Below are 57671 nucleotides of genomic sequence, written 5' to 3' on the forward strand. Positions count from 1 at the left end.
GGCCATGGGCCTCGCGGAGGCGCCCCGGAAGAAGGCCCAGGACGTGGCACGTCGCCTCGTCGGTTCCGGCGGCGCGACCGCCGCCCAACTCCAGGCGCTCGGCGAGGAACTGGTCACCACCGGCGCCGCCAACCGGGAGGCGCTGACCAAGCTGGTCCGCTTCGAGGTCGACCGGGCTCTCGGCGCGGTCGGGCTGGCCACCGCCGACGAGGTGGCCGAGCTGACCCGGCGGGTGCACGACCTGGAGCGGCAACTCCGCGAGGCGCGTGCCGCCGAGCCGGCGCACGCGCCGACTGCCGGCCCCCGGGAGCAACCCGATCCGACCCTCGCCGCGCCGCCCGGCGACCGTCTCGTGCCGTCCGACGGCCCGGCCGGTGCCCCGGTCTCCGCGCCGACGGCCCAGAAGGCCGTGGCGAAGAAGGCTGTGGCAAAGAAGGCCGTGGCGAAGAAGGCGATCGCCAAGAAGGCCATCGCGAAGAAGCCGCCGGCGACGATCAGCCGGACCGACGACGACACCCCGACCCCGGCGGTCATGCCGGCCAAGAAGGCGGCCCGTCCGCAGCCGCCGGACGCCGCCGAATGAGCCAGCCCCATCCGCCGACGGGCGGGTCGTTCCCGGCCCGGCCCGGCCCGCCCACTGGCGGGTCGTTCCCGGCCCGGCCCGGCCCGCCCACTGGCGGGTCGTTCGCCGCCCGCCCCGGCCCTCCCACGGGCGCCCGTCCCGGCCCTCCCACGGGTGCCCGCCCCGGGCCGCTGCTGGACGTCGGGGACGACGAGGCGCGGCACCCGGCGGTGGACGCCGCCGTGCAGGCCATGACCAACGCGGCGACGCTCGCCCCGGCCGACCAGATCGCGCAGTACGAAGCGGCCTACGAGACGCTGCGGGAAACCCTCGCCACCATCGACCAGACCTGAGCCGGACGACCAGGGCTGAGGAGACCGGAGAACCACCCATGGCACGTCGTAACCGGCTGGACGCCGAACTCGTCCGCCGCGGTCTGGCCCGCTCCCGGGAGCAGGCCGCCGCGTTGGTGGAGGCCGGCCGGGTCCAGCTGCGCGGGGTGGTCGCGCGCAAGGCCGCCGCGATGGTCGACCCGGCCGATCCCCTCCTGGTGACCGGTGCGGACCCGACCGAGGAGTACGTCTCCCGGGGCGGGCACAAGCTCGCCGGCGCGCTGGCCGCGTTCGGCGCCGGTGGGCTGCGCGTCGCCGGGCGGCGCTGCCTGGACGCCGGCGCCTCCACCGGTGGCTTCACCGACGTGCTGCTGCGCGCCGACGCCGCCGAGGTGGTGGCCGTGGACGTCGGCTACGGGCAGCTCGCCTGGCCGCTGCGCACGAACGAGCGGGTCCGCGTCCTGGAACGCACCAATGTTCGTACCCTCGACGCCGAAACGATCGGCGGGCCTGTCGACCTCACGGTGGCCGACCTGTCGTTCATCTCGCTGCGGCTGGTGCTGCCGGCGCTGGCCGGCTGCACCCGCGACGACGGTGACCTGGCGTTGATGGTGAAGCCGCAGTTCGAGGTCGGCAAGGACCGGGTCGGCGCCGGTGGTGTGGTGCGCGATCCGGAGCTGCGTGCCGAAGCGGTGCTGGACGTGGCCGCGGCGGCCGAGCGGCTCGGTCTCGGGTTGGCGGACGTGGCGGCCAGCCCGCTGCCCGGGCCGAGCGGCAACGTGGAGTTCTTCGTATGGTTGCGCCGGGGCGCACCGCCGGCCGACCCGCAACGGGTGCGGGCCGTGGTGGCGGCTGGGCCGGATGGCCCGACGACGGCCGGCGACGTGCCGGACGTGGCGGCGGCGGAGGAGGTCGCAGGGTGAACGCGCGCAACGAGGGCACTGGCACGACACACTGTTGCGCTGGTGCGACGGTGGCGCACCGGCGCCCGGTCAGGCGGGTGGCCCGATGAGCCGGACCGCACTGCTGGTGACGCACACCGGCCGTCGGCGTAGCACCGAGCACGCCCGGTCGGTCGCGGCCGACCTGATCGCCGCGGGTTTCGAGGTACGGGTGGTCGCCGACGAGGCCGACGACCTGGACCTGCCCGGCGTGGTGCCGGTCGCCGGTCAGCAGGCCGCCGAGGGCGCCGAGATCGTCTTCGCGCTCGGGGGTGACGGCACCTTCCTGCGTGCTGCCGAGCTGGCCCGCCCGGCGAAGGTGCCGCTGCTCGGCATCAACCTCGGCAAGGTCGGTTTCCTGGCCGAGGCGGAGATCGACGACCTGGACGTCGCGGTGCGGGACGTGGTCAGTCGCAACTACACGGTCGACGAGCGGCTCACCCTGGACGTCACCGCCGAGTTCGACGGCGGGCCGACCATCGAGTCCTGGGCGCTCAACGAGATCAGCATCGAGAAGGGCGAGCGGGCGCAGATGCTCGAACTGCTCGTCGACGTGGACGGGCGTCCGCTGTCCCGCTACGGCTGCGACGGTGTCGTCTGCGCCACGCCCACCGGTTCCACCGCGTACGCGTTCTCCGGTGGTGGCCCGGTGGTCTGGCCGGAGGTGGAGGCGTTGCTGCTGGTGCCGATCAGCGCGCACGCGTTGTTCAGCCGCCCGCTGGTCACGGCGCCGACGTCCACCTTCGTGATCACCGTCGACCCGTTCACCACCCTCGCGGTGCTCTCCTGCGACGGACGTCGGGTCTACGACCTGCCGCCCGGTGCCCGGGTCACGGTGCGTCGGGGCGCCCTGCCGGTGCGCATCGTGCGGTTGCGGCCCCGCCCGTTCACCGACCGGCTGGTCGCCAAGTTCGCTCTTCCCGTGCACGGTTGGCGTGGCAGCCGCCGGTGATCGTGGCGCACACGGTCGGTGGACGTCGGTTGTCCACCTGACGACATGTCGCCGCTGCGGCGGCCGATGACTAGTGACCTGGTGGCAGGCTCCGACGCAGACTCCGATCGGCCCTCATCTACGGATGGTGGGCCTGGAGGAGTAGAGGAGCACATCGCATGCACTGGTCCCCACGCTGGCTCGCCGTCGGCGCGGTCGGCGCGTTGGTGGTCGGTCTCGCCGCACCGGCGTCCGCCGACCCGCCCGCCCGGCCCACCGGCCCGACGGCGGGCACACCCGTCCCGGGTGCCGCGCCCGTACGTCTCACGCTGATCACCGGCGACCAGGTCGACCTGGTGCAGGCCGCACCTGGCCGGGTCGCCGCCACCGTCCGCCCGGGCCCCGGGCGCGAGCGGATTGTGTTCCAGACGATAGAGGTCGACGGCGCGCTGCGGGTGCTTCCCAGCGACGCCCTGCCCTACGTCTCCAGTGGGGTTCTCGACGCCAACCTGTTCGACGTGCAGAAGTTGGCCGCTGACGGCTACGGCGACGCCGCGCAGGGCAACCTGCCGCTGATCGTGCGCTACCAGGAGCCGGCCGCCGGCCGGGTCCGGCCGCTCACCGTCGCCGCGGACGCCCGCCCCCTGGAGAGCATCAACGGCGCGGCTCTGCGGGTCGGCAAGGGTGACCTCGGTGGCCTGTGGAGCACGCTCGCCGGCGCGCCGACCACCCGCACCACGGCCGCCGCGCCCCGGCTGGGCGGCGGCATCGCTCGGATCTGGCTGGACGGGAAGGTCCGCCCGACGCTGGAGCACAGCGTGCCGCAGATCGGCGCCCCGCAGGCCTGGGCGGCCGGCCGGGACGGCAGTGGCGTGACGGTGGCCGTCCTGGACACCGGCGTCGATGCCACCCACCCCGACCTGGCCGGACGGATCACCGAGGCACGGGACTTCTCCGACAGCGGCAGCGCCCGTGACGGTCACGGCCACGGCACGCACGTCGCGGCCACCATCGCCGGCACCGGCAACGCGTCCGCAGGGCTGCGCAAGGGTGTCGCGCCCGGCGCGCGGCTGCTGGTCGGCAAGGTGCTCGACGACGGCGGCTCCGGCTATGACTCGTCCATCATCGCCGGCATGGAGTGGGCCGCCCACTCCGGCGCGAAGGTCGTCAGCATGAGCCTCGGCGGCGACCCGACCGACGGCACCGACCCGATGAGCCAGGCCGTCAACGACCTGACCGCCGAGACCGGCGCGCTCTTCGTGGTCGCCGCCGGCAACGCGGGCGAGGCGCGTACCGTCGGTTCGCCGGGCGCGGCCGCGGCGGCGCTCACCGTCGGCGCGGTCGACCGCGACGACAACCTGGCGGAGTTCTCCAGCCGTGGTCCGCGGCTCGGCGACAACGGCCTGAAGCCGGAGATCACCGCCCCGGGCGTCGGCATCGTCGCCGCGCGGGCCGCCGGCACCACCATGGGTACGCCGGTGGGCGACGCCTACACGACCGCGTCCGGGACCTCGATGGCCACCCCGCACGTGGCCGGCGCTGCGGCGATCCTCGCCCAGGAACACCCGGACTGGGCCGCCGGGACGCTCAAGGACGCGCTGGTGAGCACCACGAAGGCCAACCCGGCGCTGACCGTCTTCGAACAGGGTGGCGGTCGGGTCGACGTGGCTCGGGCACTCAAGCAGCAGGTGTACGCCTCGGCCACCGCTGACTTCGGACGGATCCAGACCGGCGCCGCGCCGGTCGAGCGGACCGTGACGTACACCAACGGCACGAAGGTCGCGCAGACCCTGCGGCCGGCCCTGGAGCTGCGCAACCTGGACACCGGCGCGGCCGAGACCGACGGCGTCTCAGTGGCCTCCGACGCGGTTACAGTGCCGGCGGGCGGAAGCGTCGCCGTGCCGTTGCGTGCCGACCCGGCGAAGCTGGCCCGGGGCCCGCACGGTGGCTGGCTGGTGGCGACCGGTACGGACGGCGTCGCCGTGCGCACGCCGGTCGGGCTCACCGTCAGCGGCCCGTTGCACCAGGTCACCATCAAGGTGTTGGACCGGCAGGGTCAGCTGACCCTCTCGCCGGGGTTCACCCTCTTCGGTGAGCAGCCCGAGTCCGACTACTGGGGCGAGTGGCCGGGCGAGGGCATCCTCCAGGTCGAGGAGGGCACGTACATGCTGACCGCGATGGTCCAGCACGGCGTTCCACTGGACGAGCAGTTGACCCAGACCGTCGAACCGGAGCTGGTCGTCGACCGGGACCTGACAGTGGTCCTCGACGCGCGTAAGGGCACACCGGTGCGGATCGAGACGCCGAAGCCCAGCGAGCAGCGGGCCACGCTCAGCTACTACGTGCACCGGGTGTTGGCCAACGGCCGGCAGATCGACCACGGCGTGATGGCCTACAGCACCGTCCAGCAGGTCAACGTCACGCCGACCCGCCAGGTGCGCCAGGGTGAGTTCGAGTTCGCCTCGCGCTGGCAGCTCGTCGCACCGATGGTGGACGCGAAGATCAGCGGGGTGTCCGGTCCACTGGACATCAACCTGCTGGGTACGTCACCGGCACCGACCGGCCGGCGCAAGCTGCCGCTGGTCTGGGCCGGCACCGGGACGCCCGCCGACCTGACCCGGGTGCGGGGTGCCGCGGCGCTGCTCGCCACCGACCCGGACCGATCCGAGGAGGAGCAGGTTGCCGCCGCCGCGGCCGCTGGCGCCGCCATGGTGCTGATCGTTCGGCCGGCGGACTTCTCGGCGTGGACGGTGTGGCGCCCGATCGGGGATCGACTGCCGATCCCGTCGATGGTGGTCGCGTACGACGACGGGCAGCGGCTGATCGCGGCGGTGCGCAAGGGCCGGGCGACGCTCGACCTGACGCTGACCGTGGACAGCCCGTACCTGTATGACGTGTGGCAGGTGTCGAAGGGCCGGGTGCCCGAGCGCATCGTGCACACCGTGACCGCGAAGAACACCGCCGAGGTGACCGCGAGCTACGGCGACACGGGCGCCGGCTGGGCCAGCGAGGAGCGGTTCAGCTGGCGTCCGTGGCAGGAGTACTCCTGGAACGACGACCAGCGCATGGTCCGCACCGGCACCACCCGCAAGGAGTTCGTCAGTGCCGGGGACAACTGGTGGCAGCACCGGGTCCAGCACAAGCTCATGTACCTGCAATGGGGGCCGTTGACCGGCGGCCTGACCGAGGAGCCCCGACGCTACGACGCCGACGACCGGGAGACCGAGACCTGGCACGCCCCGGTGATCCGGCCGGCCGTACCGGCCAGCGGGGCGCCGGTGCCCACGCGTACCGGTGACAGCCTCGACCTGAGGGTGCCCGAGTTCGTTGACGCGGACGGCCACTACAGCGTCGCCGGAAACAGTGAGGAGTCGGACACCGTCGAGGCGCGGGTCAGCCGGGACGGGAAGCAGATCGCCGACCTGTCCAGCGGGTGGGCCCCGGTGCCCACCACGGCGCAGCGGGCTCGCTACCGGCTGGACCTGACGACGAAGCGGTCCTCGGCCGAGTGGCGCTACGGCACCCGGACCGACACGGCCTGGGAGTTCACCTCGGCCCGGCCGGCGGGCGACGCCACGCCGTTGTCGCTGTTGCAGGTGGACTACCGGGTGCCGGCCGACCTGCTCGGCACGGTACGCGGCAACCGCCCCCACCAGCTGGGGGTGACGCTGCGGCAGCCGGCCGGGGTGGCCGCGCCGACCGGCACCAGCGTCCGGGTGCAGGTCTCCTTCGACGGGGGGGTCACCTGGCGAAACGCCCCGACCAGAGGGTCGGGCACCCGGTACACCGCGACCGTGCCCGCTGGGCGGGGAACCGTGTCGTTGCGGGTGCACGCCGCCGACCGGGCCGGGAACACCGTCGACCAGACGGTGCTCCAGGCGTACGGGCTGCGCTGATCCGGGAGGGCGGGGCGGTCACGCCGTCCCGCCCACCCGTCGAGGGGTCCACCGTTTTCCGACGGTGGGCCCCTTCGGCGTCAGAGCCAGCCGCGTCGGGCGACCTGGAACGCCAGCCCGGGCCGGGTGTCCACTCCGGCGGCGGCCATCAGGTCGGCTATCCGCCGCTGCACGGTCCGCCGGCTCACGCCGAGCTGGGAGGCGATGGACTTGTCCGGTACGCCGGCCACGAACAGCGACAACAGCCGTGCCTCGTCGGCATCCGGCTGGTAACCGTCGCTCGGGTGGTCCTCGGGGTCCGGCCGCCGGTTCTCGGCCGCGGCGACGTTGAGGGGGTCGTCGAGCCGCAGTCGGGTGGCCCCCCGCCAGTGGCTCTCGAAGAGGGCGAGCAGGGCGTCGAGCAGTTGACTGCGACCGATCACGGCGGCGCTCGGCTCCCCACCGTCGCGGTCGGGCACCAACGGGCAGACGGCGGTGCTGGCGTCCACGATGGCCAGTCGGACCGGCAGCCGGTCCAGCACCCGGGCCTGCTCGCCGGCGGCGACGCCCTTGGCCAGGTCGGCCAGCGCGCCCGGCTCCAGCAGCAGGTCACGCTCGTAGATGGCCCGGTAGGTCACCCCGCGGGCCAGCGCGTCGAACTCCTCGACGTTCTCCGGGCCGGCCATCGCCAGGGGGTTGGCCCGGCAGAACCAGAGCACCTCGCTACGCGCCGAATTCTGCAGATCGCGCAAACGGTCCCGCAGGACCCGGGCGCCGGTGATCACCTCGACGAGGTGGTCGACGTGGTGCCGGCGTAGCCCGGACCGGTACTCCTCGGCCAGTTGGGTGACCCGGCGGCGGGCCGCCTCCAGGTCCTCCTGACGACGCAGCAGCGCCCCGCCCAGGGCGACGTCCGGGGCCGTCGGGCGCAGTGGCGCGTCGGGGTCGGTGTCGGTGGGCTGCACCAGACCCTTGGCGCGCAGGGCCTCGACCTGGGCGACGACCTGCTCGCGGGGGCGTTGCAGACGAGCGACCAGGTCGTCGACGCGCGCCACCGTGAGCTGGAGCAGGCAGCGGTAGAGCTCCTCTTCAGCCGAGGTCAGGCCGATCACGTCCAACACGGGGCAGAACTGTACGTCGGCCGGGTGCCGGCCCCTTCCGGGCCCGTCGGCTGGTCAACTGTCGTGCCTCGCGTCTACTGTCGGTGGCTGTGCTGGAAGAGCTGCGCATCACCGGACTGGGCGTCATCGACGACACCACGCTGCCGTTGACCGGCGGGATGAACGTCATCACCGGCGAGACCGGTGCGGGCAAGACGATGGTCGTCACCGGCCTCGGCCTGCTCTTCGGCGGCCGGGCCGACGCCGGGCGGGTTCGCGCCCAACCCGGCCGGGCGGTGGTCGAGGGGCGGTTGCGCCTGACCGGGCGGGTCGCCGACGCCGTGCACGCGCGGATCACCGAGGCCGGTGGGGAGCCCGACGAGGACGGCTCGGTGCTGCTGAGCCGCACGGTGACGGTGGAGGGGCGCTCACGCGCCCATGTCGGCGGCCGCAGCATGCCGGTGTCGATGCTCGGTGAGGTCGGCGAGCAGGCGGTGGCCGTGCACGGGCAGTCCGACCAGCTGCGGCTGCTGCGCCCGGCCGAGCAGCGGGCCGCACTGGACCGCTTCGCCGGCCCGGCGCACGAGAAGCTGCTCGACGCGCTGCGCGAGGCGTACACGGGGTGGCGGCGGGTGGTCGACGACCTGGCCGACCGGCGGCGCAACGCCCGCGAGCGCAGCCAGGAGGCCGATCTGCTGCGGCTGGGCCTGGACGAGATCACCCGGGTCGATCCGCAGCCCGGTGAGGACGACGAGCTGAAGACCGAGGCGCAGCGGCTGGAGCACGCCGAGGGGTTGCGCACGGCAGCGCAGATCGCCCAGCAGTGTGTGGCCGGTGGCGCCGAGGCCGCCGAGGAGACGCCCGACGCGGCGGTGTTGCTCGGGACCGCCCGACGGACCCTGGAGGCGCAGGCCGGCACCGACCCGGCGCTGGGTGAGTTGGCGTCGCGCCTGGAGGAGGCGGCCACGCTGGTCACCGACGTGTCGGCGGAGCTGTCGGCGTACCTGGCGACGCTCGACGCGGACCCGGCCCGGTTGCAGCACGTCTACGAGCGGCGGGCGGCGCTGCGCGCCCTGACCCGCAAGTACGCCGACGACGTCGACGGGGTGATCGCCTGGGCCGATCGGGCGCGGACCCGACTGTCCGATCTGGACAGCTCCGACGATCTGCTCGACGAGTTGGAGCGGGAGGGTCAGCGGCTCGCCGTCGAGGTGGCCGACCTGGCCGGGCGGGTGTCGGCCTCCCGGCAGGAGGCGGCGGTCCGGTTCGCCGACCAGGTCACGGTGGAGCTGGCCGGGCTGGCCATGCCACACGCGCGCATCGAGGTGGCGGTGCTGCCTCGCCCGGCCGGGCGCGCCGAGCCGACGCTGTCGGTCAACGGTGTCGAGGTGGGTGTCACCCCCGATGGCGGCGACGAGGTGGAGCTGCGGTTGCTGGCCCACCCGGGCGCGCCGTCGTTGCCGTTGCAGCGCGGCGCCTCCGGCGGTGAGCTGTCCCGGGTGATGCTCGCCATCGAGGTGGTCTTCGCGGGCTCGGGTGGCCCGCCCACGCTGGTCTTCGACGAGGTCGATGCGGGTGTCGGCGGTCAGGCGGCGGTGGAGATCGGCCGGCGGCTGGCCCGGCTGGCCCGCAGCCACCAGGTGCTGGTCGTCACGCACCTGCCGCAGGTGGCCGCGTTCGCCGACCGCCACCTGGTGGTGGCGAAGGACACCGGGGGCGCGGTGACGACCAGCGGGGTGCGGGTCGTGGAGGACACCGAGCGGGCCCGGGAACTGGCCCGCATGCTGGCAGGTTTGCCCGACTCCGATCTGGGTATCGCCCACGCCGAGGAGCTTCTGGCCGTGGCCGCCAAGGAAAGGCGGTTGTGACGCCGCGTATTGTGAGCGCAAGCACACCGGCTTGTGCCGACGTGTGCTTCCCTGGGTAGGCGGCCCTGCTCAGGCATGTCGCGACAGAAAAGCCTGCCTCACATGCCAGGATGGTCACGATGCGTCTACCCACGTTGCGCCGAAACAGAAGCTCCGAACCGGGCAGGGTCCTCGGCACCGCGCGCCTTGATCGCCGGACGAAACGCCTGGTCGGTCGGCTGCGCCCTGGTGACATCGCGATCATCGACCACGTCGACCTGGACCGGGTGGCGGCGGATTCGTTGGTAGCTGTCGGTGTCGCGGCGGTGCTCAACGCCAAGCCGTCGGTCTCCGGCCGCTACCCGAACCTCGGCCCGGAGGTCCTGGTCGCCGCCGGCATCCCGCTCCTCGACGACCTCGGCGAGGGCGTCTTCGAACGGATCCGCGAAGGCGACCAGGTGCGCATCGAGGGCAACACGGTCTTCGCCGGTGACGAGCCGGTGGCCCACGGCAGCCTGCAGGACGCCGAGACGGTCGCCAAGGCCATGGCCGACGCCCGGGAGGGTCTGTCGGTGCAGTTGGAGGCGTTCGCCGCCAACACGATGGACTACCTGCGCCAGGAGCGCGACCTGCTGCTCGACGGTGTGGGCGTGCCGGACATCGACACCCAGATCCAGGGCCGGCACTGCCTGATCGTGGTGCGCGGCTACGACTACAAGGCCGACCTGGACGTGCTGCGCCCGTACATCCGGGAGTTCAAGCCGGTGCTGATCGGCGTCGACGGGGGCGCGGACGCCCTGGTCGAGGCGGGCTACACCCCCGACATGATCATCGGGGACATGGATTCCGTCACCGACGACGTGCTGCGGTGCGGCGCCGAGGTGATCGTGCACGCGTACCCGGACGGGCGCGCCCCCGGCCTGCCGCGGGTCAACGGCCTCGGCGTCCCGGCGGTGACCTTCCCGGCCGCGGCGACCAGCGAGGATCTGGCCATGCTGCTCGCCGACGAGAAGGGCGCGTCGCTGCTGGTCGCGGTGGGCACCCACGCCACCCTTGTCGAGTTTCTCGACAAGGGGCGCGGCGGGATGGCCTCGACCTTCCTGACCCGACTCAAGGTCGGTGGCAAGCTGGTCGACGCCAAGGGTGTGAGCCGGCTCTACCGGCAGAGCATCTCCGGCTCGTCGCTGCTCCTGCTGGTGCTGTCGGCGATCGCGGCGATGGCATCCGCGGTGGCCGTTTCGACCGTAGGAAAGGCGTACCTGGGCGTCGTCGCCGAATGGTGGGACAATTTCGTGTTCCAGCTGTACCGGCTTTTCTAGTTCCCGACCGATCAAGAGGCTGCAAGCGTGATCAACTTCCGCTACCACGTGGTGTCCCTCACCGCGGTCTTCCTGGCTCTGGCGATCGGCCTGGTGGTCGGCACAGCCGCCCTCAACGGTCCGGTCGCCGACTCCCTCGAGGGGCAGGTCACCGGTCTGCGCAAGGACAACCAGAACTGGCGTCAGACGGTCAGCAACATGGAGAAGCAGCTCGGCATGGAGGAGAAGTTCGCCGAGGAGATGTCGCAGGTCGTCCTGCCCGGCACCCTCACCGGACGCCGGGTGGTGGTGCTCAGCCTGCCCAACGGGCGTGACCACACCGAGGGTGTGCTCAAGAAGCTCCAGCTCGGCGGGGCCACCATCACCGGTCGGGTCGACCTCCAGGACAAGTTCATCAACCCGGACAACAACTCCAACCTGCTGGAGTTGGCCGTCACCGCCGCCCGCCCGACCGCGCAGACCACCGGTCTGCCGGGCAACGGGCACGGTGTGGAGACCTCCAGCGCGCTGCTGGCCAGCGTCCTGCTGGACCGGACCCAGGGCACCGCGCCGGTCAGCGACGCCGACCGGCGGGCGGTGCTCGCCGCGTACAACAACGCCGGCTACCTGACCACCGACAGCAACAAGGTCACCGGGTCGGCGGAGGCGGTCGTCGTGGTCAGCGGCCAGCCGTACGTCGACAAGGACTCCGAGAAGCGGGACGAGTCGGTCGTCAAGATCGCCGAGCAGTTCGACCGCACGGGGTCGATCGTGGTCGCCGGCAACGGCTCCGTCGGCGGCAACCTGGTGTCGGTGGTCCGCGGTGACCCGGTGCTCGCCCAGACCATCTCGACTGTCGACAACGCCAACACCGGGCAGGGTCAGCTGGTCACCAGCCTCGCCCTGGTGCAGCAACTCACCGAGAAGAAGGCCGGACAGTACGGCGTCGGCGACAACGCCGCATCCCTGCTGCCTAGACTGCCCCAGTGAGCGAACGACGTACCCCCGTGTCCGTAATCGACGAGGCGGCGCGAGCGCACCGGAGGGTGGCGTGAGGGCGCTGGGACGGCTGTTGATCGCCGGCGCCGGCGCCGCGGCGGCCCGGTACGCGCTGCGTGAGGTGCGCACCTCACCGGCCGGGCCCACGTTGGACCGCACCAACTTCCGTGGTCGCACGGTGAGCCTGGCCGCCGGGCCGGCGCTCGCCGCGGGTGCTGCCACCGCAGGCGCGTTCGGTGCCACCAGCGGCGCCTCCGGTGGGGCGGCCCTGGTCGCCGGCCTCGGTGCCGGTGGCGTCGGGCTCTACGACGACGTGGTCGGCGCGCGGCCGGAGCAGAAGGCGGCCAAGGGTTTCGCCGGTCACCTCGCCGCGCTGCGCGAGGGGCGGGTCACCGCGGGCCTGGTAAAGGTCGTCGGGGTGGGCGCCGCCGGGCTGGGCGCGGCCGCGCTGCTGGCCGCCGACCCCCGGGTCGCCGCGCACCCGCGCCGGCAGCGCCACGGCGCGTTCGGGCGGGGCGTCGACGTGCTGCTCGGCGCCGGAGTGATCGCCGGCACCGCCAACCTGCTCAACCTGCTCGACCTGCGACCGGGCCGGGCGATCAAGTCCGGGCTGCTGCTCGCCGCGCCCCTGGCCGGTGGCCCGCACGGCGGGATCGCCGCGGGTGCGGCCGGAGCCGCCGCCGGCCTGCTCCGCGACGACCTGGGCGAGGACGTGATGCTCGGCGACAGTGGGGCGAACGCGCTCGGGGCGCTGCTCGGCGTCGCGCTCGCCGCCCGCACCGGCCCGCTCGGCCGGGCCGGGCTGCTCGCCGTGCTCGCCGGCCTGACCGCCGCGAGCGAGAAGGTCAGCTTCACGTCGGTGATCCAGCGGACGCCGGGGCTGCGCGAGCTCGACGCACTGGGCCGGCGCGCCGACTGACGTGACCCGACCGGCCCCCCTCGCCGGCGCCGGCCGGCTGGCCGGGGCAGCCGCGCTCATCGCCGTCCTCACCGTGGCCAGCCGCCTCGCCGGCTTCGGTCGCACCGCCGTGTTCACCTGGAGCCTGGCGCCCACCGACCTCGGCGGCACCTACGTGGTGGCCAACGCCGTGCCGAACTTCATCTTCGAGATCGTCGCCGGGGGAGCGCTGGCCAGTCTCGTCGTACCGCTGCTGGCCGGCGCGGTCGCGGCGGGCGACCGGACGGCGGTGGCCCGCACCACCGGGGCGCTGTTGACCTGGACGTTGGCCCTGCTGCTGCCGCTCGCGCTGCTGGTGGTGGTGTTCGCCGGGCCGGTGGTCGAGTCGCTGGGCCACCATCTGACCACCGCCCAGCAGCAGAGCGGCGTCCGGATGCTGCGGATCTTCGCACCCCAACTGCCGCTGTACGGGGTCGGCATCGTGCTCACCGGTGTGCTCCAGGCGCATCGCCGGTTCGCCTGGCCGGTGCTGGCCCCGTTGCTGTCCAGCCTCACCGTGATCGTCGTCTACCTTGGGTTCACCGCGACGCAGGGCAGGTACGCCACCGTCGGCGGCGTGAGCCCCGGCGGCGAGGTGCTGCTCTCCGCCGGCACCACCCTCGGTGTGGTGGTGCTGTCGTTGTCGCTGCTGATCCCGGTCCGGCGACTGCGGCTGGGGGCGCGGCCTGGGTTCGGGTTCCCCGCCGACGCGCGGGCCCGGGTCGGCGGGTTGGCGGTGGCCGGCGCGGTCACCGTCACCACGCAGCAGATCGCCCTGATCGTCAGCCTGAACCAGGTGACCGCCGGCGCGCGCAGCAACCCGGGCGTCTACAACCTGGTGCAGAGCGTCTACCTGCTGCCGTGGGCGGTGCTCGCGGTGCCGCTGGCCATCGCGGCCTACCCGACCCTGGTGGCGGCGCGGGCCGCCGGTGACGAGGGCACCTACCGGGCGACCCTGTCGTCGGCGGTGCGCGGCGTTCTGCTGTTCAGCTGCCTCGGCACGGCCGCGTTGATCGGGACCGCCGGCCCGGTCGGGCACTTCTTCTTCCCCGCGTCCACGGATTCGGCCTCGACCGCCGCCGCCGCGATCATCGGGTACGCCCCGGGCCTGGTGGGCTACAGCCTGTTCGCGGTGCTCACCCGCGCGCTCTACGCCAGGGGGCAGACCCGGGCCGCCACTGTCGCCACCGCCGTCGGTTTTCTCGTGGTGCCGGCCGCCGTCGTGCTGTTCGGTGCGCTGCTGCCCCTGCGGGACCGGGTGCTCGCGGTGACGTCCGCCAACTCGGTGGGGATGCTGGTGCTCGGGGCGCTGCTGCTCGCGGCGGTGCTGCGCAGCGCCGGCCGTCCCGCCCTCGCGGGCGCGGCACGGGCCGGGGCGGCCGGTGGCCTCGCCGGTGTGCTCGCGGCGCTCGCCGGGCTGGGCCTGACCCGATGGCTCGACACGCCCGGGGGCGGCACCCCGACGATGGCGGCGGCGTTCGGTCAGGGCATGCTGTCCGGGGTTCTGGTCGGGGTGGTGTTCTTCGCCGTGGTCTGGTTCGTCGACCGGCAGGACGTGCAGCCAATGCTCAGCCGGGTGTTGCGCCGTCTGCCTCGGTGGGGGCCACGGGGCCGGGGCGGCGGGCCGACGTCGGGCGCTGTCTCCCCGGAACGGGGCGACGGGAAGGAGACGGCCGCGCGATGAGTGAGCAAGCTCTGCCTGCCGGCTTTTCGGGCAGCGTCGCGTTGGTGCTCGCGTCCAGCACCGGTGGCGTCGGCCAGCACGTCCGTTCGGTGGCGCGTGGCCTCGTCGCCGGCGGCGCCACCGTCGTGGTCTGCGGGCCGGCCGCGACCCAGGAGCAGTTCGACTTCACCGGTGTCGGTGCGCGGTTCGCGCCGGTGGAGATCCCGGCCAGCCCGACGCCGGCCGACGCGCGGGCCGTGCTGGCCCTGCGTCGGGCGCTCGCCGGCTCCCGGGTCGACGTGGTGCACGCGCACGGCCTGCGGGCCGGGTTGGTCGCGGTGCTGGCCCGTCCCGCCGCGCCGCTGATCGTCACCTGGCACAACGCGGTACTCGCCGGTGGACTGCGGGGTGGCATGTCCCGACTGGCGGAGCGCGTGGTGGTCCGTGGTGCCCGGGTGGCCCTGGGCGCCTCCACGGACCTGGTGCGACGCGTCACCGCGCTGGGCGCCACCGACGCCCGACTCGCCCCGGTCGCCGCACCCACGCTGCCCGCGCCCCGTCGACGCCCGGCCGCCGTACGCGCCGAGTTCGGGGTTCGCCCGGACCAGCCGCTGATCCTGTCGGTGGGTCGGTTGCACCCGCAGAAGCGCTACGACGTGCTGATCGACGCCGCCGCCCGCTGGCGTACGCGTACCCCACCGCCGGTCGTGGTGATCGCGGGAAGCGGGCCCGCGTACCTGCCGTTGGCGGCCCGGACGTCCGCGGCCCGCGCCCCGATCACCCTGCTGGGGCACCGCACCGACGTGGCGGACCTGCTGGCCGGCGCCGACCTGGCGGTGGTGACCAGCGACTGGGAGGCCCGGCAGCTCTTCGCCCAGGAGGCGCTGCGCGCCGGCGTACCGCTGGTCGCCACCGCTGTCGGCGGCTTGCCGGAGCTGGTCGGCGACGCCGCCACCCTGATCCCCGCCGGGGACGTCGACGCGGTCGACGCGGCGGTACGCGCGCTGCTGGACGACCCGGCGGCCCGGGCCGAGCTGGGCCGGCGGGGCGCCGAACAGGCGGCGACGTGGCCGACCGAGACGGACACCGTCGCCACGCTGGCCGCCCTCTACGCCGAGCTGGCCGCCGACCACACCGGCCCGGCAGCCACCCCGGGCTCCGACGCCCCCAGAACGGGACACCGGTGATGTTGCGCCGAATCGCCCCCGCCCTGCTGACCGTGCTCGTGGTGGCGCTGGGTGTCACCGCCCTCGCCGCGCGCCCGACGCAGGACAGCCCGCGACGCACCGCCGACTTCGTGGTGCTCGCCGGGGTCGCGGGGCTGCGCTGGGAGGACGTGGATCCGCAGAGCACCCCGACGCTGTGGCGGATGGCCCAGGAGGGGTCGATCGGCTCGCTGTCGGTGCGTTCGGCACACCAACCCACCTGCCCGGTGGACGGCTGGCTGACGCTCGGCGCGGGCAGCTTCGCCGGGTGGAACGGCAGCCGGTTGCCCGGCGGTTGCCCGGCGGCCGGGGTGGCTGTCGAACAACCCGACGGCATCGGCGCGAACCTGCCGGACCAGGAGAGCGTGGTCCAGTACAACCAGCAGCGCCTGCCGTGGAACGCGACGCCCGGATCACTGTCGGAGTCGGTGCGCTGCTCCGTCGCCGTAGGCCCCGGTGCGGCAGTGGCCGCCGCGCGACCGTTCGGCCGCGTCGACCGGTACGCCTCGGCGTTGCCCACTGATCCGCGGACGCTGCTGGGCTCCTGCGTGCTGAGCATCGTCGACCTCGGCACTGTCGAGGGGACCGACCCGGCGACCCGCGCCGAGGAGGCCCGGGAGGCGGACGCCCAACTGGCCCGGGTGCTGGCCGCCCGTCCACCGCGCTCGTTGGTGCTGGTAGCGGGGATCTCCGACACCGCACAGCCGTCGCGGCTGCACGTGGCGGTCGCCGACGGTCCGGGCTGGGAGCGGGGGTGGCTCACCTCGGCGAGCACCGGCCGGGACGGCTACCTGCAACTCGTCGACCTCGCGCCGACCGCGCTCGCCGCGCTGGGCCGGCCGATGCCGGAGCGGCTCTTCCTCGGTCGTCCGGCGGTCAGCACCGGCGGCCGTCCGACCGACCTGGCCGACGCGATCAACGCCCCGGCGGACGCCGATCGGGAGGCGGCCGCCCAGCGCGACGTCTCCGCCGTGTTCTTCACGCTGCTGGCCGGTGTGCAGGTGCTGCTGGCCATCGGCATCCTGCCGCTACTGCGCCGGGCCCGCCCGCACGCCGGGCCGAGTGGCCCGACGCCCGTCTCGGGGCGGGTCGTGGCGGTGGTGGAGCTGCTGCTCGTCGCCGCCGCGTTGACGGTGCCGGCGGCGTTGCTGGCCGACGCGGTGCCGTGGTGGCAGGGCGAGCACCCCGGGTGGATCTTCGCGGGGGTCACCGCGTTCCTGGTGGCCGCGGGCACCGCCGCGGTGCGGTTCACCCCCGGGTACGCGGGCACCCTCGGCCCGGTCGGCGCGGTGGCCGGCCTCACCACCCTCGTCGTCGGCTTGGACGTCCTCACCGGCGCCCGCCTTCAGCTCAACGGCGTGGTCGGCTACTCCGCACTGCAGGGTGGCCGATACTCCGGGCTGAGCACTGTGGGGCTGGGAGTGTTCCTCGCCGGCGCGTTGCTCGCCGGCGGCTGGCTGGCCCAACGGGTGCACCGCGGCTGGAGGCCGGCGGTGATGGTGGCCGTGGGTGGCCTCGCCGTGGTGGTGGTCGGCAGCCCCTTCCTGGGTGCCGACCCGGTCGGCGCGATCGCGCTCACCGCCGGGGTGAGCGTCGCCGCCGTGATCAGCGCCGGCGGATGGTTGACGATCAGCCGGTTGGCCTGGGCCACCATGGCCGCTCTGGCGGTCGGCATCGGCTTCGCCGTGGTGGACCTGCGTCGCCCGTCGGCGGAGCGGGGCAGCCTGGGCCGGTTCCTGTCCGCGCTCGGCGACGGCACCGGCGGGTTCGCCGTGCACCGCTCCAGCACGGAGAACTTCGAGACGTTGGTCAACAGCCCGCTGACCGTGCTGGCGCTGACCGGCGGTTTGCTGGTGTGGTTCGCCCTGTTGCAGCCGTGGGGTGGGCTGATGCGGCTGTTCGGCATCTACCCGGCGGTCCGGGCCGCGTTGGCCGGCACCGTCGTCGCCGCGGTGCTCGGTGGCGTGCTCGACGGCGCGGCGCTGGACGTGATGGGCGCCGCCGCCGCGATGGTGGTGCCGATGGCCGCGTTGGCGTCGCTGCGGGTGCTCGGGCACGCCGCCGACCGGACCCGCCCGGTCCCGGCCCGCTCCTTCGCCGACGGCGCCGACGACGACTCGGGCTCCGGCGGGGTCGTCCCGACCGGTGGCGGTGACGGTCCGACCGGTGGCGGCGGGCCGCTCGGCGCGGTCCACCCCCGTCCGATCAGCGGCCCACCGGCGAGCGCACCACCGCCGGTGACCCCGACCCCGGACGCCCTCACAGCGGACACCCCGGCCCCGGACGCCCCGACCGAGCCCAGCGCCGACGTCGACGCCCCGGCGGAGCCCAGCGACGCCCCGGCGGAGCCGACCGGTGGTGGGGCCGCCGTGCCGCCCCGGCAGGTCACCCGGTCATCGACCGAGGTTGCCGCTTCCTGAGCGCCGGACCGCCTCCGGATGGACCCGCAGGTGTCGCAGCCGGGGTGCGGCCTGCGGGTACCCGCCCGGGAGGTGTTACCGTCGAATCCCGTGGATCGCGTGATCACTTTGCTGATCAAGCACGGCGGTCTGCATGACCGCGACAGACGACACGGGAGCAGGCCTTGGCCCCATCAGCACGGACGACCAGGCACATTTTCGTCACCGGGGGCGTCGCCTCCTCGCTGGGTAAGGGCCTCACCGCCTCCAGCCTCGGCAACCTGCTGACCGCGCGCGGGTTGCGGGTGGTGATGCAGAAGCTCGACCCCTACCTGAACGTCGACCCGGGGACGATGAACCCGTTCCAGCACGGTGAGGTCTTCGTCACCGAGGACGGCGCCGAGACCGACCTCGACGTCGGGCACTACGAGCGCTTCCTCGACCGGGCGCTGTCCGGCAAGGCGAACGTCACCACCGGCCAGATCTACTCCGACGTGATCGCCAAGGAGCGGCGCGGGGAATACCTGGGCGACACCGTCCAGGTCATCCCGCACATCACCAACGAGATCAAGTCCCGGATCCTGGCGATGGCCGACCCGGACGAGGACGGCCACCTCCCCGACGTGGTGATCACCGAGGTCGGCGGCACCGTCGGCGACATCGAGTCGCTGCCGTTTCTGGAGGCGATCCGCCAGGTCCGCCACGACCTGGGCCGGGACAACTGCTTCTACCTGCACGTCTCCCTCGTGCCATACCTGGCGCCGTCGGGTGAGCTGAAGACCAAGCCGACCCAGCACTCGGTGGCGCAGCTGCGCAACATCGGCATCCAGCCGGACGCGATCGTGCTGCGCTGCGACCGGGAGATCCCGGTGAAGCTCAAGGAGAAGCTGTCGCTCTACTGCGACGTGGACACCGAGGCGGTCGTCGCCGCCCCGGACGCCCCGAGCATCTACGACATCCCGAAGGTGCTGCACCGGGAAGGCCTCGACGCGTACGTGGTGCGCCGCCTCGGCCTCTCCTTCCGGGACGTGGACTGGACCAGCTGGGACGACCTGCTGGAGCGGGTGCACCGGCCCCGGCACACGGTCACCGTCGCGGTGGTCGGCAAGTACGTCGACCTGCCCGACGCGTACCTGTCGGTCAGCGAGGCGATCCGGGCGGCCGGGTTCGGCCACCGGGCCCGGGTGCAGCTGCGGTGGGTGCCCAGCGACGAGTGCGTCACCCCGGCAGGTGCCGCGGCGGCGTTGGCCGGCGTGGACGGCATCCTCATTCCCGGCGGCTTCGGCGTGCGCGGCATCGAGGGCAAGATCGGCACCGCCCGGTACGCCCGCGAGAACGGCATCCCGCTGCTCGGCCTCTGCCTCGGTCTGCAGTGCATGACGATCGAGGTGGCCCGGCACCTGGCCAGCCTGGACGGCGCCAATTCGTTGGAGTTCGACGAGCAGGCCGCGCACCCGGTCATCGCCACCATGGCCGACCAGGAGGACATCGTCGCCGGCAAGGGCGACCTGGGCGGCACGATGCGGCTCGGGGCGTACCCGGCGACGCTGACCGAGGGCTCGATCGTCGCCGAGGCGTACGGCAGCACCGAGATCAGCGAGCGGCACCGGCACCGTTACGAGGTGAACAACGCCTACCGGGACGCGCTGACCAAGGCGGGTCTGCACATCTCCGGCACCTCGCCGGACGGCCGACTGGTCGAGTTCGTCGAGCTGGACCGCAGCCTGCACCCGTTCTTCGTGGCCACGCAGGCGCACCCGGAGCTGAAGAGCCGCCCCACCCGACCGCACCCGCTGTTCGCGTCGTTCGTCAAGGCCGCTGTGGCGTACTCGCAGGCCGACCAGCTGCCGGTCGACCTGGACGCGGCGTCGGAGGCCCCGACGACGCGCAAGGCCGCCCGCAACGGCGCCGCGACCAAGGCCGCGTCCTCCTCGTGAGCAATCTTGAGCACCGCTACGAGGTGCGTTCCCGCGAGGAGCGGTACCGGGGGCGGATCTTCGACGTGGTCACCGAGGAGGTGACCATGCCGGGCGGCGGCACCGGGGTGCGTGACCTGGTCCGGCACGTCGGGGCGGTGGCCGTGGTGGCGCTCGACGACGCCGGCCAGGTGGTGCTGATCCGGCAGTACCGGCACCCGGTCGGGCGGCACCTGTGGGAGCTGCCCGCCGGGCTGATGGACGTCTCCGGCGAGGAGTTGCCGGCTGCCGCGCTGCGGGAGCTGGCCGAGGAGGCCGACCTGACCGCCGGGCAGGTCGATGTGCTTGTCGACCTGCACAGCTCGCCCGGGTTCACCAACGAGCTGGTGCGGGTCTTCCTCGCCCGGGATCTCGCCGAGGTGCCGGCCGACGAGCGTCACGAGCGCCGCGACGAGGAGGCCGACCTCCAGGTCGTCCGGATCGACCTGGACGAGGCGGTCGCCATGGTCCTGGCCGGTGAGATCACCAACGCGTCCGCGGTGGCCGGGCTGCTCGCCGCCGCCCGCGCCCGGGACACCGGTTGGTCGACGCTGCGCCGGTCGGACGCGCCGCTGCCACGCTGAGCGTCGTCGCCGGTCACCCCCGCGAGGGGGTACGCGTGAAAAGGGCCCCGCGGTCAGCCGCGGGGCCCTTGCCGGCTGTCCTCAGCGGCATCCGGCAGATCAGGCGATAATGGTCGAACACTGTCCCGACGGCGGGGGCGATGGCGCACCGGTGAGTTCGGGCGGCGCCCTGACACTCCGTCAGGCCATCCGGGCACCGGATGCCACTGTGCTGGCTCGCGGCGGCACCGGGCGCGCCTAGACTGCCGCCGGCGGGACCGGTGGACCGCGGTGGCAATGGGGCCGTCGCGGCACCGAGCAGTCGGGGGAGAGCAGCCCCGAAGAGAGGTGTCTGCATCGTGAAGGTCGGAATCCCACGCGAGGTCAAGAACCACGAGTACCGCGTGGCGATCACGCCAGCGGGCGTCAACGAGTTCACCCGCAGCGGTCACCAGGTCTTCGTCGAGTCCGGCGCCGGCGTCGGCTCCAGCATCACCGACGAGGAGTTCGCCGCCGCGGGCGCGAAGATCCTCGGCACCGCCGACGAGGTGTGGGAGACCGCCGAGCTGGTGCTCAAGGTCAAGGAGCCGATCGCCGAGGAGTACCACCGGATGCGCGAGGGGCAGGTGCTCTTCACCTACCTGCACCTGGCCGCCTCCAAGGAGTGCACCGACGCGCTGGTCGACCGCAAGGTCACCGGCATCGCGTACGAGACGGTCGAGCTGCCCGACCGGTCGCTGCCGCTGCTCGCCCCGATGTCCGAGGTGGCCGGCCGGCTCGCCCCGCAGATGGGCGCCTTCTACATGATGCGCACCGGCGGGGGGCGCGGTGTGCTGCCCGGCGGTGTCTCCGGGGTGTACGCGGCCAAGACCGTGGTCATCGGCGCCGGCGTCTCCGGCATGAACGCCGCCGCGATCGCGCTGGGCCTGCAGTCCGAGGTGCTGCTGCTGGACAAGAATGTCGCCCGGCTGCGCTCGGCCGACGCCATCTACCGGGGCCACCTGCAGACCGTCGCGTCCAACGCCTACGAGGTCGAGCGGGCCGTGCTCGACGCCGACCTGGTCATCGGCGCGGTGCTGGTGCCCGGCACGAAGGCGCCGACGCTGATCTCCAACGAGCTGGTCTCCCGGATGAAGCCGGGCAGTGTGCTCGTCGACATCGCCATCGACCAGGGCGGCTGCTTCGAGGACTCGCGCCCCACCACGCACGCCGACCCGGTCTACAAGGTGCACGAGTCGATCTTCTACTGCGTGGCGAACATGCCCGGCGCGGTGCCGAACACCAGCACCTACGCGCTGACCAACGTCACCCTGCCGTACGCCCTGGAGCTGGCCAACCAGGGCTGGCGCGAGGCGCTGCGCAACGACCCGGCGCTGGCGCTGGGCCTGAACACCCACGACGGGCAGGTCACCTACGGCCCGGTCGCCGAGGCGCACGGCATGGACGTGCTCCCGCTGGCCGACGCGCTGGCCTGAGCGGTGGTGGCCGAGCGGTAGCGAGCCGAGGGGCAGGGCACTGACCGACCGTGTAGCCGGCGCCGGCGTGGGCGAACAGCCCGCGCCGGCCCTGCGCCGTGCCGTGCGCGGTTACCTCGACCACCTGACCGTCGAACGTGGCCTGTCGGCGAACACGCTCACCTCGTACCGTCGGGATCTGGACCGCTATCTCGACACCCTGGTCGGCGCCGGCGTCACCGACCTCGCGTCGGTCGGCGCCGGCCTGGTCGAGGCGCACCTGGCGCGGCTGCGCGCGGGCGACGACGCCCACCCGCCGTTGGCGGTCTCCTCCGCCGCCCGGGCGGCCAGCGCGGTTCGCGGCCTGCACCGCTTCGCGCTGCGTGAGGGGCTGGCCGGCGTCGACCCCAGCCGCGACGTCCGCCCGCCCACCCCGCCGCGACGGCTGCCCCGGGCCCTGCCGGTCGACGACGTGGTCCGGCTGTTGGACATCGCCGGCCCGATCACCGCCACCAGCGAGGACGCGCCCCTCGCGCTGCGCGACCGGGCGTTGCTGGAGTTCCTGTACGGCACCGGGGCGCGGATCTCCGAGGCGGTCGGCGCCGCCGTGGACGACCTCGACACCGACGAGGGCACCGTTCTGCTGCGCGGCAAGGGCGGCCGGGTCCGGCTGGTGCCGATCGGCGGGTACGCCGTCGACGCCGTCCGCGCGTACCTGGTCCGGGCCCGCCCTTCGCTGGCCGCCTCCGGCCGGGGAACACCGGCGGTGTTCCTCAACGCCCGCGGTGGCGCGCTGTCCCGCCAGGGCGCCTGGGGAATCCTGCGCCGCGCCGCCGAGCGGGCCGGGCTGCCCGTCGACGGGCCCGCCGCCGTCTCCCCGCACACCCTGCGCCACTCGTACGCCACGCATCTGCTCGACGGCGGCGCCGACGTCCGGGTGGTCCAGGAGCTGCTCGGGCACGCATCGGTGACCACCACCCAGGTCTACACGTTGGTCACCGTGGAGCGGCTGCGCGAGGTGTACGCCACCGCGCATCCGCGCGCCCGGGGCTGAACAGGTCGCGGTCGGCTCCGACACGCCGGGCCGGTGCCGAACCCCCTGCTGGTCGGTGGCGTACAGTCGGCATCGGCGCGGACCTCCTGGGGCGACACGACCGGGGTGCGCAGCGGCGCCGCGAAGGACGTCGGACGGCTCCGACGCCGGGTGGGGTCGTCGGGAGGGGGCAACGAGCACATGGCTGGCAACGGTGACCGTGCCGAGACCTGGACGTCGGAGCTCCGCGAGCAGCAGGCCACGCTCGGCGCGGACCTCGGTCCTGCGGACCCGGCTGCCTACACGATGCGCAAGCCCATTCCGGAGCCGATGCCCACCGATCGGCACGGCCCCGCGCGCATCATCGCGATGGCCAACCAGAAGGGTGGCGTCGGTAAGACCACGACCACCATCAACCTGGGCGCGGCGCTCGCGGAATATGGCCGCAAGGTGCTGCTGGTCGACTTCGACCCGCAGGGCGCGCTCTCGGTGGGGTTGGGCGTCAATCCGCACAACCTCGACCTGTCCATCTACAACCTGCTCATGCAGGACGACATCATCGCCGAGGACGTCGTCATCAAGACCGACGTCGCGGGGCTGCACCTGCTGCCGGCCAACATCGACCTCTCCGCCGCCGAGATCCAGCTCGTCAACGAGGTGGCCCGGGAGATGGCCCTGGCGCGGGTGCTGCGCACGGTCCGCAAGGAATACGACTACATCCTGATCGACTGCCAGCCGTCGCTCGGCCTGCTGGCGATCAACGCGCTGACCGTCGCGCACGGCGTGCTCATCCCGCTGGAGTGCGAGTTCTTCAGCCTGCGCGGTGTGGCGCTGCTGCTGGACACCATCGACAAGGTGCGCGAGCGACTCAACTTCGACCTGGAGCTGGAAGGCATCCTCGCCACCATGTACGACAGCCGCACCACGCACTGCCGTCAGGTGTTGCAGCGGGTCGTGGAGGCGTTCGGCGACAAGGTCTACCAGACGGTCATCACCAAGACGGTGAAGTTCCCCGAGTCCACGGTGGCCGGTGCGCCGATCACGACGATGGACCCGGCGTCCTCCGGGGCACGTAACTACCGTCAGCTGGCCCGCGAGGTGATCGCCGCCCAGTCGGAGCGGTAGCCGGAACGCCCGGTGCCCGCCTCGTGGACTACGGTCGTGCGGTGACCGCGCCACCCCTTGACCCGCCCGAGGCCGCTGCCACGGCGGTGGTCGATGGTGTGCCGCCCGCCGACGTGGCTGCCGACCTGCCCGCCGAGCCGGCTTCCACCGGTTTCACGGTGCGGCTGGCCAACTTCACCGGCCCGTTCGATCTGCTGCTGCAACTGATCGGCAAGCACAAGCTCGACGTGACCGAGGTGGCCCTGCACACGGTCACCGACGAGTTCATCGCCTACATCCGGGCCATGGGCGACAACTGGGACCTGGACGAGGCGAGTGAGTTCCTGCTGATCGCCGCGACGCTGCTCGACCTGAAGGCGGCCCGGCTGCTGCCCTCCGCCGAGGTGGAGGACGAGGCCGACCTGGCCCTGCTGGAGGCCCGGGACCTGCTCTTCGCCCGGCTGTTGCAGTACAAGGCGTACAAGGAAGCGGCGGCGTACATCGCCGAGTTGGAGGCCGTCGGCGGCCGGCGGTACCCGCGGGCGGTCAGCCTGGAGGCACGCTACGCCGACGCGCTGCCCGACCTGGTTCTCGGCATCGGCCCGCAGCGGCTGCTGAAACTGGCCGTGAAGGCGATGACCCCGAAGCCGGTGCCGGAGGTCTCCATCGCCCACGTGCACATGGTCCGGGTCAGTGTCCGGGAACACGCGGCGATCCTCGCTACCCGGCTGCGCCGGGCCGGCACGGCCACGTTCTCGCTGCTCTGCGCGGACTGTGAGGCGACCCTGGAGGTGGTGGCGCGGTTCCTCGCGCTGCTGGAGCTCTACCGGGAGGGCCTGGTGTCCTTCGTGCAGGAGCAGGCCCTGGAGGAGCTGACCGTTCGCTGGACCGGCCCGGCCGACGGTGACACCGAGGTGCACGTCGACGAGTACGCGGGCAGCCCGGCCGACCCGGAGCCGGTGGCGCAGACCGGGGGACCGGAGGCACCGGAGTTGCCGGGGGAGCCCTCTGGGGTGGACGGGACGGAAACGACGGAGGATGAGCGCGATGAGTGACGAGGATCGCCGGGACTCCCTGGCCGACCAGGCGGCCGCCTGGGTCCCCCCGTGGGAACGCCCCCGTCCGCCCGCCGCCGAACCGGACACCGCAGACACCGCGTCGGACATCACCGCACCTTCGCCGGCCACGGACGATCTCGCGGCGCAGCCGCCCGTCCAGGAGCCGGAATCCGCCGCGCTCCCCGGCGATCTGGACCGCGCCGAGCCGGACCGCGCCGAATCGGACCGCGCCGAATCGGACCGCAGCGAGCCGGAGCCCGGCGAGCCGGTCGTGGGGGAGTCGTCCGAGGCTGCGGGCGTACCCCGGCGGCAGGCTGCGGGGCGGCGGCGGGTGACGGCCGCGCCGGAGCCCGCGCCGGACCTGTCCGACACCGAGTTGCGCGGCGCCCTGGAGGCGATCCTGCTGGTGGTCGACGAGCCGGTCAGTGAGCTGGTCCTGGCCCAGGTGCTGGAGCAGCCGGCGGAACGGGTCGGGCCGATGCTGGACGAGATCGCCGCCGGCTACACCGCCGCCGGGCACGGGTTCGAGCTGCGCCGGGCGGCCGGCGGGTGGCGGCTGTACACCCGGCCGGAATACGCTACGTACGTTGAGCGGTTCGTGTTGGACGGGCAGTCCGTACGGCTGACCCAGGCGGCGTTGGAGACGCTCGCCGTGGTCGCCTACAAGCAGCCGGTGACCCGTTCGCGAATCTCAGCCATCCGGGGTGTGAACTGCGACGGGGTCATCCGTACGCTGGTCACCCGCGGCCTCGTCGAGGAGTGCGGCACCGAAACGGACAGCGGGGCGTTCCTGTACAAGACCACCACGCTGTTCCTGGAGAAGCTCGGGCTGAACACCGTTGACGAGCTGCCGCCCCTCGCACCCTTCCTGCCCGACGACGTAGAAGAGCTTGCTGATGCGACCCGATAACCGTTCCCCCAAACCCGACGCCCCTGTCTTCGAGGGGGCTGAGCGCCTGCAGAAGGTGCTCGCCGCCGCCGGCGTGGGTTCCCGGCGTGCCTGCGAGGACCTGATCTTCCGCCGCCGGGTCACCGTGGACGGGCGGGTCGCCAAGCTCGGCGACAAGGTCGACCCGGCCACCGCCGTGATCCACGTGGACGGCGAGCGCCTCCAGGTCGACGTCCGCCTGGTCTACGTGGCGATGAACAAGCCGCGCGGGGTGGTCACCACCATGGCGGACGAAAAGGGACGCAACGAGCTGTCCGACTTCATCGGCGCCCGGCTGGAGCAGCGGGTCTACCACGTCGGTCGGCTCGACGCGGACAGCGAGGGCCTGCTGCTGCTCACCAACGACGGCACCCTCGCGCACAAGCTCATGCACCCCTCGTACCAGGTGCTGAAGACCTACCTCGCCGAGGTGGTCGGGCCTATTCCGCGCAACCTGAGCAAGCGGCTGTTGGCCGGGGTCGAGCTGGAGGACGGGCCGGTGAAGGTCGACTCGTTCAAGGTGGTGGACACTCTGGGCAAATCCGCCCAGGTGGAGCTGAGCCTGCACGAGGGCCGCAAGCACATCGTCCGGCGGCTGATGGAGGAGGTCGGCCACCCGGTCACCCGGCTGGTGCGTACCTCGATCGGTCCGATCCGGCTGGGTGACCTGCGCACCGGGCGGATCCGGCGGTTGACCAACGCCGAGGTCGCCGCCCTGTTCAACGCGGTGGGTGACTGACCCCCGAGTTCGGGTACGGCTGCCGGTAGGCTTCGCAACGGCCGAGACGCGGCCGCCGGGGTGGCGTGGGTCGCCTCCGGCGGCGTCGCGCGCAGGTCCGCCACGGACCGCGGGCATGATTGATGACGATTGACAAACCGCTTGCGGCGCCAGATCACCGGGCGATCCGTGAGGTACGGGCTGAGGAGGACACGGTGGAGGAAAACGTACGGGCCAGGCGATGTGTGGTCGCTGTGGACGGGCCGTCCGGTTCGGGTAAGTCCACCGTGTCGCGGCGGCTCGCCGTCGCGATCGGTGCGCGCTACCTGGACACCGGAGCGATGTACCGGGCGATCACGTTCGCCGTGCTGCGCTCCGGCGTGGATCTCACCGACGCCGCGTCGGTGGCCAAGGTCGCCGGCGAGGTCAAGCTGCACATCGGCACCCACCCGCAGGGGTACGCGGTGACCGTCGACGGTGTGGGCGTGGACGCGGACATCCGCGGCCCGGAGGTAACCGGCGCGGTTTCCGCCGTCGCCGCCGTGCCGGCTGTTCGTGAACTGCTCGTCACCCGGCAGCGCGAGATGATCGCCAACGTCGGCCGGATCGTCGTCGAGGGTCGGGACATCGGCTCGGTCGTCGCGCCGGACGCGGACCTGAAGGTCTTCCTGACCGCCTCCGAGGAGGCCCGTGCCGCCCGGCGTAGCGCGGAGGACGCCGCTGACCTGGCGGCCACCGCCGCCGACCTGGCGCGACGGGACCGGCTCGACTCGACCCGCAAGGTCAACCCACTGGCGCAGGCGCCCGACGCGGTGGTGCTGGACACCACCGAGCTGGGCATCGACGAGGTCGTGGCGCGGTTGCACGAGCTGCTCACCGAGCGGGGTGTGGCATGAGTAGCGATGGTGGTGGCTGGGTCGAGCTGCGGGAGCCCGAGGTTGCCGTCGAGGAACCGAGCGGCCCGCAGCCGGTGGTGGCCGTGGTCGGTCGCCCCAACGTGGGTAAGTCCACTCTGGTCAACCGGATCATCGGCCGCCGCCAGGCGGTCGTCGAGGACGTGCCCGGTGTGACCCGGGACCGGGTGCCGTATGACGCGCAGTGGAACGGCCGGGCGTTCACCGTGGTGGACACCGGCGGTTGGGAGCCGGACGCGAAGGACCGCGCCGCGGCCATCGCGGCGCAGGCCGAGACGGCGGTCGTCACCGCCGACGTGGTCCTCTTCGTGGTCGACGCGATGGTGGGCTCCACCGACGTGGACGAGGCCGCGGTGAAGATGCTGCGGCGCAGCGCCAAGCCGGTGATCCTGGTGGCCAACAAGGCTGACAACACCTCCATCGAGATGGAGGCCGTGTCGCTGTGGTCGCTCGGCCTCGGCGAGCCGTTCCCGGTCTCCGCGCTGCACGGGCGAGGCTCCGGCGACCTGCTGGACGCCATCCTCGCCGCGCTGCCGGAAGCCCCGGCGATCGTGGAGAACCGGCCGCGCGGACCCCGCCGGGTGGCGCTGGTCGGGCGGCCGAACGTGGGCAAGTCCAGCCTGCTCAACCGGTTCTCCGGTGAGGAGCGGGCGGTCGTCGACTCGGTGGCGGGCACCACTGTGGACCCGGTCGACAGCCTCGTCGAGATCGGCGGCCAGACCTGGCAGCTGGTCGACACCGCCGGGTTGCGCAAGCGGGTCGGCAAGGCCAGCGGCACCGAGTACTACGCCAGCCTGCGCACCGCCGGCGCCATCGAGGCCGCCGAGGTGGCCGTGGTGCTGCTGGACTCCAGCGAGCCGATCAGCGAGCAGGACCAGCGGATCCTGTCGATGGTGACCGAGTCGGGTCGGGCGCTGGTCATCGCGTTCAACAAGTGGGACCTGGTCGACGCCGACCGTCGGTACTACCTGGACAAGGAAATCGACCGGGAGCTGCGCCGCATCCCCTGGGCGATCCGCCTGAACCTGTCCGCGATGACCGGCCGTGCGGTGGACAAGCTGGCCCCGGCCCTGAACAAGGCGCTCGCCAGCTGGGAAACGCGAGTGCCGACCGCGCACCTCAACCAGTGGCTGACCGCGCTGGTGCAGGCCACCCCGCACCCGGTGCGGGGCGGTCGCGCGCCGCGGATTCTGTTCGCCACGCAGGCCGGCGTGGCGCCGCCGCGGTTCGTGCTCTTCACCACCGGTCCGCTGGACGCTGGATACCAGCGCTTCGTCGAGCGCAAGCTCCGCGAGGAATTCGGGTACGAAGGCAGCCCGATCGAAATCTCGGTCCGCCCCCGCAAGAAGCTAGGCCCCGGCGGCCGAGGCAAGGCGCACGGCTGACCTGCCCCTGTTCTCCCGAAATGCCGGATGGGCGGTCCTCGCCCGTCCGGCATTTCTTCAACCCCACCCTCCTAGGACGCTTTAGGGGGTGTGCGGTGGTTCCGTTGGCTCGCGGCGCGGGTGGGGCCTGTGCGAACGAGCCGGGGCTGCTGCGCTAAGCTGTACCGGCTGTCGCGTTGGGAAACCACGCGAGGGCGGGACGTGGCGCAGCTTGGTAGCGCACTTGACTGGGGGTCAAGGGGTCGTCGGTTCGAATCCGGCCGTCCCGACGCAGGTGAGGGGCCATCTCGGATGATCGAGACGGCCCCTTTGTCGTACCTGGGTGACTAACTGAGTGACTACGCCTTAGCGTCGAAGATCCGGTCCATGGCGACTGCACCGCCCAGGAACACCGGCCGAAGTTGGTGCCGGTAGACGCTCTCTGTAACCGTCGTACCGGAGTGGCCGCAGAGATCCGCGATCTGTTCAAGGCTCATGCCGCTGTCCGACAGTAGGGACACGAAGCTGTGCCGCAGCTCGCGGGGAGTCCAGTCGCGCGGGTCGAGGCCCGCTTTGGCGACGACGGGGCGGAAGGCTCGAAGCACGTTGTGCCGATCGAGGGCCGTGCCGGCGGCAGCTAATCCTCTCCGAGTTGGCTCGTTTAAGCCGAACTGCTGATCTTGCTGGCTGGATCTCGGCTGCTACCGGCGGCGTTGTGGGAGTGACGCCAGAGCAGTTGACGTGCCCGACGCGTGCCCGCTGTAGCGGTCAACATCCGTCGGCAACGGCACGCTGAGGGTCCGCAGGCTGAACGGTCTGTCCTTGTCCACCCGGCCGCGCGGCTACACACCGTGCAGATCAATCCGATTCCCAAGCTGACAGTGTGGTTCGATCTCCGTCACCGGCTGAGCAAGTAGGCCCCAGACCAGGACGTCAGTCCCCGTCGAAGCCCCGGTACGTGTCCGACCTATCGATGGCGTTGGCGAACTCGGCAAAGTCCATGTTCGCGATGGTGAGGTTGGTCGAGACGTCCGCGTACCAGCGGGGCGGCACCCGGAAGGTGCGGCCCGGCTCGTCCGCCAGGTCGAGTGCGAGAAGCGGACGTTCGACGTCCGTCATCGTGGTCGCGTCGGCAAGGAAGAGGTACGTCAGCCTGTCGTCTTGGCTTGCTGCGTTGTCGGCGTCGACCAGCTCATGGAGGCTCACGCCCTTGTACTTCGGGTCGCTGACGAAGGTGGCGCTGTCTTCGCCCTCCCAGGTGCGCAAGGCCGCCTTCACGGCTTCCCAGGCAGTGTCGTCGGTGAAGTCCGTACGGAGCACCAGCGATGTGAGGTCGTTGGGTTGAGGTAGAGAGATCACGATGACATCCTCCCCAGCCCTCCGCTGGGTGACTAGCCGGGTGACGATCGGGACGGACGCCAGCGGACGAGCAGGGACCTTGATGGAGGGCTTCGGCAGGCCAGCCCCTGTGGAACGGCAGGTCAGCACCTCGTGTTGGTTGCCTGGGGGTCAAGGGGTCGTCGGTTCGAATCCGGCCGTCCCGACCGATTGACCTGGGGAGATGAGGATCTTCTCGGGTAACGGCGGTAACATCCGGTAACGGATGATCTTTGTGGGCGGTAACCGCGTGGATGGTTGGCCATTGGCGCGCCCGCTGCACAACGCTCTGACCTGCCGCTTCATCTGCGTACTGGATGGAGCGGCAGTTTTGCTCTTGATTCCGCGTCAAGTGCTGCAGATGTTGCTAGCTGTCGCTACGTCGGATGATGCGACTCCCGATGCGCAGAGGATCGTCGGTGAGTCGAGCCCACGACGATCCGAGCCGAATCAGCCGATCTTCCGCACGGCGCCGACGGGCCATGGCTGCTCGGGACGTTGGACTACGAAGACGCCCGCCGGCCCGCTTTGATGTCCGGGTGCCGTCCGCGACGAACGGGCTGGTCCACGACGGCCGTTGTCTTCCGCGCCGTATCGCGGAGACGCGGGCGGTGTGGCTCCGATCAAGGCATGATCGACGAGTCTTCTTCTCACCCGTATCCTCGGCCGGTGCGGGGGACCCACCGCCGTCGCGAGGAGGTCAGCAGGTGTACAGGTATTTGCAGCGGCGGTGGGTGGTGGTCGGGCTCGTGGCTCTGGCCGTCGCGGTGGTGCTGGCGTGGGTCGTCTGGCCCGACCACACCTCTGCACCTCGGCAGCGGCAGTACCGCGACGTCACCGCCTGCTTGCTGACCGACGACAAGGGGTTGGCAAGCCGCGACGCGCGGGCCGCCTGGACCGGGATGCAACGTGCGTCGGTTGAGTCGCTGGTGCAGGTGCAGTACCTGGCCGCGAATGGCGTCCAAGACAGGTCCAATGTGGCTGCCTACTTCAACACGTTGGCTGCCCAGGGGTGCGAGATGGTCATCGCGGTCGGGGTTGGTCCGGTGGATGCGTTGATCGCGGGTAAGGGCCGCTTTCCATCGATTCGGTATGTGGTCGTGGGTGGCGTGCCGACCGCCGATGTGACCATCGTGGATGCTGACCCTCCAGAAGGGATCGTCGATGGGGTTGCCGCGGCCGTGCGGACCTTGCCCGCTTCGACCTAACATGTAAAAACTTGGCCACTGACGGCCATTGTTTTCTCAGCAAACGTCCAGGAAGCTTCCCGTTGCATGATCAAGCTACGGGGGAGGGCTGCCATGGGCGGTCGGCATGATGCTGTTCGCGGTGTGTTGGCACGTCGGCGTGCTCGCGGCTCGCGGGGGCCTGCGTTCCGGCGGGTTGCGACAGTTCTGGTGCTCGTCCTATCCCTGGGTGTTGCTGCCCCACGAGGGCCACTGCCCACCGTGGCCGGCTCGGGTTTCCCGCTTGGTTGGTTCTGGTCGCTGTTGGAGGCCCGACCGTCCTGGGCATTGGGTAATCCGCCCACCCCGAAGCAGCAGGCGGGAAAGAGCCAGCCGCGCGGTCACTACGCGGAGGCTCCGCTCACCGAGGATCGCAGCAAGCCGGTCCGGGCGAAGGGTGAGTTGGCGCGCTTTCAGCCCCATCGGCCGGAGAACGCGGTGCGCAACGCCGGCGACTCGTCGCGTGGGTTCGACCTCAAGACCAGTAAGCGTCAGGCGGCGGGCGCCACCGAGCAGACGGAGATGTTCCGCAACGCGGACGGCTCGTACACCCGGAGGGTCTACCAGCGGCCGGTCAACTTCCGGGCGGCAGACGGGTCGTGGCAGCCAATCGACGGCAACCTGGTGCAGGGTGCCGACGGTCGGCTCCGGCCGCGGGCCAGCGGCCAGAAGGTCGAGTTCAACGCCCCGGGCAGTGCTCCCGCTGCGCGCACCACTGACACGACCCCGTTGGTCAGCGTGACATTCGACGCAGGTCGGAGCCTTGCCTACCGGATTGCGGGCGCGAGCATCGGGCCACCCGAGGTGAGCGGGGAACTGGCGACGTACCGCCAGGTCTTCCCGAATGTGGACCTGAAACTCGCTACTGCTGGAGGCGAGGTCAAGGAAAGCCTGGTCCTCCGCTCGGCGGACGTCCCCACGGAGTACACCTACCCCCTTTCACTGACCGGGCTCAAGGCCACCGTCGATGGCGACGGGTCGGTGGTCTTCCGAGCCGCCGACGGACAGACGGTGGCCCGGATGCCCGCGGCGTTCATGGAGGACGCCGCCATTGATGCTTCTGGTGCCGGTGCGATGTCCCGCGACATCCGCTACTCATTGGTCGACACCGCAGACGGCCCGGCGCTCAAGATGACGGTCGACGGCGCCTGGCTGCGTGACCCGAAGCGGGCGTTTCCGGTGGTGCTCGATCCGACCATCGCCACCACGAACGGCGACACCTACGTCCAGTCCGGCGGCACCGAGTCGGACCGGTCGACTGAGCACAGTATCGGGATCGGCACATTCAACAGCGGTTCGGCCAAGGCCCAGGGCCTGCTACCGTTTCCCGGCTTCACCACTGCCTACGCGGGCAAGAAGATCAGTACGGCCAAGCTCAACCTCTTCATGACCTACCAGGGCCTCAACACCGGTTGCGAGGTCCACCGCTTCGACGTCTTCGCCGCCAAGTCGGCCTGGTCGTCCACCGGCGTCCGGTCCACGACGTTCCCGACGTTGTCGGGGTCCATCGGCAACGCATCACCCACCAGCACTGCGGCCTGTGGTAATCAGGACGCCATCCGGAACGTTGGCGTCTGGGTGCCGGTCACGCTCGACGTGTCGGAGGTCAACAACTGGGTCACCGGCGGCGCCAACTACGGCCTCGCACTGAAAGCCGAGAGCGAAACCAACAACAGGGCCTGGAAGCGGTTCACCTCGGTCGACGCCGGGCTCGACACCCCGGCGATGCGCTGCGCCCACGCGACCTACGGGTCGATCAAGTGTGACGCCTTCCTCGACGTGACCTACACCGACAACGTCCCGCCGCAGCTCGACGTCCGCTACCCGGCCAACAACTACGCGGTCAACACGTTGACCCCGGAACTCGCCGCCGCCGGCAGCGATCCGGACGGCTGGCCCAACAAGGGCCTGCGGTACAACTACTTCGTCTACGACGAGGCGGGCGCGCAGGTCAGCACCTCCGGTTGGGTGACCGCTGGCGTATGGAAGGTGCCGGCTGGCGTCCTTGTCTGGGGCAAGACCTACCAGTACGCGGTCCAGGTCAACGACTACTCGTCCACCTCGACTGTCGCCCCCGTGAAGTACGCGTTCACGACCCAGGTGCCGCAGCAGATGGTGACCTCCGACCTGGCGCAGAACGGCGGCAAGGGATACGAGCCGAGCACGGGCAACTACACCACCTCCGACACGGACGTCGAGGTGACGACTGTCGGTCCGGCGCTCAGCATCACGCGGGACTACAACAGCCTCGACTCCCGCGTCTCCGGGGCGTTTGGCCGAGGCTGGTCGTCGCTGCTCGACATGCAGGCCCGCGAGTCGACCGACGCGAGTGGGGCCCTGCAAACGGTGGCGGTTCGCTATCCGAGCGGTGAGGACGTCTCGTTCGGTCGCAACCCCGACGGCAGTTGGACACCGCCCTTGGGTCGTTACTCCGTCTTCAAGGCGGTCACCGGCGGTTACACGTTGACCGACAAGGACACCACCACGTACGAGTTCACCCAGGCGGCGGCCGGTGGGGTCTACGGCCTGACCCGGATCACCGACGCTGCGGGCCGGTCGCTGACCGTGCACTACGACGCTGCTGGGTTGGTCGACGAGGTGCGCTCCGTGGCCTCAAGTCGCGCACTCCGCATATCGTGGTCGCGTCCACCGAACTCGACGTATCCACACGTCTCGGCGATCACCACGGACCCCGTCGTCAAGGGCGACGCGGCCAGCGCGGTGACGTGGACCTACAACTACGACGGCGACCTGCTGACGAAGGTTTGTCCGCCTTCTGGGGCCGCGAACTGTTCCAGCTACCAGTACACGCTGACGCCACAGCACGCCACCACTGTGCTCAACACCGACCCGTATTCGTTCTGGCGGCTCAACGAGAGCCCCGGTGCGACGGTCGCCCAGAGCGCGGTGCTGAGCAACGACGGCGTGGACAACGCCACCTACGCCAACGTCACCCTCGGAAGTTCCGGCCCGGTGGCGAACTCGACCTCCACGGCAGCAAGCTTCAACGGCACCTCGTCGTCGGTGAAACTGCCGGCGAAGCTGGTGACCGAGGCGTCGTACCAGTCGATCAGTATGTGGTTCCGCACGAGCAGCCCCACGGGCGTGCTTTTCAGCCATCAGGTCGACCCGGTCAGTACGGGTGCCACGACGACCAAGACCTACACCCCGACCCTGTACGTGGGGTCGGACGGCAAGCTGCGTGGACAGTTCTGGACGGGCAGCACCGCGAACACCATGGCCTCGCCGAACACGGTGGCCGACGGTCAGTGGCACCATGTCGCCCTGGCTGGCAACGGCGGCAACCAGGCCCTCTACCTCGACGGTGCCCGCGTCGGCGCGCTGACCGCCACGATCAATCTTGACCTTGGCATGACGAACGGCTACGTGGGCGCCGGCTTCCTCGGCGGCGCGTGGCCTGCGCAACCGAACACCGCGGCCACCGCCACGTTCTTCAACGGGTCGATCGCCGATGTGGTCTTCCACAATCGGGCCATCACCGCGCCCACGGTGACCTCCCTGCGCAGCAGCGGTGTTGCGGCTGACCCCCTGCTGACGCGGATCACGACCCCCGGTGGTCGGGTCCAGGCCATCGTCGATTACGACACGGTGACGGGCCGGGTCAAGCAGGTCACCGACGAACTCGGCGGGACGTGGAAGATCGGGGCACCGACCGTTGGCGGCTCGAGCCTGGTGTACGTGTCCTCGGTGCTCGGGTCGCAACCGGAGCACTATTTCCGGCTCGCCGACATTCAGGCGCCCACCCAGCCGGTGAACGAGGTGCGCGGTGAGTTCCACGACGCGCGGTATCGAAACGTCACGTTCAACACGACCCAGCCCAACACGACGAGCCCGTTCGCCGATTCGTACGGGGCAGTGTTCAACGGCACCAACGCCTATGTCGAGCTGAACGGCATGGCGGACCTCGGCGGTGGCACATACGACACCACCAAGTCTGTCGAGATGTGGTTCAAGACCCCGGCAGGCAGCGCTAAGAGCGGGGTGCTGCTGGGCTACACCAACGGACAGATGGACCTCCCTCCGTCGACGACGGGGGCGACCACGTGGACGCCAGCGCTCTATGTCGGTGGGGACGGCTACCTGCGGGGCGAGTTCTGGGCACCGCAATCACCCGTCGTCCAGTCCCCGTCGAAGGTCAATGACGGTAGGTGGCACCACATCGCGGTTACCCAGACTCCGAGCCAGCAGTTGCTCTACCTCGATGGCGACATGGTCGGAGGCCACGCAGGCACGGTCCAAGATCTGGCCAGGGTGGCCGCCTACCTCGGCACGGGCATCACCAAGGGCTGGCCCGGATCTACGCAGGATGTCTCCTACTTCACCGGCAACATCGCCGAGGTGGCCTTCTACAAGACGCCGCTGAGCGCCGCAGAGGTCGACCGGCATTGGAAGGCGTCGAAGAGCACCACACAGCCGGGCTCCGGCACCACCGGGTCGACGCTGACCTCGATCACCACGACGACGGTCACCGACCCGAAGGGCAAGACCTCTACGCAGGTCTTCGACCTGGTCAACGGTAACCGGCTGATCGCCTCCACCGACGTGCTGGGCAACACCACCAACTACGGGTACGACATCGGCGGCTTCGGCTCGGTCACCTATGACCCACTGCGGAACAAGACCGAGACGGGCCGGGACGTGCGGGGCAACACGATCCGTACGACAGCGTGTATCACTTCGATCAAGTGTGACTCGGCCTACTACAACTACTATCCGGACGCGACCAGCACCAACCTCGCTCCGGATCCACGTAATGACCAACTGATCGAGTACCGCACGGCCAACTCGTACAGCCCGACAGACCCGATGTTCCTCACCCGGTTCGGGTACGACGCCGCCGGCAACCGGACGAGCACCACCACGCCGCCCGTCGCGGGCTTCCCGACTGGCAAGACCACCACCGTGACCTACACCAGCGCGACCACGCCGGCGGTTGGTGGCGGAACGACGCCGGCAGGTCTGCCGTTGACAACCAGGTCCGCTGGCGGCACCACCCAGACCAACGAGTACAACTCCGCCGGCGATCTGGCACGGATCACTGATGGCGCAGGACTGGTGACCGAGTTCGCCTACGACGGCCTGGGTCGCATCAGCGCCAAGACCGTCAAGACCGAAACCCTGGGGGATCTGACCACCTCAATGAGGTACGACGCGGAGGGCCAGGTCGTCGAGCAGACCGAGCCCCCCGTGCTGAACCAGGTCACCGGCGCGGTGCACACCGGTCGAACGTCGACTGACTACGACCCCGACGGCAACGTCACGGGACGCCGGGTGCAGGACCTGACCGGCGGCGATGCGGAGCGTGCGGTCCAGAGTTTCTACGACGACCACAGCAGAATGATCAAAACGGTCAATCCCGCAGGTGTGGTCACCCTGCTCGAATACGACATCTACGGCAACACCACCGCCGAGGTGACCTGCGACAGCTCTCCGGTGCCCGGAAACCCCTGCCCGTCGGGGGACGTGCTGCACGCGGTACGCAAGACCTTCGACGGCGAGGGCAACGACCTGGTCACCACGATCACCGGTGCCGACGGCACCACCACCCGGGTCAGTTTCAAGGCGTACTTCCCGGACGGCAATCTCGCCTCCGACACGGACGCCATGAATTACACGACGAACTACACCTACAACGGAGACAGCACGCTGCGACGGGCCACCCGGACCGACGGCACCCGCACCTACGTGCTCGAGGAGAACATCCACCGGCCCGACGGGGAGTTGTCGAGCCAGCAAACCAACAACGGCGCGACGACCGTCGGATACGCACGCGACCCTGCCAACCGGGTCGTCCGCATCAGCACATCGTCGCCGACGGATGTCGACACTCAACGTGTCACCAGTTTCAGCTTCGACGCTGACGACCATGTACTGGCCACCCGATCAAGTGACCGCGGCGGCCCGACGGCCCTGCAGGCGACCAACCGTACTTACGACCCACTCGGCCGGATGACCTCGGAGCGGATCGCCGCAGACCCTTCAGCCTCGCCGAACGCCTGGTTCAAGCTCGACGAGACCAGCTTCAGCGACGGATACAACGTCGCTTACGACTCGACCGCGTCGGCCCTCAGTGCCAACGGCGGCGCCGACGTGACCATGTCGGGAGGCGCCGCCACATTTAGTGGTGGTCGGGGTCTCCGAATCGGCGGCCAGGCCATCGATACTGCCAAATCGTATTCGATCTCTGCCTGGGTCAAGCCAAAAGATTTCCTCAAGGACCAGACCGCGCTGACCCAACTCGGCTCCTGGGGGACCGCTTACTATCTTGAATACAATAAAACCCTTAACAAGTGGGCCTTCCGGACACCGTCGTCGGACTCGGACAGTCCATCGGCCATCTACTCCGCCACCTCCAGCACCGCGTTGGCCGCAAACACTTGGGTTCATCTGGTTGGTGTCTACAACGCCACCAGTAAGGCGCTCAGCCTCTACGTCAACAACATCGCCGGTACCGGGGCCACCAACCCGACCCCATTCACCTCGAATTCGCCCACTATCGGTGGCGGCTACCTCGGCACCGGTGTCTACGCCAGCTACAGCGGCTCGATCGACAACGTGCAGCTTTATCAGCGAGCCCTGTCCGCTGCCGAGATCAACACGCTCTACGCCGGGGGCAACGGCCGCACCGGTGAGGCACTGACATCGACCACCGGCCCGACGACCAGCTACACGATCGACAAGCTGGGCAACACCACCGCCACCACCGACCCGAAGGGCAAGACCACCAGCTACGAGTACGACGAGGCCGGCCAGTTGGTGAAGACGGTGGAGCCGTCGGTGACTGCCGAGGTGTTCGGTACGTCGGGTGTACCTGTCGTACCCGTCTCTCGGATCGGCTACAACACCTTCGGCGAGATGGTCGAGACGCAGGACCCACTTTCGAATGTCACCCGTACCCGAGTGGACGCTCTCGGCCGGCCCACCGAGGTCATCGCGCCGGACTACACCCCGCCCGGCGGTACGCCAATCGTCGGGGCGTCGGTGCTCACCAACTACGACAAGCTCGATCAGGTGCGCTCGGTGACCAGCGCAGACGGTAAGACGACAAGCTACGAGTACGACTCCCTCGGCAATCGGATTGCGGTCACCGATCCGCGGGGCAAGGTGTCCCGGGCGACCTACGACAAGCTCGGCCGGGTTCTGGAGTCGATCGACCCCACCGGTGCCAAGCAGACGTCGACGTACGACCTGATGGACCGGCCGCTCACCGCGAGCCAGGTGGTCCGCCAGACCGGCGAGACCAACACCACCAACTATGACTACGGCACCGGAGCGCTCGGGCAGGGTCCGTGGCCCCAGGCGGTGACCACCGCCGCGGGCGTGAAGACGTCGAGCACCTACGATTTCACCGGCGCGCCACTTACCACTACCGACGGTGCGAACAATCAGACCAAGTACCAGTACGACGGACTTGGTCGCACCACCAGGATCACCATGCCGGATGGTACCGCGCAGACCGCCAGCTACGACCCGGTCGGCCGGCTCACGCAGCAGCAGGACCTGGATGCTGCCGGAACCGTACTCGTCACCCGATCAAAGGGTTACGACGACAACGGCAACCTGACGTCGTCGACGGACGGGCGCACGACCACCACCACCTTCGGGTACGACGCAACGAACCGTCTGACGAGCCAGAATCAGCCGGTCACCGCCACCACCGCGATCACGACCAGCTTCGGATACGACGCCGCCGGTAACCGGACTCGCTTCACCGACGGCCGGGGCAACCAGTTCTGGACCACCTACAACACCTGGGGTCTGCCCGAATCACGAATCGAACCATCCACCCCGGCCTACCCGAACCTGGCCGACCGCACCTTCACCATGACCTACGACAAGGCCGCTCGGGTCGTTGACCAAATTGCTCCTGGCGGGGTACGCACCAGCAACAGCTATGACGACGCCGGCCGACTGACCCGACAGACCGGCACCGGCGCTGAGGCCACCACGGCCGACCGGACCTTCGATTACGACGACGCTGGCCGGGTGACTGGCCTCGCGGTCCCTGCGGGCACAAACACCGTCTCGTACGACGACCGTGGCCTACCCTTGTCCATCACCGGTCCCGGCGACTCGTCCTCGTTCACCTACAACAAGGACGGGAGGATGGCGTCGCGCACGGACGCCGCCGGCACCAGCAGCTACACCTACGACAACGCCGGCCGATTCCGGACGGCGGCCAACACCACCACAGGCGTCAACCTCGTGGTCGGCTACAACAACATGTCGCAGGCCTCGTCGATCAGTTACAACTCCGGCAACGTGCGGAGCTTCGGTTACGACGCGATGCACCGACTGAAGTCCGACACACTGAAGAATGCCGCCGGTACCACCACCCTGGGCTCGATCACCTACGGCTACGACAACAACAACAACGAGACCTCGAAGGTCACCACTGGCTTCGCCGGGTCCAGTTCCAACACCTACACCTACGACCTCGCCGACCGGCTGTCGACCTGGAACAACGGCACCACGACCATCGGCTACACCTACGACGGCGCGGGGAACCGGACCCAGGCCGGCGGGAAGGTCTTCACCTACGACGCACGCAACCAGCTCGCGACGCAGAGCGGTGGCGTTACTTACTCGTACACCGCGCGAGGAACCTTGCGCCAGACCAGTTCCGCGGCGGGTTCGTTCGGCACCACGGCGGATGCCTTCGGCCAAGTGATCTCCCAGCAGGCCACGGCAGGCAACCGCACCTACTCGTACGATGCGCTTGGTCGAGCCGTCGTACCGGGTTTCCGATACACAGGCCTCGACAACGACCTGGCCCAAGACAGCGGGGCGACCTACACCCGTGGCCCGGATGGCTCACTGCTCGCGGCCGGCTCCGGCACAGGGACAGGGTCTCGGTACGCCTGGACGGACCAGCATGACGACGTCGTGGGCCAATTCACCGCCACCGGCACCACCCTCTCCGGGTCGACCACCTATGACCCCCTCGGTGTCATCGTCGCCACGTCCGGTCTGCTCGGCAGCCTCGGTTACCAGTCGGAATGGACTGACAACCTGACCGGGCGGGTCAACATGCTCGCTCGGTGGTACAACCCGGATACCGGTCAGTTCGACACCCGGGACACCGCGTCCAACAACCCGGTGCCCGACTCGGTCAACGCCAACCGCTTCCAGTACGGCGACGCCAACCCGCTGACGACCACGGACCCGACTGGACACTGGGGCCTTTCGAGCCTCAAGAAGGCCTTCCGCAGCACTGTTTCTGTGGTCACCAACCCTGTTGCGGCGATCCAGACCACCTACCGCGCCGCTACCACCCTGGCGAAAAGCTCCTACCAGGCATTCAACTACGTCCGCTCCGGTAAGGCGTGGCAGGACGTCAAGAAGACGGCACGCAATGTCAAGAACAACCTGAAGAAGGCCGCCCACGTCGTCAAGGACACCACGGTCCGCTGGGCAAAGAAGAAGGTCCAAAAAGTTAAGGACGCGTATCACGCCGCCAAAAAATGCGTCTCCGGCGGCGTTAGCAAATGCGTCAAAGAGACCGCGAAGAAGGCAGCAAAAGCCGCCGTCACCAACCTCAAATCGACAGTCGAAGCGATCAAGAAAGATCCGTGGAAGTTCGCGGCGACGGTGGCCGTGGGTATCGCAGCAACAGTCGCAGTGGCTGCGCTTTGCGCCACCGGTGTCGGGTGTCTGATTCTGGCCGGTGCCGCTGCGGGAGCGATGTCCGCTGGTGCTGGATACATGGTCGACGTGGCGCGCGGCGATGAGAAGTTCTCACTGGGCAACTTGGCCAGCACAATGCTCGAGGGCGGCCTGGACGGCGGTCTCTCCGCCGGAGCGGGCAGGTTGACCGGAGGGGCGACGAAGCTCGCCGGTGGCGGAGCCAGTCGCGCGCTCGCCGGCAAGACCGGCAGAAGCGCCGAGCCGAGCCGGCCACAGGCTGGCGAGAGACAACAGAGCGCCTCCGGGTGCAAGACTGCCCGGCACAGCTTCGATCCGGCCACCCGGGTCCTGATGGCCGACGGCAGCACCAAGGCGATCAAGGACATCGCACTGGGCGACAAGGTGGCGGCAACCGACCCCGAGGCTGAGGAGACTGCGGCCAAGAAGGTCACCGCCCTGCACATCAACCAGGACCGAGACCTCACCAACGTCACCGTGCGGGACGCCAACTCGGGCAAGTCGACGGTCCTGAAGACCACGCAGCACCACCCGTTCTGGGACGCCACCGACCGCAAGTGGGTGGACGCGGCCGAGCTCAAGGTCGGCCACCGCCTGCTCGTGCACGACGACAAGCGGCTGGAGGGTGACGGCACCGGTGCCGGCATGGGTGGCGGGGGACCTGGAGCACAGGTGACCGTGGTCGAGGTTCAGAACCTCGACGGCGACGCCGAGATGCGCGACCTCACCGTCGCCGACATCCACACGTACTATGTGATAGCCGGCGCCACCCCAGTCCTCGTCCACAACAACGATCCCGCTTTCGCAGGGAGGGCATGCGATGTTCCTCGCTTGGAGCGTAGTGCTGAGCGGATCAATGGTTCGCTCGATCCCATCGCTAGATCGCAGCGAGACACGGTTGTGATGAGCACCAACAATGGGCCAGACCTCGTGGCCTCCGGCGTCCGCGACATTGACCCACGCCAGCGAGCTGCGATGGGCGGTTCCGAACAGGAAGCGCGGCTTCCTGGACATCATGCTGAGGTAACCGCAAATGAGCGGGCGAAAGACCTTGGGCTGAGTCCGCGGGCGCTATCCAGCTATCCGCATGCAATCTGCCCAGCCTGTCGTCAGTATCTAGAAGAAGAAGGTTATCGGATCTCGTCCGATGGGATGAGCGCCGTTATGCGTACCTTCGGAAAGGGGAGCTGATGGTAGTCCCGGTGCGCTTCGACTCTCAGCGGCTTCGCGAAGACCTTGCCAACCTTGCCCCGTGGCAACGTACCGCCTTTGCAGTTAGCTGCGTTGAGGTGCTGATACCTGGATACTTGAAATTCAGTGCGTTGGAGGAGGTCGGCGATCCGGTCCTGGTCCGGATCTCGGTCGACGCGGTCTGGTCGGGGCTGCAGGGGGGCGAGATGAGCAGGGCCGTATCAGAGCTTCCTTCGCCGGACTCAATAAAGGAACTGTTACCGGCTGAAGAAGACTGGAACGAGTGGACGCCGCAGGCGGAAGATGCTATTGCCTCGCTCGTTTACCTCTTGGAACTTTTGCGTGACGATAATGTTGACCTCGCTGTCTACGTTGCTGAACGAGCGTATGCGGCAGCGGACGAGTTCGAAGCACGGGAGCAGGATCTAGCGGTCGTTGGAAGGGATGACGGTGAGGCGCTGTTGCAGGCTTCGTCGATCCAAACCGAACTGCAGCGGCAGGTGGATGCCCTAGATGCTCTGCAAGATCCTGGGGCCGACTCCTCTATAATTGCCGGTTTGCGGGCCGCTGCGATGCAAGTACCTGTTGGCGGCCTGACGGGAGTCGGCTAAATAGCCTGGCGAATGTATATATGAGCGGCATGTCTCCCGCGTCGAAGAGATATGGAAGCGAGCGATCGCAAAGCTTTCAGAGTCCACTCAAGGGTAATGCAATGTCACCAGCTTGACGCCTCGCGTGCCGACGCCTGTCGGTGTGCGCCGGCTACACCGGGCCGGCTTGATCCTGCAGAGAGGTTTTGAGCCAGTCGGATCTTGGTCGAGGGCCTTGGTCCGGTGGCTTACTGCTTCGGTGCGCGGTCGCGCCTGCTTGCGGGGACGCTTGGCGGGCGGCGAGGGCGGTACCCTACCCGGCCGGATCCGCAGGAGCGCTTGGCGGGTGGCAGGGCCTGCTCGTCGTCGCTGACCCGATGGAGGTGTTCGGGTTGCCGGGCGAAGTTGCCTCGGTCGGCCTGGTGTTTGATCACTTCGTCGATGAGGTCGTTGTTGGTGTCGGCGTGGCGTAGCAGGTCGTGTAGGGCTGGGTTCTTGTCGTCGGCCGTGCGGGCGTGGTGGTAGCGGATGGTGATGGCCCTGAAGGCCTGCTGGTCGGCGAGGTAGGCGGCGACTCTGAGGCGTAGGTCGGGGTCGTCGATTGGTTCGCGGAGGACACCGCCGTGTAGCAGGTCGAAGGCGTTGGGGTGCACGAAGGTGCCTTTGCCAGCGACGCTGTAGGTGATGCGCCGGCGTTGGAGTTCGCGTAGTGCGCGCTGGGCGGTCATGGAGGCCATGCCGTAGAGGTCGGCTATTTTGCGTGCGGACGGTAGTGGGTCGTTGGGGTTGAGGCGTCCGTCGCGGATCTGGTCGAGGATGTCGTCGATGACCTGCTGGAACAGGGCTGGCTTGTCGTCTGGGTTGTGGAGCCGGCCAAGGGACTGTCGATCCCCTGCTTCCCGAAGGGCAAGGGAACCATTCTCGACCTGGCCAGAAGGCGGTGCGATATCGCGCGGCCCAGTCTCGCCGGGCCCATCCAGTCTGTTGATCGATGACCGGTGGAGGGGCTGACGGTCGCGTAGGGCAGGCTCATTGGGATTGCCTGGCATGGGAGGCGCTTGACGATCAGCGGTAACGAGCCCGGTAACGGGAAAGATCGCAGCGAGCGGATGGGGCGATGATCGACGGCATGGAACGGCATTTTGCGGGGTCGCTCTTGTCCGTTTCTGAGAACGTTTCAGCCTATCCTGGCATGGTCTGACAAAATCGTTGCAAAACTGGGGGTCAAGGGGTCGTCGGTTCGAATCCGGCCGTCCCGACGCAGGTCGAAGGGCTGATCCGGAAATCGGGTCGGTCCTTTCGCCGTTCTGGGGACCAAGATCGGTCAAGTTGAGGCTGGCTGGCGCTACTTGACCGTTGGTCAAGTTTCAGGTGGCTACCCGGGTCATTTGCCGAATTGTTCGTTCTCTGGATCAAGGCGGCCCGCAAGCGGGCCGCGCCGGCCTGCTGGCGACCTTCGGCCGGCATCGGCCGGGCCGGCCGGCCACGGTTGGGATTCACAGGATCGGAAGACCTCAGGGCTCCGCCCCGAACCCCGGCCCTCCTCAGAGATGCCGCCGCAGATCACCTCGTCGGGCACCACAGGGGCTACCAGCCTCCCCGGACGGGGACAAGGTGGAGTGCCCTACCGGACGAACGACCTTGGCCCCGTCCGGGGAGGCTGGACGGTCTACGACTGCCCGACGAGGAGATCCGCTCAGCCCACGAGGCAGACGCGGTCACTACGAACTACAGCTCCTCGAACAGCTCCCACTGAATGTTGTCCGGATCGCGGAAGACGACCATCGCCGGACCCTTAGAGTCCGCCTTCACCCCACTGTTCGGGACCTGATTTGCGGTGAGCACCTCGGCGACGCGTGCGACTTCACCCACGGACACGCCGATGGCGATGTGGTCCAGGCCTATGCGCGCCTCGGTGAAGCGGTCGCCCGAAGGCGTGCCGGGCAAGGCTGGGTGAAGCACCAGGCTGGCTGAGGTGCCTCCCAGCCTGAACCGCAGCTTCTCGCCCGGGAAATCCTGATCGACCCGCAACCCGAGGACTCCCTCATAGAAGCGGCGAGACTGTCCCAAGTCGCTGACGCGCAGCGTGATGTGATGAAACTGATACGTCATCGAGCGGACGTTAGGCTGAGGCTCGCTGCCGGTCAACGGCATTTGGGCTCAGTCCGCAACGAGTCCGCAAGCGGTCAACCGCCAGCGGAGAGCGGTGTGAGATGTCGAGAGGTGTTTTCGCTGCTAGACCAGCATGTGCACTGGCCGGCGGGCCGCTCATCTTGATCTCGTAATGCGTAGGTCACTGCGATCCCGGTCAGGACTCGTCAAGCGCCAGCTGTTGAGCCCGGCTGCCGCCTGGCCGATGCTGTCGAGCATGAGCACGCCCAAAAGGAGAAGTCCATCGTTCCGCGAGCAGGCCGACCGCCTCACGCTGATTGATCGCTGGGGCCACTTCGTCCTGGATCAACCGGTCCTCGTGTACCCCGGCGAGACGATCTGGCGCAAAGGCGACCAGCTCATGGTGCAGCGGCTCGATGGACGCGTGGACGCCTACCCCGGCTTCGTGAACCGCTGATGTCTGCGGGATCGGGTGCCAGGGCTGACAGCAACCATTGACAGCAACAGCCTCGGACCATGAGGTACGGACGAAGCACCTGCAGGAGCAGGGCCAGCCACGAACGCCGGGGGCGGACCGTTTTGGACAGCTCGGCCGAGGCTACGGATCGGAGGGCCGGCCGGACCATCTACGGACCGGGGGACCACGCGGGGACCGCACGTGGTGCGCGATGCCAAGCGGTACACCTTCGAGAGAACGGCCTGACTATGCGCATAGCGTGTGTGACGTGCGGAAACCCTTAGCAAATCGTCCTGGGGGTCAAGGGGGGCGTCGGTTCGAATCCGGCCGTCCCGACCGGTTGACCTGGAAGGATGAAGATCCTTCAGGTGTCGGCGGTAACATCCGGTAAAGGATGATCTTCGTTGGCGGTAACCGCGTGGATGGTTGGCTGCTGATCTGTTCGCTGTTAACCGCTCTGACCTGCCGCTTCATCTACGTCCTGGATGAAGCGGCATTTGGTCTCTTGATTCCGCGTCAAGCGCTGCAGATGTTGCTGACTGTCGCTACGTCGGCTGTTCCGACGAGCCTGGATGCGAGCAGGAGCGTCGGCGCTCCCTGGTCCTGGTCTTCTCGAGTTGATCGGTGGACAGTGGAGCGACTTGTCATCGCGCCGACAGTCGGTGGAGAGGTCGACGTTGGGTTGGCTCGGGCGACTACATGCTGAGCAGTTCGATGAGCGCGGCGTCGGCTTGGACAAGGATCGGCGGGCCGTGCAGCGGTGTGGCCAGGACCGTCGGCAGTGGTCGAGTTCGACGTAGACCACGTCGCCCGTGATCGTGGCGTCCTTGAGGGCAGCGAACCGGTCTGCGGCGTCTGAGCACTGCTCAGCTGGACGCAGCGCCGTCAGCGTCCGTTCGATGGCCGCGCGCCGGTGCTGTGGCAGGAGTAGCGCGTACTCGAAGGTCCCGGCTGGTTGGTGCGTGCCCTGCTGCTGTGTCGGCACCCGGTACACGCACAGACGCACCTGGGACGGGAGCCCGCAGTAGGCCGCCACGTCGCCGGCGGGCACCGCCGTGACCGCGTGCTGCGGATCGGCTGGTGGTCGACCACGGCGACCTAGATGCCGGTGGCGCGGGTCGCGTGGGCTTCGGGCGCGAAGGTCGTCGGGCCGGCGTGGCCGTAGGGGGTTCGCGGGGACCAGCAGCATCATCTCGGGCCAACCCTGCACGCGCCGCGTCGCGGTGGCGATGGCGGAGCCTTCCGCCTGAGCCGTTGCGCGGCGGCTGCGCGACGTGCCCCCAGACATCCCGGCCGCACCCGGCGGGACTGTCTGGGGGCACTGCTGCTTCGGGCCGCCGGGAGCCCGCAACAGGGAAATGGGCTCCCGGCGGGACCGACCCGATGCGGTCGGTGCCGGGCCCGGTCAGGGTCGGGCGGCGCTCACTCGCGGGCTCCGGCCAGCTCCACCGGGCGGGTGCGCAGCGCGCCGACGGCGGGCAGCACGGAGGCGACCACGGCGACCACCACGCACGCCCCCAGCGTCGCCGCGAGCGTCTGCCAGGGCAGCACCACGCTGGACCATACCGACAGGGCGGCCAGCGAGCCCCAAATGCCCAGGACGTTGACCGCCGTCACGATCGCGCCCAGCACCGCGCCGACCACCACGACGGTCATCGCCTCCACGGCGACGAGGATGAGGATCTGCCGCTTCGTCGCACCGGCGAGGCGCAGCACCGCGAGGTCGCGTACCCGGTCTGAGGTGGCCATCACCATGGTGTTGCCCAGCGCGATGCCGGTGTAGATCAGCGCGATGCCGAGCACCACCAGGTAGCCGACGCGGGTCTGGCGGCTGTTGCTCGGGTACTCCGACTGGATCCACTCCGCCCGGGTCTGCACATCCGCGCCGGTGGGCTCCAGGGCGGCCCGGACCGCCGCGGTCCCAGCGCTCGCGTCGGCGCCTGCGGCCCAGGTGACCTCCAGCCGGTCCGGAGCGACCCCGGGAGCGTTGCGCGGGGTCACGTACACGCCGTTGTTGCCGGTGCCGGCGGCGATCACGGCCGCGATCCGCAGCGACTTCTTGGTGCCGTCGCCGAGCCACACGTCGACCTGCTCGCCGACGGTGTGCTGCGCCCACTCCTTGTTGACGACGATGCTGCTGTCGTCGAGGTCGGCGATGTCGCCGGCCTGCACCGGCAGGTTGCGCGCTGTGGTGAGCTCGCGCGGGTCGACGGCCTGCGCGTCCGAGCGGATCAGCGCCGTGCCCTCCTCGAGGTTGTAGACGGCGGTGGCGGCGCTGGCCGTCACCGTGGCTCCGGGCACCTGGCGGACCTGCGCCACCGTCTGGGCGGCGAAACCCCCGGCGGCGTCGTCGGCCTGCAGGATCAGGTCGGCGCGGGTCTGCTCCCGGATCTCGTTGGCCTTCGCCTCGTTGATGGTCGCCGTCGCACCCAGCAGCGAGCCGGCCAGCGCCACGGTCACCAGCACGGGCGCCGCGATCGCCGCGGTGCGCCGGACACCGGCGGCCGCGTTCTCGCGCACCAGCATGCCGGTGGCGCCGGGCAACTGGGCCGGGAGCGACGCGAGCAGCCGGATCAGCGGCCGCACGAGGATCGGCGCGAGCAGCGCCACCGCGGTGATCAACAGCATCGGCTGGGTGGTGTACGTCTTGCGGTGCAGCGCCTCGCCCGGGTCGACGAGCAGCCGCCAGACGAGCATGCCGAGCCCGGTGGCGAGCAGGCCGGCACCGAAGACCCAGCGCCCCAGCGTCATGGCCCTGGTGTCCACCGAGGCCTCCCGCAGCGCCTCGACGGGACGGATGCGCCCCGCCCGCACCGTGGCGACCGTGACCCCGCACAGCGCGACGAGCAGCCCGGTCCAGAACGCCACGTGGTACGGCCAGGTGTACGCCCCGATGGTGAACCACGGGGGTGCGAGCTGTTCGTCGACGAGCAGGCTCGCGAGCCACGGGGCGCCGTACGAGCCCAGCACACACCCGGCGACGGAGGCGAGCACGCCCACCATCACCGCCTCCATGAACATCATCGAACGCACCTGCCGCGGGGTGGCGCCGGCGGTGCGCATCAGCCCGATCTCGCGGCGCCGCTGGGCGACGGCGAAGGCGAAGGTGGACGCCACCACGAAGACGGACACGAACGTGGTGACGCCGCCCGCGGTGCCCAGCAGGGCGTTCATGGCGACGAGGGCGTCGCGGTCGCGGTTGGGCTCCGGGTCGGCCTTGTGCCGGTCGCTGCCGGTGAGCACCTGGACGTCCGAGCCGGCACCGACCACCGTACGCACCATCTCGGGCGCTGCCTGCACGACCAGGTTGTCGATGCGCGGTGAAAGTTTGGCGGCCTCCGCGTCGGTGAAGAAGATGGGCTCCTCGAAGCGGGCTGGCGCGACCACGCCGACGACCGTACGCGTGCTCATCCCTGCCGGGGTGCAAACCGGCACCGCCTTGCGGACCAGGGACGCGTCGCCGGAGAGCACCACCTCGGCGGGCTTGCGGGGTTCGTGCCCGGCGGTCAGCCGGTATCCGCCGAACGCGGCGATCGACCACGGGTGCCCGACCAGGCCGTCGTCGCCGCCGCCGGGTCCGGCCACGCGTACGGGGAACGACCTGTCGGCGACCGTGGGGGCCTTCGCGGCGAGCGCCTTGGCGACCTCGGGCGCGACGCCACGCGGCTGGGCGAGGGGCTGGGTGCGGTCACCGATCGGCGACGGCACTCGCAGCTCGTCGGCGCCGCGCACCACGACCGGTGCGCCGGCGAAGCGCTCGGGCTTCTGGTCGGGGGCGTCGAGGGTCGACGCGAGCCCGAGGCCCATCGTGGCGATCAGCGCCACGCCCAGCGCCAGCGCGACGAACGTGCCGACGAGCGTCACCCAGCGGGTCCGCAGGGTGCTGAGGGTCACGGTCAGCACGCGATGGTCTCCATCTGGGTCATCCGGGCGGCGACGGCCTCGGCCGTGGGCGCCTCGAGCTCGCCGTTGAGGCGCCCGTCGGCGAGGAAGACGACGCGGTCGGCGTACGACGCGGCGACCGGGTCGTGGGTGACCATCACGATCGTCTGCCGCTGCTCGTCCGCCATGGCCCGCAGCATCGTCAGGACCTCGCGGCTGGTGGTGGAGTCCAGCGCGCCGGTGGGCTCGTCGCCGAAGAGCACCTCGGGCTGGGTGATCAGCGCCCGGGCGATCGCGACGCGCTGCTGCTGGCCGCCGGACATCTCGCCCGGCCGGTGCTTGGCCCGGCCCGCGAGCCCGACCTGGGCCAGCACGTCCTGCACCTGCGAGCGGCCGGGCCGGCGCCCGGCCAGCCGCAACGGCAGCGCCACGTTCTGCTCGGCGGTCAGCGCTGGCAGGAGGTTGAAGGACTGGAACACGAAGCCGATGCGCTCGCGGCGCAGCAGCGTCAGCTTCGTCTCGTTCAGTGTCGTCAGGTCCGTCTCGCCGAGCAGCACCGAGCCGGAGGTCGGGCGGTCGAGGCCGGCCGCGCACTGCAGCAGCGTCGACTTGCCCGATCCGGAGGGGCCCATGACGGCGGTGAAGGTGCCCTCGGTGACGGACAGGGAGAGGTCGTTCAATGCGGTCACCGCTCCGTCGCCCGCGCCATAGGTGCGGGTGACGGAGCGGAGCCGGATCGCGTCACGGGTCATGGTTCAACCTTGGTGTACGGCGAGGCTGCGCACAGCCCCGTGGGAGCGAGTCTTTGCGGTAGCGCTAGTGATACCGGGAAGGGGCACCGGTGTCGGGAGACGCTGGCGCCCCTTCGTGGGTGGAACGGTCAGACCGTGACGAGCGCGGACTCTCGGCTCAGGGCCGGCCTGCGCTCCCGGGTCCATGCCGAGCTCGTCCGCGAGCCGGTGGCGCCCCTGGTGGAAGATCTGCAGCACCTCCGCCTGCCGTCCGTTGTGGCACAACGCCGTCATCAGCTCGGCGACGAACTCGCGGTGCCGGCCGAGCAGGAGATCGGCCTCCACCCTGTTCTCCACCGCGGCGGTCCGCAGCTCCTCCAGGCGAGGCAGCTCCACCGCGGCCATGTGTTCCGGGTCCGTTCGATGACTCAGCGGCGAGGGTGCACGACGAAGCCGCGCTGGCCGGCGGGTTTGCGGACGATCTCGATGGTGGTGCGCAGCAGGCTGCGGGTTCAGTCGAAAGGCGGCCTGCGAAGCCGGAGTCGGCGAAGACGTGCCGGATGGGGGTCGCTGCGGGCATGGGCCACGCGCCATCGGCGTTTTTTGGTGGTGATCCCAGCCCGTCCGCAAAGACAGCTTTGTCCTAGGATGCTTGCGGGGAGTGCGGTCTACGACAGGGCTGCGCGGACTCGATGACAGGGACGGCTCTTGACCAGCCACCGTAACGAGTCCGGTAACGAATCGAGGTTCGCCGCGTGGAGTGGTTGGCATGAGCCAGTAGAGGGTGGCACGAAGGCATGCCATTCTGTCCGCAACTGCGGATCTATCGAACGCTTCCGGCATGCCGTGACAGAATCGTTGTAAAACTGGGGGTCAAGGGGTCGTCGGTTCGAATCCGGCCGTCCCGACGCAGGTCAGAGGCCATCCGAATTCTTCCGGGTGGCCATTTCTGATCTTGTACAGCAGCGAAGTACAGCAACGGCTCATTGATCGAGGCTTTCGCCGAGTCTCCGCAGGGCTTCGCGGGTGGTCTTGGATGAGACCTGGCTGTAAATCTCCATCGTGATCGAGAAGTCCGCGTGCCTGAGGAGACGGCGCAAGGATTCTCTCAAGACGAGGGTCCGGGGAATAACCCAGTCCTTCGAATTCCCATGGCCTCGGTCGATCCATCCAGGATGATTGTCGCTGGGAATAAGGGATTGCAAGAGTATGAGATTCTCATTGCAGGTACTGTCAATGGTTGTGAGGTAAGCTGCAATGGTGGGCCGTTCCGGAAGTCGTGACAAGAATGGTTGTTGGTGGAGTGAGACAAGTGAGCCATCCGACGTCTTCCTCCGGTATTGCGTGCCCGGCGGAAGGTATAAGAAGCTCATCGGCGGAAACTTTATCCGGACTCTAGTTGGCCAGGCGTTGCCGGACTTCGGTCAAGCGCTAGCTCGCGATGCCCGTTCTATTTCGATCGACGAGCTGTCTGAGCTAATGCAAGGGGACTGGCGTGAGCGATTGACTGGTGGCTGGCTTGCCGGGTTCTCCCAGAGAGAAGAGCTGCGCGACGAGATTTCTGCGCTGTTGCTTGCGGGAGGTGAGCCGTATGCGGCGAAAGGTTACGTGTTCGCACTTGCCCGGTTCGGATCTGCTGCGGATGGCTTGGCTCTGCGTCGATACCTGGACAAGTACCTGCATGACGCGGAATTCCGCGCAGACCAACCATACGCGATGGGTGCGCTTCTCTTTGTTGACCGTCGACTAGGGACCGATTTTGCCTCTGGATTGCTTGATCCGGAGGGAGCGTGGGTGCGATGGGCTTCAGTGGCTGAAGGGTCGCGCCCGAACGAGCAGGACAAGCGTGTCGAGATAGAAGCTTGGTGCGACTTCGCTGATGCTTGTATGCGGGGTGGAAGCTGAATCCTTTGCCGTGGCGCGCGCTACGGCCGGTCACGAGGGCAGGCTGCCGAGCAAAGCCTCGATAGTCGTCAATGCACTGGTCGTATTCAGATCGGCCGGCTCACCCTGATGCTGCCCCGGTGTCTGCCGATTGTCGTGAGGGAGTGGGCACGTGCCTTCGACGAATGCGCCGTCGGGCGCGGGAGCACGGCTCGGCGCAGCTATCCGCTTGGCGGGACATCGCTGGCGGATCGCCAGTTGGTGAACAGCTCGGCAAGTCTGGTCTTGGTTTGATCGGTGAGGATCTTGGTGGCGTCTTCTCCGAGTGGTTTCAGGGCGTGGTGTCGTACTGCGGGGTGTTGTGCTGGTGCGGGGCAGATGAATACGGCGAGGATCCGTAGTGCGCGCAGGGCTTCTTCGTTTGAGATGAGGTCGAGCAGCGGTGCGCCCGCGAACGCTGCGGCCTGGATGCCGTGCCACGCCTTGTCGACGATCAAGCCGATGAACAGCTTCGGTGACGTGCGGCCGGTCGGCCTGCAGTGCCGAACCCAGGATGAGGGCTTTGACCTTGTTGGGGATGCTGTCGAAGCCTCGTCGGGTCATCTCGATCGCCTGGACCAGGCCGATGAAGAGGTCGCACCAGACGTGGTTGGTGAGGTCGCGCTTCACGCTGGTGGCGTCCGGAGTGGCATGGTGGAGTTCCGTGACGATCTCCCGCCAGGCTGCGCGCGTCATTTCCTCGGCAAGCGCTGTCACCTCCTCAGCTGGCGTCGGGTAGGGCTCGCCGTCTTCGGGCCCTGCGGGCGGCGACGGGGCGGCAAGCTAGTCCGCGATGTCGACGCGGGCGAGGTCGGTGGTGATTTCCTGGTTGCGGCGGGTTTGCTCCAGGCGCCGCAGGCGATGCTCTGTCCAGGCCAGTTTGCTCTCGAACCGCTTCCGTCCCCCGTGACGGATCAGGTAGTCCTGGTCGACGGCGTGCGCCAGATGCAGGTGGGCCGGGTTGCCGGTCCGGAGGTCAGCGAGGCGGCGGCGTCGGTAGTAGTCGTAGTCGTAGCCCCGGTCGGCGTAGATCCGCTCGTGTCGTTGCCGGGTCGGCCGCGGATGCCCTTGATCGGTGGGATCTTGTCGACCAGGGGCAGGAGTTGGGTGACGTCGTGGCGGTTGCCGCCGGTCAGTGTGACGGCGAGGGGGATGCGTGTCGGTGATGACGTGGTGTTCGAGCCTGGCTTGCGGCGGTCGACCAGGCTCGGACCGGTTTTGGGCCGTCTTTGAGCGCCCGGATGTGGGAGTCGTCGATCACCGCCCTCGACATGTCCAGCTGATCGGTGGCCCGCAGCTTTTCGAGCAGGATCTCGTGCAGTCGTTGCCATGTGCCAGCATCGTTCCAGTACCGCCACCTGCGCCAGCAGGTCTTCCCCAAAGCCGAACTCCAACTCCTGGGACAGGAACCTTCACGGAATCGCAGTGTGAAGCATGAACAGGATTCCGCACAACACTCTGCGGTCGTCGAGGCGCTTACGCCGGGGAACCGGTGCCGGCGTGGTGGTCCGGGTGGCAACAGTGGTTCGGTCTCGGCCCAGAGTTCGTCCGAGACGATCCACGGCGGCTGCTCACCCCTCCTCACGTTCAGACAGCACGATCCCCGTGTCCCGAGGACACGCCCAACATCACTTCGTGTTGGTGTCGATGGTGTAGACCACGTCCGACCCGACGTCGTGGCGGGTGATGCCGGGTACGTCGGTGATGTTAAGCAGTGGTTCGTATGGGGTGCCTTGGAGTCGGTTGCGGAGCAGGACGACGCTGCGGATGCCGAGCTGGTGCAACCGATCCAAGGCCGGCTCGCTGGGGAAGGTCGCCATAACGTCGCGGATCGCCTGACGGTTGGGTGTGGTGTAGCTGGCCGCACCGTTGACCATGGCGGGAAAACCGTCGGTCGACCAAAGTAGGACGTGGAGGTCGACGCTGTCGTCGGACGGCAAGACCATGATCGGAGCGTGCGCGGAGGCTAGCGCCATCGCGGCTGGTTTGGCTGGGGTTTGGGGGTGGTTCAGGTCAGGAAGGCCCTCAGCTAGCACGAGGACCAGCAACGGAACGGTCAGTAGCCGTGCCGCTCCCACCGACCATTTCGGCTTGGCGCCCCTGCGAGCCACGTCGGCCAGGTGGGTAACCAGGCCGGCCGCGAGAATGGCCAGGCAGAGAGTGGGCCACAAGATCAACCGGCCTGGTGTACGGGATCCATCGAACCCGGGCACGTAAAGATAGAGCAGGCGGTAGATCGGCCCGTTCGTGCCCAGCGCGAACAACACTCCGACGACCGCCCCAAACAGCAGCAGAAGCCGTTGCGCCGGTGACCAGCGGGATAGGAACAGGCCGGCGAAGGCCAGTGCATACAGTGCATACCCGCATAGCAGCACTTTCTCAGTCGGTATGCCACCAAGAGCGGTGCGGGCGTCGTTGTGCAGGGTGCCCCAGGGCAGCGAGGACTGCGGCGCCACGAGAAGTCCGCGCAGTGTCGGGGAGAAGTACGCGACGTAGTCCCAGTCCCGGGTGACATGTGGGTTGAGCTCGCGCACGTGTTGGTACGCGTACGCGAAGTATCCGGTCACTGCGGTGAAGACCAGCCCGCCGATCAGATCACCGACGATCAGCCGGAGGCCAAGGCGTGGGCGGTGGATCAGCCAGGCTATCAGTGTGATCAGGCAGAGGGCGGCGAGGACGTAAACGAATCCCAGCCCCACGCCGAAGCCTAGGCTGACCTGCCAGGCCGCGACGAGCCAGCCAGCGAACGCCCATCCCGGCCGGACTCGTTCGGCAAGGTAGCCGCGTGTGAACGAGAGTCCGTGGCCGCGCGCCAGCATCGCCAGGGCCAGAGTGATACCACCGGTGGAGAGAATATTCAGATGGCCGTCGTGGCCGTAGCGCCAAGGCGCGTAGGCGAGGGCGGCCCCGGCTACTGCGGCGGCGACCTTATTCGCGCCAAGTTGGCGCAGGAGCGCGTAGCCGCCGAGGAAGGCGAGCGCGAAAGCCAGCACGAACAGGATGTTGTAGCGCAGCACGGCGCCGACTACACCGTTGCCTATCAGCCCTGCCGGGGCATAGCCGAGCAGGCTGTCGTTCAGGGCTAGGCCGTACTTGTCGGGATAAAAAGCGTTGGTATCCCACAGGCCACGCAGACCGTTGGTAAGTGCGTGGCCACCCCATCCCACCAGCCATGCTTGGGCCGTGGGGTCACCCACGTCACCGACGATGGTGTGGGCTGGGTCGGCGATCGGCACAGTCTTGGCGCCGGCAGTCACCACGCGAACCGCGTACGGCGGAATCAGCCAGATCATCGCGACAGCGAGGAGTACTGAACCGAGGCCGGCGATGCTCAGTTCCCGCCGATGGGCCCCACGTGTCAGCCAATCCCTCGTGCCTGAACTGGCACGCGCGAGTCGGCCATTTTTTCCAGGCTCGCTGAGAGTGACGGCTGATGTGGGGCCTCCTGCCGGTGGCTCTACCTGCGTCATCACATTGACCCTCACTGTTGAACCGCCGCAGTAAATCATGAGCAGGGCGGCGCATGGAGTCAAGACATCGATCAATGTAGTTCCGGTAGCCGGGCCTTACGCTGTCTATCAAAAGGCGCCTTGTCACGCAGGAGTCGCGATCGGTGCAGCGGCGAATTTTGCCGCTGTCCGAACAGGACACGCCAGGGTTGCTGCGGGCCATCGCCCGGGTTCCGGAGCCACGGGACGCCGGCGGCCGGATCCATCCGCTGCCGGGACTGCTCGCGATCGCGATCGCGGCGGTGGTTTCGGGATCGAGCCGCGTCGTGGAGGCCGTCAAATGGGCCGCCGACCTGCCGGGCGCGGCGTGGCACCGTCTCGGTGCAACCCGCGACGCGTTCACCGTTGCCCGGCGGGTGCCTGACGACAGCACCCTGTCCCGGGTACTGACCGGTATCCACGCCGGCGCCCTCGATGCTGCGGTGTGCCGCTGGCTGCTCAGCCGGGCGGTTCTGACCGGGGCCGGCAGGCGAGTGATCGGGGTCGACGGCAAGACACTGCGCGGCAGTGGGCCGACCGGGGCCCAGGTGCACCTGCTAGCCGCACTGGACCAGGCAGAACAGATCGGCCTGGCGCAGATCAACGTTGCTCAACAGCCCCGCGAACAGTTCAGCGGGAACTCCCGCGGCGATGGCGCCAGCTGGCAGGTCACCGCGGACGAGATGATCGCCGACGTGGTCGCCGAATACACCGAGGCGTGCACTGAGTCCCGGCGGATCGCGGCCCGCTTCGCCCTCGACGACACCGTGCCGCACCATCGACTCGGCTGGGTATCACTGTGCTGGACCTACGTCCACATGATCGAGGAGATGCCGGTTGAGGCTACGGTCCGACGGCGGTCACCTGTTCAGCTGCGTCAGATCCGACAGGGGCCGAAAGCCATCGTCACCGTCTCCGCAGGAAGGCGTAGACGACCTTGTTGGAGGCGAATTCCGAGATGTTGACGAGGTCCCAGCCGAACTGGCCCAGGACCTCGGCGGCAGCAACCGCCTCGCTGACCTTGTCGCCGCCGATGCCGTGATGGGAGACCACGGCCAAGAGGCGATAGGGGTACGTCCGAAGATCGGCTTGGCCTTGCAGGACCGCCCGGGCGGTGACCATGCGGGTCCGGGTGATCTGCTCCGGGGTCTCTGCGGCGGCCATACCCGGCACCATAGTGGCTCGTCGCTCGGGCAGTCTGCCAGCTTCGCAGCCGGTATGTTCGAGACGTGTCTGCGTCGGCCGGTGTTTCTCGTATTATCGTGGCGCTCGTTACGGTGTTCGCCACTGCCGCCTGCGACGGTGCCTCGGCTCCTGCGGGTGCGCCGACCGCCGGGCCGGCCACGAGCAGCGTTGCCCCCACCGCGCCCACCGCCTCGGCTGGCCCCGTCTATCGCGCTCAGGACCTGGAGCTGTGCAAGCGTACTGATCTTCGGCCGTTGGCGGAGCTGTCCCTGACGGTGGCCCGTACCGATCCGAAGCCGCCGCTGGGGCAGCCGGGTGCCGCGTGTCTGTTCGAGATGCGGACGAAGGACGGGCATCAGGCGAACCTGCGGGTGGAGGCGTCCACGCCGGTCAGCGAGCAGGAGGCTCGGCTGCTCTACCGGGCCACGGCGCAGGTGACGGTGATGACTCCAGCCGGCGGCATCACCGGTGTGGGCGACGAGGCCGAAGCCTTCACCAGGCGCTCCGAGCCCGGCTTCAAGTACGCCGAGTACATGGTCCGCGCGCGCACGGGCAACCTGGTGGTGAAGGTCTGGCTGGCCGTCGGTGGAACCTCGTACGCCGCCACCGAAACACTCGCATCGAAGGCGCTGACGTTGCTCAAGGCGACCCAGGCGGCCGTAC

At 69.6% G+C, this 57671-nt stretch carries 39 protein-coding genes, 1 tRNA gene and 2 pseudogenes (2 of these 42 cut by a window edge); 30 read left to right on the top strand and 12 right to left on the bottom strand.

Annotation, left to right across the window (positions count from 1 at the left end; translation table 11 throughout):
• The 5 genes from AC3CF1_RS31590 to AC3CF1_RS31610 all read left to right on the top strand — a co-directional run.
• On the top strand, nucleotides 1–583 hold the 3' portion of the coding sequence (locus AC3CF1_RS31590; RefSeq protein WP_488451897.1) for a phasin family protein. It extends 32 nt beyond the left edge of the window; the window shows 583 of its 615 coding nt (coding positions 33–615); its start codon lies off the left edge, out of view; the stop codon is at nucleotides 581–583.
• Nucleotides 580–915 (top strand): hypothetical protein, encoded by a 336-nt coding sequence (locus AC3CF1_RS31595; protein ID WP_488451898.1) that lies wholly within the window; start codon nucleotides 580–582, stop codon nucleotides 913–915. The genes AC3CF1_RS31590 and AC3CF1_RS31595 overlap by 4 nt, the downstream gene beginning before the upstream one ends.
• A gap of 38 nt (nucleotides 916–953) precedes the next feature.
• Nucleotides 954–1817, top strand: a complete 864-nt coding sequence (locus AC3CF1_RS31600; RefSeq protein ID WP_328534807.1) for a TlyA family RNA methyltransferase — start codon at nucleotides 954–956, stop codon at nucleotides 1815–1817.
• Between the two features lie 85 nt (nucleotides 1818–1902).
• Complete coding sequence (locus AC3CF1_RS31605) at nucleotides 1903–2787, top strand: NAD kinase (protein WP_088947520.1); 885 nt, start codon at nucleotides 1903–1905, stop codon at nucleotides 2785–2787.
• A gap of 158 nt (nucleotides 2788–2945) precedes the next feature.
• Nucleotides 2946–6662 carry a S8 family serine peptidase gene (locus AC3CF1_RS31610; protein ID WP_488451899.1) on the top strand — a complete coding sequence of 1239 codons (3717 nt, stop codon included), beginning with the start codon at nucleotides 2946–2948 and terminating at the stop codon, nucleotides 6660–6662.
• Between the two features lie 80 nt (nucleotides 6663–6742).
• On the opposite strand, the gene AC3CF1_RS31615 is transcribed toward AC3CF1_RS31610, so the two are convergent.
• On the bottom strand, nucleotides 6743–7762 hold the full coding sequence (locus AC3CF1_RS31615; RefSeq protein WP_488451900.1) for a helix-turn-helix domain-containing protein: 1020 nt from the start codon (nucleotides 7760–7762) through the stop codon (nucleotides 6743–6745).
• Nucleotides 7763–7851: 89 nt separating this feature from the next.
• Between AC3CF1_RS31615 and recN the strand changes: the two genes are divergently transcribed.
• From recN to AC3CF1_RS31705, 18 genes are all read left to right on the top strand, one after another.
• Nucleotides 7852–9609, top strand: coding sequence for a DNA repair protein RecN (recN, locus tag AC3CF1_RS31620; RefSeq protein ID WP_141912566.1), 1758 nt, complete (start codon nucleotides 7852–7854; stop codon nucleotides 9607–9609).
• A 119-nt stretch (nucleotides 9610–9728) separates the two neighbouring features.
• Nucleotides 9729–10907: a putative cytokinetic ring protein SteA gene (steA, locus tag AC3CF1_RS31625; protein WP_088951640.1), complete on the top strand. Its 1179-nt coding sequence runs from the start codon at nucleotides 9729–9731 to the stop codon at nucleotides 10905–10907.
• 27 nt (nucleotides 10908–10934) lie between these two features.
• Complete coding sequence (locus AC3CF1_RS31630) at nucleotides 10935–11876, top strand: copper transporter (protein WP_088947524.1); 942 nt, start codon at nucleotides 10935–10937, stop codon at nucleotides 11874–11876.
• A 61-nt stretch (nucleotides 11877–11937) separates the two neighbouring features.
• Entirely contained in the window at nucleotides 11938–12804 is an 867-nt protein-coding gene (locus AC3CF1_RS31635; protein ID WP_354982680.1) for a hypothetical protein, read from the top strand.
• 1 nt (nucleotide 12805) lies between these two features.
• The gene (murJ, locus tag AC3CF1_RS31640; RefSeq protein WP_488451901.1) at nucleotides 12806–14506 is read left to right on the top strand and encodes a murein biosynthesis integral membrane protein MurJ; all 1701 of its coding nucleotides are present in this window, start codon (nucleotides 12806–12808) and stop codon (nucleotides 14504–14506) included.
• On the top strand, nucleotides 14503–15672 hold the full coding sequence (locus tag AC3CF1_RS31645) for a glycosyltransferase family 4 protein (RefSeq protein ID WP_488451902.1): 1170 nt from the start codon (nucleotides 14503–14505) through the stop codon (nucleotides 15670–15672). Before murJ ends, AC3CF1_RS31645 begins: the two co-directional genes overlap by 4 nt.
• Nucleotides 15672–18110 carry a hypothetical protein gene (locus tag AC3CF1_RS31650; RefSeq protein ID WP_354982682.1) on the top strand — a complete coding sequence of 813 codons (2439 nt, stop codon included), beginning with the start codon at nucleotides 15672–15674 and terminating at the stop codon, nucleotides 18108–18110. Before AC3CF1_RS31645 ends, AC3CF1_RS31650 begins: the two co-directional genes overlap by 1 nt.
• Before the next feature lie 164 nt (nucleotides 18111–18274).
• Nucleotides 18275–20026 (top strand): CTP synthase, encoded by a 1752-nt coding sequence (gene pyrG / locus AC3CF1_RS31655; RefSeq protein ID WP_088947528.1) that lies wholly within the window; start codon nucleotides 18275–18277, stop codon nucleotides 20024–20026.
• The gene (locus AC3CF1_RS31660; protein WP_210795505.1) at nucleotides 20023–20628 is read left to right on the top strand and encodes an NUDIX domain-containing protein; all 606 of its coding nucleotides are present in this window, start codon (nucleotides 20023–20025) and stop codon (nucleotides 20626–20628) included. Before pyrG ends, AC3CF1_RS31660 begins: the two co-directional genes overlap by 4 nt.
• A gap of 338 nt (nucleotides 20629–20966) precedes the next feature.
• Nucleotides 20967–22082 carry an alanine dehydrogenase gene (ald, locus tag AC3CF1_RS31665; protein WP_088947530.1) on the top strand — a complete coding sequence of 372 codons (1116 nt, stop codon included), beginning with the start codon at nucleotides 20967–20969 and terminating at the stop codon, nucleotides 22080–22082.
• A gap of 67 nt (nucleotides 22083–22149) precedes the next feature.
• Nucleotides 22150–23115: a site-specific tyrosine recombinase XerD gene (locus AC3CF1_RS31670; RefSeq protein ID WP_488451903.1), complete on the top strand. Its 966-nt coding sequence runs from the start codon at nucleotides 22150–22152 to the stop codon at nucleotides 23113–23115.
• A 180-nt stretch (nucleotides 23116–23295) separates the two neighbouring features.
• Entirely contained in the window at nucleotides 23296–24219 is a 924-nt protein-coding gene (locus tag AC3CF1_RS31675) for a ParA family protein (RefSeq protein ID WP_030487987.1), read from the top strand.
• Between the two features lie 41 nt (nucleotides 24220–24260).
• Complete coding sequence (locus AC3CF1_RS31680) at nucleotides 24261–25253, top strand: segregation and condensation protein A (protein WP_407667286.1); 993 nt, start codon at nucleotides 24261–24263, stop codon at nucleotides 25251–25253.
• Entirely contained in the window at nucleotides 25246–26166 is a 921-nt protein-coding gene (gene scpB / locus AC3CF1_RS31685) for an SMC-Scp complex subunit ScpB (protein WP_488451904.1), read from the top strand. The genes AC3CF1_RS31680 and scpB overlap by 8 nt, the downstream gene beginning before the upstream one ends.
• Nucleotides 26153–26923: a pseudouridine synthase gene (locus tag AC3CF1_RS31690; protein ID WP_179778442.1), complete on the top strand. Its 771-nt coding sequence runs from the start codon at nucleotides 26153–26155 to the stop codon at nucleotides 26921–26923. Before scpB ends, AC3CF1_RS31690 begins: the two co-directional genes overlap by 14 nt.
• 194 nt (nucleotides 26924–27117) lie before the next feature.
• Nucleotides 27118–27798 carry a (d)CMP kinase gene (gene cmk / locus AC3CF1_RS31695; protein WP_354982686.1) on the top strand — a complete coding sequence of 227 codons (681 nt, stop codon included), beginning with the start codon at nucleotides 27118–27120 and terminating at the stop codon, nucleotides 27796–27798.
• Nucleotides 27795–29201 (top strand): ribosome biogenesis GTPase Der, encoded by a 1407-nt coding sequence (der, locus tag AC3CF1_RS31700; protein ID WP_327643655.1) that lies wholly within the window; start codon nucleotides 27795–27797, stop codon nucleotides 29199–29201. The genes cmk and der overlap by 4 nt, the downstream gene beginning before the upstream one ends.
• Nucleotides 29202–29396: 195 nt before the next feature.
• Nucleotides 29397–29470 (top strand) — tRNA-Pro (locus tag AC3CF1_RS31705).
• A 69-nt stretch (nucleotides 29471–29539) separates the two neighbouring features.
• On the opposite strand, the pseudogene AC3CF1_RS31710 reads toward AC3CF1_RS31705, so the two are convergent.
• Both AC3CF1_RS31710 and AC3CF1_RS31715 read right to left on the bottom strand, forming a co-directional pair.
• A pseudogene (locus tag AC3CF1_RS31710) lies at nucleotides 29540–29818 on the bottom strand (tyrosine-type recombinase/integrase); the annotation flags it as partial.
• Nucleotides 29819–30113: 295 nt separating this feature from the next.
• The gene (locus AC3CF1_RS31715) at nucleotides 30114–30539 is read right to left on the bottom strand and encodes a DUF6924 domain-containing protein (protein ID WP_354982687.1); all 426 of its coding nucleotides are present in this window, start codon (nucleotides 30537–30539) and stop codon (nucleotides 30114–30116) included.
• Nucleotides 30540–31264: 725 nt separating this feature from the next.
• Here AC3CF1_RS31715 and AC3CF1_RS31720 point away from each other — a divergent pair.
• The 3 genes from AC3CF1_RS31720 (at nucleotide 31265) to AC3CF1_RS31730 (ending at nucleotide 43251) form a co-directional block, all read left to right on the top strand.
• Nucleotides 31265–31765, top strand: coding sequence for a type 1 periplasmic-binding domain-containing protein (locus AC3CF1_RS31720; RefSeq protein WP_354982688.1), 501 nt, complete (start codon nucleotides 31265–31267; stop codon nucleotides 31763–31765).
• A 189-nt stretch (nucleotides 31766–31954) separates the two neighbouring features.
• Complete coding sequence (locus AC3CF1_RS31725) at nucleotides 31955–42640, top strand: LamG-like jellyroll fold domain-containing protein (RefSeq protein WP_488451905.1); 10686 nt, start codon at nucleotides 31955–31957, stop codon at nucleotides 42638–42640.
• On the top strand, nucleotides 42640–43251 hold the full coding sequence (locus tag AC3CF1_RS31730; protein WP_488451906.1) for a DUF416 family protein: 612 nt from the start codon (nucleotides 42640–42642) through the stop codon (nucleotides 43249–43251). The genes AC3CF1_RS31725 and AC3CF1_RS31730 overlap by 1 nt, the downstream gene beginning before the upstream one ends.
• 227 nt (nucleotides 43252–43478) lie before the next feature.
• On the opposite strand, the gene AC3CF1_RS31735 is transcribed toward AC3CF1_RS31730, so the two are convergent.
• On the bottom strand, nucleotides 43479–44072 hold the full coding sequence (locus AC3CF1_RS31735; protein WP_488452153.1) for a GntR family transcriptional regulator: 594 nt from the start codon (nucleotides 44070–44072) through the stop codon (nucleotides 43479–43481).
• 886 nt (nucleotides 44073–44958) lie between these two features.
• Nucleotides 44959–45342 carry a VOC family protein gene (locus AC3CF1_RS31740; protein WP_488451907.1) on the bottom strand — a complete coding sequence of 128 codons (384 nt, stop codon included), beginning with the start codon at nucleotides 45340–45342 and terminating at the stop codon, nucleotides 44959–44961.
• A gap of 256 nt (nucleotides 45343–45598) precedes the next feature.
• On the opposite strand from AC3CF1_RS31740, the gene AC3CF1_RS31745 reads away from it, so the two are divergent.
• Entirely contained in the window at nucleotides 45599–45799 is a 201-nt protein-coding gene (locus tag AC3CF1_RS31745; protein WP_157743949.1) for a hypothetical protein, read from the top strand.
• 1422 nt (nucleotides 45800–47221) lie between these two features.
• Here AC3CF1_RS31745 and AC3CF1_RS31750 read toward each other — a convergent pair.
• The 3 genes from AC3CF1_RS31750 to AC3CF1_RS31760 are packed head-to-tail and all read right to left on the bottom strand — an operon-like array spanning nucleotide 47222 to nucleotide 51255.
• Complete coding sequence (locus AC3CF1_RS31750) at nucleotides 47222–49702, bottom strand: ABC transporter permease (RefSeq protein ID WP_488451908.1); 2481 nt, start codon at nucleotides 49700–49702, stop codon at nucleotides 47222–47224.
• On the bottom strand, nucleotides 49696–50433 hold the full coding sequence (locus AC3CF1_RS31755; protein WP_488451909.1) for an ABC transporter ATP-binding protein: 738 nt from the start codon (nucleotides 50431–50433) through the stop codon (nucleotides 49696–49698). Before AC3CF1_RS31755 ends, AC3CF1_RS31750 begins: the two co-directional genes overlap by 7 nt.
• A 3-nt stretch (nucleotides 50434–50436) precedes the next feature.
• Nucleotides 50437–51255: a BTAD domain-containing putative transcriptional regulator gene (locus AC3CF1_RS31760; RefSeq protein WP_488451910.1), complete on the bottom strand. Its 819-nt coding sequence runs from the start codon at nucleotides 51253–51255 to the stop codon at nucleotides 50437–50439.
• 414 nt (nucleotides 51256–51669) lie between these two features.
• Between AC3CF1_RS31760 and AC3CF1_RS31765 the strand changes: the two genes are divergently transcribed.
• On the top strand, nucleotides 51670–52317 hold the full coding sequence (locus tag AC3CF1_RS31765) for a DUF6000 family protein (protein WP_406084821.1): 648 nt from the start codon (nucleotides 51670–51672) through the stop codon (nucleotides 52315–52317).
• A 200-nt stretch (nucleotides 52318–52517) separates the two neighbouring features.
• Here the strand turns inward: AC3CF1_RS31765 and AC3CF1_RS31770 are convergent, their stop codons facing one another.
• The 3 genes and pseudogenes from AC3CF1_RS31770 to AC3CF1_RS31780 form a co-directional block, all read right to left on the bottom strand.
• The gene (locus AC3CF1_RS31770; protein ID WP_488451911.1) at nucleotides 52518–52793 is read right to left on the bottom strand and encodes a hypothetical protein; all 276 of its coding nucleotides are present in this window, start codon (nucleotides 52791–52793) and stop codon (nucleotides 52518–52520) included.
• A gap of 325 nt (nucleotides 52794–53118) precedes the next feature.
• Nucleotides 53119–53893: pseudogene (locus AC3CF1_RS31775) on the bottom strand (IS5 family transposase).
• A 70-nt stretch (nucleotides 53894–53963) separates the two neighbouring features.
• On the bottom strand, nucleotides 53964–55628 hold the full coding sequence (locus tag AC3CF1_RS31780) for a hypothetical protein (RefSeq protein ID WP_488451912.1): 1665 nt from the start codon (nucleotides 55626–55628) through the stop codon (nucleotides 53964–53966).
• 320 nt (nucleotides 55629–55948) lie between these two features.
• On the opposite strand from AC3CF1_RS31780, the gene AC3CF1_RS31785 reads away from it, so the two are divergent.
• On the top strand, nucleotides 55949–56788 hold the full coding sequence (locus AC3CF1_RS31785) for a transposase family protein (RefSeq protein ID WP_488451913.1): 840 nt from the start codon (nucleotides 55949–55951) through the stop codon (nucleotides 56786–56788).
• Here AC3CF1_RS31785 and AC3CF1_RS31790 read toward each other — a convergent pair.
• On the bottom strand, nucleotides 56730–56987 hold the full coding sequence (locus AC3CF1_RS31790; protein WP_088947582.1) for a transcriptional regulator: 258 nt from the start codon (nucleotides 56985–56987) through the stop codon (nucleotides 56730–56732). The two genes, AC3CF1_RS31785 and AC3CF1_RS31790, sit on opposite strands and share 59 nt — an antisense overlap.
• A 98-nt stretch (nucleotides 56988–57085) precedes the next feature.
• On the opposite strand from AC3CF1_RS31790, the gene AC3CF1_RS31795 reads away from it, so the two are divergent.
• Nucleotides 57086–57671, top strand: partial view of a hypothetical protein gene (locus AC3CF1_RS31795; protein WP_354982695.1) — the 5' portion only. Its footprint extends 11 nt past the window's final position; the window shows 586 of its 597 coding nt (coding positions 1–586); its start codon is at nucleotides 57086–57088; its stop codon lies off the right edge, out of view.

Source organism: Micromonospora sp. MGP-C2, from assembly GCF_057766525.1.

Coding starts and splice junctions, on each gene's coding strand:
- AC3CF1_RS31595 (WP_488451898.1), top strand. CDS start 580: ATGAGCCAGCCCCATCCGCCGACGGGCGGGTCGTTCCCGGCCCGGCCC.
- AC3CF1_RS31600 (WP_328534807.1), top strand. CDS start 954: ATGGCACGTCGTAACCGGCTGGACGCCGAACTCGTCCGCCGCGGTCTG.
- AC3CF1_RS31605 (WP_088947520.1), top strand. CDS start 1,903: ATGAGCCGGACCGCACTGCTGGTGACGCACACCGGCCGTCGGCGTAGC.
- AC3CF1_RS31610 (WP_488451899.1), top strand. CDS start 2,946: ATGCACTGGTCCCCACGCTGGCTCGCCGTCGGCGCGGTCGGCGCGTTG.
- steA (WP_088951640.1), top strand. CDS start 9,729: ATGCGTCTACCCACGTTGCGCCGAAACAGAAGCTCCGAACCGGGCAGG.
- AC3CF1_RS31645 (WP_488451902.1), top strand. CDS start 14,503: ATGAGTGAGCAAGCTCTGCCTGCCGGCTTTTCGGGCAGCGTCGCGTTG.
- AC3CF1_RS31650 (WP_354982682.1), top strand. CDS start 15,672: ATGTTGCGCCGAATCGCCCCCGCCCTGCTGACCGTGCTCGTGGTGGCG.
- AC3CF1_RS31675 (WP_030487987.1), top strand. CDS start 23,296: ATGGCTGGCAACGGTGACCGTGCCGAGACCTGGACGTCGGAGCTCCGC.
- scpB (WP_488451904.1), top strand. CDS start 25,246: ATGAGTGACGAGGATCGCCGGGACTCCCTGGCCGACCAGGCGGCCGCC.
- AC3CF1_RS31690 (WP_179778442.1), top strand. CDS start 26,153: ATGCGACCCGATAACCGTTCCCCCAAACCCGACGCCCCTGTCTTCGAG.
- der (WP_327643655.1), top strand. CDS start 27,795: ATGAGTAGCGATGGTGGTGGCTGGGTCGAGCTGCGGGAGCCCGAGGTT.
- AC3CF1_RS31730 (WP_488451906.1), top strand. CDS start 42,640: ATGGTAGTCCCGGTGCGCTTCGACTCTCAGCGGCTTCGCGAAGACCTT.
- AC3CF1_RS31740 (WP_488451907.1), bottom strand. CDS start 45,342: ATGACGTATCAGTTTCATCACATCACGCTGCGCGTCAGCGACTTGGGA.
- AC3CF1_RS31745 (WP_157743949.1), top strand. CDS start 45,599: ATGAGCACGCCCAAAAGGAGAAGTCCATCGTTCCGCGAGCAGGCCGAC.
- AC3CF1_RS31755 (WP_488451909.1), bottom strand. CDS start 50,433: ATGACCCGTGACGCGATCCGGCTCCGCTCCGTCACCCGCACCTATGGC.
- AC3CF1_RS31760 (WP_488451910.1), bottom strand. CDS start 51,255: ATGCCGGAAGCGTTCGATAGATCCGCAGTTGCGGACAGAATGGCATGC.
- AC3CF1_RS31765 (WP_406084821.1), top strand. CDS start 51,670: ATGGTGGGCCGTTCCGGAAGTCGTGACAAGAATGGTTGTTGGTGGAGT.
- AC3CF1_RS31780 (WP_488451912.1), bottom strand. CDS start 55,628: ATGATCTGGCTGATTCCGCCGTACGCGGTTCGCGTGGTGACTGCCGGC.
- AC3CF1_RS31790 (WP_088947582.1), bottom strand. CDS start 56,987: ATGGCCGCCGCAGAGACCCCGGAGCAGATCACCCGGACCCGCATGGTC.